This window comes from Bradyrhizobium sp. Mp19, assembly GCF_029952935.1.
Taxonomy (GTDB): Bacteria; Pseudomonadota; Alphaproteobacteria; order Rhizobiales; family Xanthobacteraceae; genus Bradyrhizobium; species Bradyrhizobium elkanii.
Window position 1 is genome coordinate 169,932 of the sequence record NZ_JASAUT010000008.1, and the last position, 57,176, is coordinate 227,107.

The 57,176-nt window shown below is 64.9% G+C and carries 53 protein-coding genes (2 of these 53 cut by a window edge); 20 read left to right on the top strand and 33 right to left on the bottom strand.

Annotated features, from left to right (window positions below):
* The 5 genes from QJT82_RS13160 to QJT82_RS13180 all read right to left on the bottom strand — a co-directional run.
* A protein-coding gene (locus tag QJT82_RS13160; protein ID WP_051448193.1) for a cytochrome c crosses the window boundary here: on the bottom strand, positions 1–167 show its beginning. 331 nt of this gene lie to the left of the window's left edge; 167 of the gene's 498 nt are visible here — the first part of the coding sequence; the start codon lies at positions 165–167; its stop codon lies beyond the left edge, outside the window.
* Positions 168–201: 34 nt separating this feature from the next.
* A complete protein-coding gene (gene soxC / locus QJT82_RS13165; RefSeq protein WP_028344605.1) occupies positions 202–1,479 on the bottom strand; it encodes a sulfite dehydrogenase in 1,278 nt (425 codons plus the stop codon).
* 125 nt (positions 1,480–1,604) lie between these two features.
* Positions 1,605–2,075 (bottom strand): DUF1801 domain-containing protein, encoded by a 471-nt coding sequence (locus tag QJT82_RS13170; RefSeq protein WP_028344604.1) that lies wholly within the window; start codon positions 2,073–2,075, stop codon positions 1,605–1,607.
* A gap of 154 nt (positions 2,076–2,229) precedes the next feature.
* Positions 2,230–3,186, bottom strand: a complete 957-nt coding sequence (locus tag QJT82_RS13175) for a catechol 2,3-dioxygenase (protein WP_028344603.1) — start codon at positions 3,184–3,186, stop codon at positions 2,230–2,232.
* A 183-nt stretch (positions 3,187–3,369) separates the two neighbouring features.
* Complete coding sequence (locus QJT82_RS13180) at positions 3,370–5,262, bottom strand: EAL domain-containing protein (RefSeq protein ID WP_338132209.1); 1,893 nt, start codon at positions 5,260–5,262, stop codon at positions 3,370–3,372.
* Positions 5,263–5,659: 397 nt separating this feature from the next.
* Between QJT82_RS13180 and QJT82_RS13185 the strand changes: the two genes are divergently transcribed.
* From QJT82_RS13185 to QJT82_RS13195, 3 genes are all read left to right on the top strand, one after another.
* Positions 5,660–7,408, top strand: a complete 1,749-nt coding sequence (locus QJT82_RS13185) for an ATP-binding protein (RefSeq protein ID WP_028344602.1) — start codon at positions 5,660–5,662, stop codon at positions 7,406–7,408.
* A gap of 97 nt (positions 7,409–7,505) precedes the next feature.
* A complete protein-coding gene (locus QJT82_RS13190; RefSeq protein WP_016848430.1) occupies positions 7,506–8,084 on the top strand; it encodes a peroxidase-related enzyme in 579 nt (192 codons plus the stop codon).
* An 8-nt stretch (positions 8,085–8,092) separates the two neighbouring features.
* Positions 8,093–8,605: an MgtC/SapB family protein gene (locus QJT82_RS13195; RefSeq protein WP_028344601.1), complete on the top strand. Its 513-nt coding sequence runs from the start codon at positions 8,093–8,095 to the stop codon at positions 8,603–8,605.
* Here QJT82_RS13195 and QJT82_RS13200 read toward each other — a convergent pair.
* Positions 8,566–9,192 (bottom strand): ParB-like protein, encoded by a 627-nt coding sequence (locus QJT82_RS13200; RefSeq protein WP_028344600.1) that lies wholly within the window; start codon positions 9,190–9,192, stop codon positions 8,566–8,568. The two genes, QJT82_RS13195 and QJT82_RS13200, sit on opposite strands and share 40 nt — an antisense overlap.
* A gap of 417 nt (positions 9,193–9,609) precedes the next feature.
* Between QJT82_RS13200 and QJT82_RS13205 the strand changes: the two genes are divergently transcribed.
* The 6 genes from QJT82_RS13205 (at position 9,610) to QJT82_RS13230 (ending at position 14,353) form a co-directional block, all read left to right on the top strand.
* Entirely contained in the window at positions 9,610–9,951 is a 342-nt protein-coding gene (locus QJT82_RS13205) for a hypothetical protein (protein WP_028334297.1), read from the top strand.
* A gap of 181 nt (positions 9,952–10,132) precedes the next feature.
* Positions 10,133–10,432 (top strand): acyl carrier protein, encoded by a 300-nt coding sequence (locus QJT82_RS13210; RefSeq protein ID WP_028334296.1) that lies wholly within the window; start codon positions 10,133–10,135, stop codon positions 10,430–10,432.
* A 9-nt stretch (positions 10,433–10,441) separates the two neighbouring features.
* Positions 10,442–10,918 (top strand): 3-hydroxyacyl-ACP dehydratase FabZ family protein, encoded by a 477-nt coding sequence (locus QJT82_RS13215; protein WP_016848425.1) that lies wholly within the window; start codon positions 10,442–10,444, stop codon positions 10,916–10,918.
* Positions 10,911–12,095, top strand: a complete 1,185-nt coding sequence (locus QJT82_RS13220) for a beta-ketoacyl-ACP synthase (RefSeq protein ID WP_028344598.1) — start codon at positions 10,911–10,913, stop codon at positions 12,093–12,095. The genes QJT82_RS13215 and QJT82_RS13220 overlap by 8 nt, the downstream gene beginning before the upstream one ends.
* Positions 12,096–12,122: 27 nt before the next feature.
* Entirely contained in the window at positions 12,123–13,400 is a 1,278-nt protein-coding gene (locus QJT82_RS13225) for a beta-ketoacyl-ACP synthase (RefSeq protein ID WP_028344597.1), read from the top strand.
* 17 nt (positions 13,401–13,417) lie between these two features.
* On the top strand, positions 13,418–14,353 hold the full coding sequence (locus QJT82_RS13230) for a lipid A biosynthesis lauroyl acyltransferase (RefSeq protein WP_028344596.1): 936 nt from the start codon (positions 13,418–13,420) through the stop codon (positions 14,351–14,353).
* Between the two features lie 144 nt (positions 14,354–14,497).
* On the opposite strand, the gene QJT82_RS13235 is transcribed toward QJT82_RS13230, so the two are convergent.
* The 7 genes from QJT82_RS13235 to QJT82_RS13265 form a co-directional block, all read right to left on the bottom strand.
* The gene (locus tag QJT82_RS13235) at positions 14,498–15,607 is read right to left on the bottom strand and encodes a polyamine ABC transporter substrate-binding protein (RefSeq protein ID WP_028344595.1); all 1,110 of its coding nucleotides are present in this window, start codon (positions 15,605–15,607) and stop codon (positions 14,498–14,500) included.
* 6 nt (positions 15,608–15,613) lie between these two features.
* Positions 15,614–16,783 (bottom strand): aminotransferase, encoded by a 1,170-nt coding sequence (locus QJT82_RS13240; protein WP_028344594.1) that lies wholly within the window; start codon positions 16,781–16,783, stop codon positions 15,614–15,616.
* Positions 16,784–16,791: 8 nt separating this feature from the next.
* On the bottom strand, positions 16,792–17,121 hold the full coding sequence (locus QJT82_RS13245; protein ID WP_028344593.1) for a rhodanese-like domain-containing protein: 330 nt from the start codon (positions 17,119–17,121) through the stop codon (positions 16,792–16,794).
* A gap of 136 nt (positions 17,122–17,257) precedes the next feature.
* Entirely contained in the window at positions 17,258–19,183 is a 1,926-nt protein-coding gene (locus QJT82_RS13250; RefSeq protein WP_028344592.1) for a potassium transporter Kup, read from the bottom strand.
* 151 nt (positions 19,184–19,334) lie between these two features.
* A complete protein-coding gene (locus QJT82_RS13255; protein WP_028344591.1) occupies positions 19,335–21,233 on the bottom strand; it encodes a potassium transporter Kup in 1,899 nt (632 codons plus the stop codon).
* Between the two features lie 112 nt (positions 21,234–21,345).
* Complete coding sequence (locus QJT82_RS13260; RefSeq protein ID WP_016848417.1) at positions 21,346–22,176, bottom strand: flagellar motor protein MotB; 831 nt, start codon at positions 22,174–22,176, stop codon at positions 21,346–21,348.
* A gap of 28 nt (positions 22,177–22,204) precedes the next feature.
* Positions 22,205–22,978 (bottom strand): MotA/TolQ/ExbB proton channel family protein, encoded by a 774-nt coding sequence (locus tag QJT82_RS13265; protein WP_016848416.1) that lies wholly within the window; start codon positions 22,976–22,978, stop codon positions 22,205–22,207.
* 374 nt (positions 22,979–23,352) lie between these two features.
* On the opposite strand from QJT82_RS13265, the gene QJT82_RS13270 reads away from it, so the two are divergent.
* Positions 23,353–24,333 carry an NADPH:quinone oxidoreductase family protein gene (locus QJT82_RS13270; protein WP_028344590.1) on the top strand — a complete coding sequence of 327 codons (981 nt, stop codon included), beginning with the start codon at positions 23,353–23,355 and terminating at the stop codon, positions 24,331–24,333.
* 853 nt (positions 24,334–25,186) lie between these two features.
* The gene (locus QJT82_RS13275) at positions 25,187–25,375 is read left to right on the top strand and encodes a hypothetical protein (RefSeq protein WP_028344588.1); all 189 of its coding nucleotides are present in this window, start codon (positions 25,187–25,189) and stop codon (positions 25,373–25,375) included.
* Between the two features lie 6 nt (positions 25,376–25,381).
* On the opposite strand, the gene QJT82_RS13280 is transcribed toward QJT82_RS13275, so the two are convergent.
* Entirely contained in the window at positions 25,382–25,753 is a 372-nt protein-coding gene (locus tag QJT82_RS13280) for an avidin/streptavidin family protein (protein ID WP_028344587.1), read from the bottom strand.
* Between the two features lie 203 nt (positions 25,754–25,956).
* On the opposite strand from QJT82_RS13280, the gene QJT82_RS13285 reads away from it, so the two are divergent.
* Positions 25,957–26,319 carry a hypothetical protein gene (locus QJT82_RS13285; RefSeq protein ID WP_245288938.1) on the top strand — a complete coding sequence of 121 codons (363 nt, stop codon included), beginning with the start codon at positions 25,957–25,959 and terminating at the stop codon, positions 26,317–26,319.
* Positions 26,320–26,339: 20 nt separating this feature from the next.
* Here the strand turns inward: QJT82_RS13285 and QJT82_RS13290 are convergent, their stop codons facing one another.
* Positions 26,340–27,611 (bottom strand): FAD-dependent oxidoreductase, encoded by a 1,272-nt coding sequence (locus QJT82_RS13290; RefSeq protein WP_028344586.1) that lies wholly within the window; start codon positions 27,609–27,611, stop codon positions 26,340–26,342.
* The gene (locus tag QJT82_RS13295) at positions 27,611–29,269 is read right to left on the bottom strand and encodes a thiamine pyrophosphate-binding protein (protein ID WP_028344585.1); all 1,659 of its coding nucleotides are present in this window, start codon (positions 29,267–29,269) and stop codon (positions 27,611–27,613) included. The genes QJT82_RS13290 and QJT82_RS13295 overlap by 1 nt, the downstream gene beginning before the upstream one ends.
* Before the next feature lie 893 nt (positions 29,270–30,162).
* On the opposite strand from QJT82_RS13295, the gene QJT82_RS13300 reads away from it, so the two are divergent.
* Complete coding sequence (locus tag QJT82_RS13300) at positions 30,163–31,653, top strand: methyl-accepting chemotaxis protein (protein WP_035633959.1); 1,491 nt, start codon at positions 30,163–30,165, stop codon at positions 31,651–31,653.
* Between the two features lie 142 nt (positions 31,654–31,795).
* Here QJT82_RS13300 and QJT82_RS13305 read toward each other — a convergent pair whose 3' ends face one another.
* The 5 genes from QJT82_RS13305 to QJT82_RS13325 form a co-directional block, all read right to left on the bottom strand.
* Positions 31,796–32,941: an acyl-CoA dehydrogenase family protein gene (locus tag QJT82_RS13305; RefSeq protein ID WP_028344584.1), complete on the bottom strand. Its 1,146-nt coding sequence runs from the start codon at positions 32,939–32,941 to the stop codon at positions 31,796–31,798.
* 79 nt (positions 32,942–33,020) lie between these two features.
* Positions 33,021–33,848, bottom strand: coding sequence for an SDR family oxidoreductase (locus QJT82_RS13310; RefSeq protein WP_028344583.1), 828 nt, complete (start codon positions 33,846–33,848; stop codon positions 33,021–33,023).
* Positions 33,849–33,856: 8 nt separating this feature from the next.
* A complete protein-coding gene (locus QJT82_RS13315) occupies positions 33,857–34,261 on the bottom strand; it encodes a MaoC family dehydratase (RefSeq protein WP_028344582.1) in 405 nt (134 codons plus the stop codon).
* Positions 34,258–34,713, bottom strand: a complete 456-nt coding sequence (locus QJT82_RS13320; protein ID WP_028344581.1) for a MaoC family dehydratase N-terminal domain-containing protein — start codon at positions 34,711–34,713, stop codon at positions 34,258–34,260. Before QJT82_RS13320 ends, QJT82_RS13315 begins: the two co-directional genes overlap by 4 nt.
* A gap of 8 nt (positions 34,714–34,721) precedes the next feature.
* On the bottom strand, positions 34,722–35,906 hold the full coding sequence (locus QJT82_RS13325) for a lipid-transfer protein (RefSeq protein WP_028344580.1): 1,185 nt from the start codon (positions 35,904–35,906) through the stop codon (positions 34,722–34,724).
* A gap of 95 nt (positions 35,907–36,001) precedes the next feature.
* On the opposite strand from QJT82_RS13325, the gene QJT82_RS13330 reads away from it, so the two are divergent.
* The 3 genes from QJT82_RS13330 to QJT82_RS13340 all read left to right on the top strand — a co-directional run bounded on the left by QJT82_RS13330 (position 36,002) and on the right by QJT82_RS13340 (position 39,072).
* Positions 36,002–36,796 (top strand): TetR/AcrR family transcriptional regulator, encoded by a 795-nt coding sequence (locus QJT82_RS13330; protein ID WP_028344579.1) that lies wholly within the window; start codon positions 36,002–36,004, stop codon positions 36,794–36,796.
* Positions 36,726–38,282 (top strand): long-chain fatty acid--CoA ligase, encoded by a 1,557-nt coding sequence (locus tag QJT82_RS13335; protein ID WP_028344578.1) that lies wholly within the window; start codon positions 36,726–36,728, stop codon positions 38,280–38,282. The genes QJT82_RS13330 and QJT82_RS13335 overlap by 71 nt, the downstream gene beginning before the upstream one ends.
* Positions 38,283–38,475: 193 nt before the next feature.
* Positions 38,476–39,072 carry a DUF2889 domain-containing protein gene (locus QJT82_RS13340; RefSeq protein ID WP_264641903.1) on the top strand — a complete coding sequence of 199 codons (597 nt, stop codon included), beginning with the start codon at positions 38,476–38,478 and terminating at the stop codon, positions 39,070–39,072.
* 5 nt (positions 39,073–39,077) lie between these two features.
* Here QJT82_RS13340 and QJT82_RS13345 read toward each other — a convergent pair whose 3' ends face one another.
* The 5 genes from QJT82_RS13345 to QJT82_RS13365 form a co-directional block, all read right to left on the bottom strand.
* Positions 39,078–40,388 carry an HlyD family type I secretion periplasmic adaptor subunit gene (locus tag QJT82_RS13345; protein ID WP_028344577.1) on the bottom strand — a complete coding sequence of 437 codons (1,311 nt, stop codon included), beginning with the start codon at positions 40,386–40,388 and terminating at the stop codon, positions 39,078–39,080.
* Positions 40,385–42,301: a type I secretion system permease/ATPase gene (locus QJT82_RS13350; protein ID WP_028344576.1), complete on the bottom strand. Its 1,917-nt coding sequence runs from the start codon at positions 42,299–42,301 to the stop codon at positions 40,385–40,387. Before QJT82_RS13350 ends, QJT82_RS13345 begins: the two co-directional genes overlap by 4 nt.
* Positions 42,302–42,411: 110 nt before the next feature.
* A complete protein-coding gene (locus tag QJT82_RS13355; RefSeq protein WP_155258835.1) occupies positions 42,412–45,507 on the bottom strand; it encodes a DUF5801 repeats-in-toxin domain-containing protein in 3,096 nt (1,031 codons plus the stop codon).
* A 630-nt stretch (positions 45,508–46,137) separates the two neighbouring features.
* The gene (locus tag QJT82_RS13360; RefSeq protein WP_028344574.1) at positions 46,138–46,608 is read right to left on the bottom strand and encodes a carboxymuconolactone decarboxylase family protein; all 471 of its coding nucleotides are present in this window, start codon (positions 46,606–46,608) and stop codon (positions 46,138–46,140) included.
* On the bottom strand, positions 46,605–47,012 hold the full coding sequence (locus tag QJT82_RS13365; RefSeq protein WP_028344573.1) for a cupin domain-containing protein: 408 nt from the start codon (positions 47,010–47,012) through the stop codon (positions 46,605–46,607). The genes QJT82_RS13360 and QJT82_RS13365 overlap by 4 nt, the downstream gene beginning before the upstream one ends.
* 88 nt (positions 47,013–47,100) lie before the next feature.
* Between QJT82_RS13365 and QJT82_RS13370 the strand changes: the two genes are divergently transcribed.
* Entirely contained in the window at positions 47,101–48,555 is a 1,455-nt protein-coding gene (locus QJT82_RS13370) for a PLP-dependent aminotransferase family protein (RefSeq protein ID WP_028344572.1), read from the top strand.
* Here the strand turns inward: QJT82_RS13370 and QJT82_RS13375 are convergent.
* Positions 48,533–49,360: an SDR family NAD(P)-dependent oxidoreductase gene (locus tag QJT82_RS13375; protein ID WP_016846301.1), complete on the bottom strand. Its 828-nt coding sequence runs from the start codon at positions 49,358–49,360 to the stop codon at positions 48,533–48,535. The genes QJT82_RS13370 and QJT82_RS13375 overlap by 23 nt on opposite strands.
* A 319-nt stretch (positions 49,361–49,679) precedes the next feature.
* Here QJT82_RS13375 and QJT82_RS13380 point away from each other — a divergent pair, with 319 nt between their 5' ends.
* Together QJT82_RS13380 and QJT82_RS13385 are read left to right on the top strand one after the other, a co-directional pair.
* Positions 49,680–49,973, top strand: coding sequence for a hypothetical protein (locus QJT82_RS13380; protein ID WP_028344571.1), 294 nt, complete (start codon positions 49,680–49,682; stop codon positions 49,971–49,973).
* Positions 49,974–50,151: 178 nt separating this feature from the next.
* The gene (locus QJT82_RS13385) at positions 50,152–50,784 is read left to right on the top strand and encodes a TerC family protein (RefSeq protein ID WP_028344570.1); all 633 of its coding nucleotides are present in this window, start codon (positions 50,152–50,154) and stop codon (positions 50,782–50,784) included.
* 56 nt (positions 50,785–50,840) lie between these two features.
* On the opposite strand, the gene QJT82_RS13390 is transcribed toward QJT82_RS13385, so the two are convergent.
* From QJT82_RS13390 to QJT82_RS13405, 4 genes are all read right to left on the bottom strand, one after another.
* The gene (locus QJT82_RS13390; RefSeq protein ID WP_028344569.1) at positions 50,841–51,560 is read right to left on the bottom strand and encodes an RraA family protein; all 720 of its coding nucleotides are present in this window, start codon (positions 51,558–51,560) and stop codon (positions 50,841–50,843) included.
* A 232-nt stretch (positions 51,561–51,792) separates the two neighbouring features.
* The gene (pssA, locus tag QJT82_RS13395; protein WP_035633954.1) at positions 51,793–52,671 is read right to left on the bottom strand and encodes a CDP-diacylglycerol--serine O-phosphatidyltransferase; all 879 of its coding nucleotides are present in this window, start codon (positions 52,669–52,671) and stop codon (positions 51,793–51,795) included.
* 220 nt (positions 52,672–52,891) lie between these two features.
* Positions 52,892–53,590, bottom strand: coding sequence for a phosphatidylserine decarboxylase (locus QJT82_RS13400; RefSeq protein ID WP_028344567.1), 699 nt, complete (start codon positions 53,588–53,590; stop codon positions 52,892–52,894).
* Positions 53,591–53,643: 53 nt separating this feature from the next.
* Positions 53,644–55,632 (bottom strand): ABC transporter ATP-binding protein/permease, encoded by a 1,989-nt coding sequence (locus QJT82_RS13405; protein ID WP_028344566.1) that lies wholly within the window; start codon positions 55,630–55,632, stop codon positions 53,644–53,646.
* Positions 55,633–55,844: 212 nt separating this feature from the next.
* Between QJT82_RS13405 and QJT82_RS13410 the strand changes: the two genes are divergently transcribed.
* Entirely contained in the window at positions 55,845–56,450 is a 606-nt protein-coding gene (locus QJT82_RS13410) for a TIGR00730 family Rossman fold protein (RefSeq protein ID WP_028344565.1), read from the top strand.
* Between the two features lie 160 nt (positions 56,451–56,610).
* On the opposite strand, the gene QJT82_RS13415 is transcribed toward QJT82_RS13410, so the two are convergent.
* Positions 56,611–56,988, bottom strand: a complete 378-nt coding sequence (locus QJT82_RS13415; RefSeq protein ID WP_028344564.1) for a VOC family protein — start codon at positions 56,986–56,988, stop codon at positions 56,611–56,613.
* 100 nt (positions 56,989–57,088) lie between these two features.
* Positions 57,089–57,176 carry the final stretch of a citramalate synthase gene (gene cimA, locus QJT82_RS13420; protein WP_028344563.1) on the bottom strand. It continues 1,511 nt past the right edge of the window, so only the last 88 of its 1,599 coding nucleotides appear in the window; its start codon lies beyond the right edge, outside the window; the stop codon is at positions 57,089–57,091.

Consider the following 57,176-nt stretch of genomic DNA (forward strand, 5'->3'; position numbering starts at 1 on the left):
GCGCATTGCTCGATGAACACCGTGCGGCCGCGCTCGACGTTGCCGCTGCCCGGCGGCAGGTTGGAGCCGTCACGGCCGATATCGATGTTCCAGCCGGCGATCTCGGCAGGCGTTGCCGCACGCCCGATGCCAAAGCGATCCTCGGCCTGCCCGGCAGTGGCGAGCATCGCGACCGCACTCGCAAGGAACGCCGCCTTGAGCTTACGCCTGGCCATTGGTCACCTCACCATTCGCATCGATGCGCCAGGGCCAGATCGCGTTGTTGTGGTAGAACGAGTTGAGACCGCGCACCTTGACCAATTCCGCCAGCGTCGGCTGGACGTATCCGGTCTCGTCGATGGCGCGGCTCTGGATCACGGCAGGCTTGCCGTCCCAATGCCAGGGCAAGCGGAAGCGCGTGAGCGCGCGCGTCAACACGGGCTCCTGCAATTCGGCCTGCTGCCAGCTCTTGCCCTCGTCGAGCGAGACCTCGACGCTCTTGACCTTGCCGTGACCGCTCCAGGCGATGCCGGTAATCTCGTGAAAGCCCTGCGTGGTCAGCTTCTGCCCGCCGGACGGCCGCGTGATGATCGACTTGGCTTCCATATAGAAGGTGAATTCGCGCGACGTGCCGTCGGGCATCGGGTCGGTGTATTTCGAGGTCTCCTCGCGCGAATAGGCCGGCTCGGCGACGACCTTGAGCCGGCGCAGCCACTTCACGTTCATGTTGCCCTCGAAGCCGGGCAGCAACAGGCGTAGCGGATAGCCCTGCTGCGGGCGCAGCCGCTCGCCATTCTGGCTGTAGACCAGCATGGCGTCATCGAGGCATTTCTCGATCGGGATCGAGCGCGTCAACGCAGCGGCGTCGGCGCCTTCGGCCACGATCCATTTGGCGCCCGCCTGCAGGCCCGCTTCGTCCAGCACCGTCTTGAGCGGCACGCCGGTCCATTCCGCGCAGCTCAGGAGGCCGACGAGGTCGGAGGCCGTCTTGCCGTAGGGCTTGGTGTAGACCGGATTGCCGGAGCACTCGAGAAAGTGGATGCGCGACTGCGACGGAAAGCGGCGGATATCCTCCATCGTGAACACCAGCGGGCGATCGACCATGCCATGCAGCACCAGCCGGTGCTCGGCCGGGTCGATGGTCGGCACGCCGCCATGGTGCCGTTCGTAGAACAAACCGTTCGGCGTGATGATGCCGTCGAGCTCCTGCAACGGCGTGCGGCCCGAGGCGGAAATATATTGCGGCAGTGTCTTCGAGATGTTCTTGACGACAGCCTTCTCGTGAACCGATGGCGTGCCATAGGGTTGGCTTCCCATCGGGTCGCCGGGCGCTTTCATCCATTCCGGCACATTGGGCGGAAGATTATTCCCCTGTTCGGCAAGCGCGGTAGAGCCGGCAACTCCCGATATCGCGGAGCCACCGGCCATTGCTGCACCGGCCTGAAGGAATCGCCTGCGAGACGCCTCTCGCACGCGCTTGTCCGTCGTGTGTTCGCTCATCGACGTTTTCCTCTGACGTTACCGGGTGCAGCCTAACACCAAACAGCTGAGGCGAAGCAATGCTCCATCGCGCATAGCCGCATCGACGGCGCGTGATGGCCGTTGTTCGACAGTCTTGCTTGCGTTCACATCCGTTCGCCGGGCAACTGACTGGCTTGCTTCACCCACGCGATGAACTGGGCTTCGTCGAGTTCGTCGCTCTCGTGAATGTCGAGATAGCGCGTGTGCTGCTGCCTGGACTCGCCCGGCGGCACCGGATGCAGCGACGCGCCGCGAAAGAACGCCACCTTGACGTAGCGCGTGAAGACATGGATGCCGAGGAACCAGCCTTCCCCTTCCATGCCGTAGAGCGGCGAATTCCACTTCACCGCCTTGTGCACGCCGGGGACGGTACGCGCGATGAGCGCGTCAAGCTTGCGTCCAACGTCGCGCTTCCACCCCGGCATCGCGGCGATATAGGCTTGCACCGGAGCGTCGCCATATCCCTTGGCGATCTGCGGATTACCGCCTGCGAGCAGACGCGGCTTTGCAATGCCACGCTTCGCGACGCTCTTTTTCGCACTCTTCGCCGACGTCTTTGGCGTCTTGCCAGCCATTGTGCTCGTTCTCACCGGTTCACGTCTCGCGCGCAGCGTCCGTCCTCGCGAGCCGGATCATATCGGCTGCGCGTCGGTGTTGTCGTCAGCGAGCTCGCGTGTTCGCGGCGGCGTATCGACGCGCTCGGGCGGCTTTCGTGTGGCGGTCCGGCATCTAGTCGATCACGGGCGGCGTGCCGTGGGTGTGGAACGACTCGATCGTCTTCAACCCCCACGCCTGTCCCTTCTTGCGCTCTTCCTCGGTCCATACGATCGGCTTCCAGTCCGGCGCGAGGATCAGGCGTGCGCCGGCGTTGGCGACCTCGACGCGGTTGCCGCCGGGTTCATAGACATAGAGGAAGAAGGTCTGCTGGATCGCGTGCTTGTGCGGCCCGGTCTCGATATGCACCCCGTGCTCGAGAAAAATATCCGCGGCCCGCAGGATCTCCTCGCGGCTGTCGAGCGCGTAGGTGACATGGTGAAACCGGCCGCGCTTGCCGTAATGGTCGCGCGTATAGGCGAAGTCGTAGCTCTTGTTCGACATCGTCATCCACATCGCGGCTTCCGTGCCGTCGTTGAGCACGATCTGCTCGGTGGTGCGGCAGCCGAGGTAGTCTTCGAAGAACAGACGGTTGGCCTTGATGTCGACCGCGAGGCAATTGAGATGGTCGAGCCGCCGGACATTGACGCCGCGCGCCGGAAAGCGCTGCGCCTGATTTTTCAGCGCGGGCTTCAGCTCGGACGGCGCCTCGTACCACTCAGTCTCGTAATAGAGCTCGATGACATGGCCGTCGGGATCGCGGCAGCGGAATGCCGGCCCCTGCCCCATGTCACCATCGATCCAGCCGATATCGAAGCCCGAGCCCTTCAGCGCGGCGACGCGGCGTTCGAGCGCCTGCGGGCTGCGCGCCCGCAGCGCCATGTGCTCCATCCCTGAAGTCTTTGACGCCGTCAGCTTCAGCGAATAGCGCTCGTAATCGTCCCAGCCGCGCAGATAGACCGACTCGCCCTTGCGGCCGCTGACGGTCATGCCCATGACGTCGACGAAGAATTTCAGGCTCTGGTCCGGCTTCGGCGTCAAGAGCTCCATGTGCCCGAGATGCGCGAGATCGAAGATCGGTTCCGGCTGCATGGGCGGTCTCCCTCCGCGACGACGCCGGATCGACGACTTGCGGTTGGACAGGTGAGCGGCGCGTCGATTTGTACTAGTGTACAAATGATTAGGCCTCGTCAACAAATGATTGGCGCCGGCAATTGCCGCGCGCACGGCACTCCGTGCCTGGAATCACCCGATAAAAGCGGTCGAGGCAGGCGGTCAGGCGACCGAGACGGCGGTCTCGCGATACGACGAGAGCAGCTTGCGGATTTCAGCCGATGACACCGGCCGGCTGAACAGATAGCCCTGCATCTCGGTGCAGCCGAGGATGCGCAGCAGGTTGCGCTGCTGCTCGGTCTCGACGCCCTCCGCGGTCGTGGTCATGTCGCTGGCAGCAGCGATGTTGACGACGGCCTGGACGATCGTGGACGACGCGCCGGTCCCGGCGAGATCCTTGATGAAGGCGCGATCGATCTTGATCTTGTCGAACGGGAAGCGCTGCAGGTAGCTCAGCGAGGAATAGCCGGTGCCGAAATCATCGAGCGCGATACGGACGCCGAGTTCGCGCAGCTGATGCAGGATATCGAGCGCAGCCTCGTCGTCGCGGATCAGCACCGCCTCGGTGATCTCGAGCTCGAGCCGCGAAGGTGCAAGACCTGTCGCGGAGAGCGCGGCGGCGACGTTGAGCGCCAGTGTCTGGCTCTTGAACTGGATCGGAGACACGTTGACCGCGACATGAACATGCTCCGGCCAGTTCATCGCCTCGCGGCACGCGGTGTTGAGTACCCAGTGACCGAGATCGTTGATCAGGCCGGTGTCCTCGGCGATCGGGATGAAATCCGCCGGCGAGATGGTGCCGCGTTCCGGATGACGCCAGCGCACCAGCGCCTCGCAGCAACTGACCTGGCCCTCCTCGAGGTGGAGCAGCGGCTGATAGTGCAGCTCGAAGCTGCCGTCGGCGATCGCCTGGCGCAGCTCGAGCTCGAGGCTGCGCCGCGCCTTGGCGCGCGCGTCCATGCCGGTCTCGAAGAACCGGTAGGTGCGGCGGCCGTCGCTCTTGGCTCCATAGAGCGCGAGGTCGGCATTGCGCAGCAATTGATCGATGTCGAGACCGTCGGCGGGCGCAACGGCGATGCCGATGCTGGCGTCGGTGGTGATCAGATGCCCGCTGCAGTCGATCGGCCGGCGGATCGCCTGATAGATCGCAGCAAGGAGCTGCATGGTCTCGGTCTGATCGCGGACGACGGTCTGGATCACGGCAAACTCGTCACCGCCGAGCCGCGCCGCGACGTCGGTGTCCCCAACGCAGGTGCGCAGGCGGTCGGCGATCGCCCTGAGCAATTCGTCGCCGATCTGATGGCCGAGCGCGTCGTTGACGGCCTTGAACTCGTCGATGTCGATATACATGACCGCGAGCTGCTGATCCGGCCGGATCGCCCTCAGCGCCCGCTCCAGGCGCTCGCGGAACAGCACGCGGTTCGGCAGGTCGGTCAGCGCATCATAATGCGCCATGTGGGCGATCTTGTTCTCGGTGCGCGTGCGCTCCGTGATATCCTGGATGGTCGCCACCCAGCCGCCTTCCGGCAGCGGCTTGTTGACGATCTCGATGGCGCGCCCGCCCGGCGCCTGCGTCAGCTGGCGCGTGGCGCGGCCAAGCTTCACGTTGCCCATGATGGCGTCGCAGAAGTCGTCGACATCGCCGTCGAACGAGCCGGTCTCCTGCCTGTGCGCGATCAGCCGGTGCATGGTGCAGCCGGGCTTGGCGACGTCGGGCGAAAGCCCGAACATCTCGATGTAGGGACGGTTGCAGATGATGATGCGCGCCGACGCATCGTAGAGCACGAGGCCCTGCGGAATGTTGTTCACGGCAGTCATGAGATTGCGACGTTCGGTGGCGAGCCGCTCGTCGGAGATTTCGTGCCGCTTGAGCAACAGGAAGACGATCACGGCCATGATCGCGAATGCCGCCATCAGCAGGCCTTCGCGCTCGCTCCATTGCGCGGTCGCGCTTCCGAGCAGGCTGCCGACCAACAGGCCGGCACAGAACGCCAGCCCCTTAGTCGAGCCGGTGTCGGCATGTCCTGACGATGAATTGCGATGTTCGATGCGCACGCTGATCTCTCCCGGGCGCGGCATCGTTACGCAGCACAAATGGAAAGGTCGTTACAACTCGCAGTTAGCAATCGGTTACGCGATACCGGGCGACAGCGCATGACAAATCGAGCCCAATTCCCCGCAAACCTACGGAGCTGCCGATGCGCTCCTCGGAGATGGTGAATCCCGCGTTAACGGAAAAACCGGGAAACAAATGCGGCTGTGCCGGAAAGCGACGATTCCGCCGCCGATGCGCATGACGGGGCGTCATCTCGCGGCACGATAGAAACAAATCGTCACCGGGAAGGTGTAGATTTAGCCGATGCAGAACCCCGGCGATTTAACGGTTTTTCCAATCCCGGGCGGGCATATTGGTCCGGACATTTAGATTTTGAGAACGAGCCAGGCTGGAACTGTGACACCCTTCGGACGTGTGATCTCTGTGCGCGGCTCGCAGGCCCGGGTTGGGCTGCTGGCGGGCGGCCAGATGCAACTTTCAGAGATGCGAGCGACGGTCGGCCGGTTCGTCAGTATCCGCTGCGCGAGTTCGGTCATCGTCGCCATGATCACCGAAGTGACGTGCGAGAACCTGCCGGCATCCGACGAATACATGGCGACCGCCTCGGTCGACCTGCTCGGCGAGATCCTGGGCGGCGACCGCCCGAAATTCCAGCGCGGCGTCACCCATTATCCGACCATCGGCGACAGCACCGATCTGATCACGAACCAGGAGCTGCGCACGGTCTATGCGCCGAGCGGCTCGGACCAGATCAATGTCGGCACGCTGCAGCAGGATCGTTCTGTCATCGCCTATGTCGACGTCGAGGAGATGCTCTCCAAGCACTTCGCGGTGCTCGGCTCGACCGGCGTCGGCAAGTCGACCGGCGTGTCGCTGCTGCTCAACGAGATCCTGAAGTCGCGGCCGAACCTGCGCATCTTCCTGCTCGACGTGCACAATGAATACGGCCGCTGCTTCGGCGAGCGCGCGCAGGTGCTCAACCCGCGGAACCTGAAGCTGCCGTTCTGGCTGTTCAACTTCGAAGAGATCGTGGACGTGCTGTTCGGCGGCCGGCCCGGCGTGCCCGAGGAGCTCGACATCCTCGCCGAAGTGATCCCGATGGCGAAGGGCATCTACACCCAGTACCAGAACTCCGACCGGGTCGGTCTCGGGCTGAAGCGCATCGACCCCAAGCAGGTCGGCTACACCGTCGATACGCCGGTGCCCTATCGCCTCGTCGACCTGATCTCGCTGATCGACGAGCGCATGGGCAAGCTGGAGAACCGCTCCTCGCGCATCATCTATCACAAGCTGATCTCGCGCATCGACGCGGTACGCAACGATCCGCGCTACGCCTTCATGTTCGACAATGCCAATGTCGGCGGCGATACCATGGCCGAGGTGATCAGCCATCTGTTCCGCCTGCCCGCCAACGGCAAGCCGATGACCATCATGCAGCTCGCCGGCTTCCCCGCCGAAGTCGTCGATTCCGTGGTGTCGGTGCTGTGCCGCATGGCGTTCGATTTCGGGCTGTGGAGCGACGGCGTCTCGCCGATGCTGTTCGTCTGCGAGGAAGCGCACCGCTACGCCTCCGCCGACCGCAATATCGGCTTCGGGCCGACCCGCAAGGCGGTGTCGCGCATTGCCAAGGAAGGCCGCAAATACGGCGTCTATCTCGGCCTGATCACCCAGCGTCCGGCCGAGCTCGACGCGACCATCATCTCCCAGTGCAACACGCTGTTCACGATGCGCCTCGCCAACGACCGCGACCAGGCGCTGCTGCGCTCCGCGGTCTCGGACGCCGCAGCCAATCTGCTGTCGTTCGTGCCCTCGCTCGGCACCCGCGAGGTGCTGGCGTTCGGCGAAGGCGTGGCGCTGCCGACCCGGCTGCGCTTCAAGGAGGTGCCGCCGCACCAGCTGCCGCGCGGCGAGGCCACCATCGCCACGGTACCGTCGGTCGCCGCCGGCCATGACATGCATTTCGTCAGCGCCGTGCTGGAGCGCTGGCGCGGCGCCACCTCGCATCGCGACAGCCCGAGCGGCGATGCCAACTTCAACTCTCCGGCGCCGGCGCGCACCATGGCGCCGGCCGAGGCGCCGATGCTGCAGCCCTCGCTCGGCCTCGATCCGGACCGCTTCTCGCTGCTGAAGAAGCCGCTGCGCTAGCATCATCGCGGCAAGGCACGATGCGCCTTGCGCCCGACCCGTCATCCACTATGGTCTCGCGTGACGCCGCATCCAGGCGGCATGCCGGAACCATCTCATGACGCAGCCGACCGCAAAACGCTTCCCGACGCCCGCTCTCGACAAGCTCCCCGAGGATATCCGCGCCCGCATCCTGGCGGTGCAGGAGAAATCCGGCTTCGTGCCGAACGTCTTCCTCACCTTGGCCTATCGCCCCGACGAGTTTCGCGCCTTCTTCGCCTATCACGACGCGCTGATGGAAAAGGACTCCGGCCTCTCCAAGGCCGAGCGCGAGATGATCGTGGTGGCGACCAGCGCCGCCAACCAGTGCCAGTATTGCGTGATCGCCCACGGCGCGATCCTGCGCATCCGCGCCAAGAATCCCGAGATCGCCGACCAGATCGCGGTCAACTACCGCAAGGCCGACATCACGCCGCGGCAGCGCGCGATGCTCGACTTCGCCATGAAGGTGAGCCGCGCGGCCGAGGAAGTCTCGGAGGCGGACTTCGCCGCGCTTGCCGCCCACGGCTTCAGCGACGACGACGTCTGGGACATCGCCGCGGTTGCGGCGTTCTTCGCGCTGTCGAACCGGCTCGCCAACGTCACCGGCATGCGGCCGAACGGCGAGTTCTACATGCTCGGCCGGCAGCCGAAATAGAGGACGCCTTGGCGGACTGGAGCGAGATCATCCTGCGTCTCGGCGCCGCCACCCTCGCCGGCTGCGCGATCGGGCTCGACCGCGACCTGCGCGGCAAGCCGATCGGCCTGAAGACGCTGGGTCTTGTCAGCCTTTCGACAGCGATGGTCGTGCTGTTGGCATTGCAGGCCGTCGAGCCCGGCAAGTTCACCGACGCGGTGAGCCGCGTGATCCAGGGCGTGCTGACCGGCATCGGATTTCTCGGCGCCGGCGTGATCGTGCGGCAGGGCGACCGCTTCCAGGTCCGCGGCCTGACCAGCGCCGCATGCGCATTCTTCGCCGCTTGCGTCGGCATCGTCTGCGGCGCCGGACATTGGCCGATCGTCGTCACCGCCGTCGCGCTGGCGTTCCTGCTGCTGACCTTCGGCAAGCGGACCGAGCGGTGGCTGCACCACGCGCTCGGCGGCAAGGAAGATCAGCACAGGCCGGAGGCCGCGGCAGATCAGTCGTCGGATGCCGGCCCGCACCAGCCGGGCAAATAGACCGCGTCCTTGCTGCGGCCGAGCGCCAGTCCCTTCTCCAGCGCCTTGGCGAAATTGTTCTCCACCGTCTTGCGCGGGATGTGGCGGCGCAGGAAATCGGCCCACAGGAATTCGCTGAACGGCGTCGTGTCCTTGGCGAAACCGCCCGCCCGGCGCATCTCGCCGGCGAGGCTGCGGAACGGATCGTCCCTGAGATCCTTGATCGATTTCGGAATGTCCTTGAAGTGGCGGCGCTCGCCCTTGGAATCGTAGGGATAGACCCAGCGCTTGTTGTCCATCACGCCCCAGAACACGTCACGCTCGACCATCGTGAGATCGCCGATCACCGTGACCAGGATGTCCTTGACGCCCTCCTCGTGCAGCGCACGCGCCATGTGATGGTGATCGACCACGTAGTAGCGATCGTCGGGACCATGGACGACCGGGATCATGTGCTTGCCCAGCAGTTCGGCGCGCTTCTTGTCCGACTTGTGCTCGCGCCAGCGCTTCCGCTTCTCCGTCACCTCCTGCATGCCGACCGTCATCTGGGTCGGCCGCAGCGACATGATCGGGACCGGTTTCACGTAAGGCTCGCGCGTGTGGGCCATGATTTATGCTCCCTTTTGACCGGCACTCCGGAACGGGTTCCACTATGTCATGAGCCCGCAGGCGGGTGAAAGAGTCCGGTGTGCCGGAATGGCTTCACGAAGCGGTGGGGCCGACGGCCGGATGCCTCGGCCTCGGCTGTCAATGCGCAGGCTGCCGATGCCCGGGCGCGCAGCCTCAACCTCCGTGACGGCGTTGCAGCGCAAACTGTGCATGCGCGAAGGTCGAACGCGTGTGTCGACATCGGCCTCGTCATCGCAATGCCGAGCATCCCGCGCACCGCAGCAGTCACCTCGACGGCAAGCCAGCTCCTGGAGGTGATCGAAGCATGAATACCACCTCTGCGCGCACCAAGATTTTAGGTGTGAAGTGCAGCGAACATGCTAAACATAACCGGCGACGCGACCGGACTGACAACAGTGAAGACGCAGCGGCCAATTTCCTCGGATGCGGAGCACGTGGTGCTCAAATTCCGGCCGCGTACCTCGGCGCAGCCGCCCGGCAAGCGCGAGGAACCGCTCCGATCGACTCGCCCGGCTTCCGTTGCCAACGATCTCTCTCGCTATGAGAAGCCGCGCGAGGAGCCGGACGATTTCCGCCAGCGCATGCTCGCCAACATCGCCGCCTTCGCCTTCACGGTGGCGCTCACCGCGATCGGCATCTGGCTTGCCATGAGCATCGCCGATTTGCGCAAGACCCAGGATTGCGTGCTGATGGGCCGCCGGGATTGCGCGAAGATTACGGTGATGCCGCGCAGCTAGGCTGGCCGGAACCCTGCCCAAAAACCGTCCTTGCGAGGCCGGCCAAGCTCCATTGAACTAACGGCCCTGCTCCGATATACGGGCACACGACTCCGGCACCAGCAATCGGGCATTCCGGGGCAACGCGCCCGCCTCCTCTGAGCCGACCCGGAATTACCTTCAATATATCAAAGGCTTAATGATGTCCTCCACATTCGAGCAGATCGCCAACATTATCGCGGAGACCTGCGACATCCCGCGCGACACGATCAAGCCGGAGAGCCACGCGATCGACGATCTGGGGATCGACAGCCTCGACTTCCTCGACATCGCGTTTGCCATCGACAAGGCCTTTGGGATCAAAATGCCGCTCGAAAAGTGGACCCAAGAGGTCAACGACGGCAAGGCCACGACGGAGCAGTATTTCGTGTTGAAGAATCTCGCCGACCGCATCGACGAGCTGGTTGCAGCCAAGAACGCGGGCACGGGCTCGGGCTCGTAATCGCCCATCATGCAGCTCGAGATCTTTCAGCTGATCGATCGGATCGTCGACCTCAACCTCGACGCAAGGACCATTGTCGTCGAGGCGGATGTCCCGCCCGACAGCCATTCGGTGTTCGCGGGGCACTTCCCGGGCTATCCGATCATGCCCGGCGTGCTGCTGACCGAAGCAATGGCCCAGAGCTCGGGCTGGCTGATCCTCGGTCTGACCAAGTTCGAGCGCATGCCCTTCCTCGCCATGGTCAAGGAAGCCAAGATGCGCGGCTTCGTCAGCCCCGGTTCGCTCCTGACCATCGAGGCCAAGATCGAGCACGAAGGTTCAGGCTTCGCCGTGACCTCGGCGAAGGTTCGCGTCGGCAAGGAGCTCAAGTGCAATGCCGAACTCACCTTCCGTCATATCCCCTTCCCCAGCCCGGACTTGCGCGTGCACATGGATGCGATGGCCACCAAGATCGGGTTTCCGCAGCAGGCAATGAGTCATGGCTGAGAAGGAAGTCTGGATCACCGGCGTAGGCCTGCTCTCCTCGCTTGGCGAAGGGCTGGATGCGCATTGGGAGGCGCTCGGCGCCCGGCGCGTCAATGCCGACGAGAACCGGCTCGCGCCATACGTGATCCATCCGATCGCCCCCGTCAGCTTCGACGCCCAGATCCCGAAGAAGGGCGATCAGCGTCAGATGGAGACGTGGCAGCGGATCGGTACCTATGCCGCCGGGCTGGCGCTCGATTCCGCCGGCGTCAAAGGCAATCAGGAAATCCTGTCGCGGATGGACATGATCATCGCAGCCGGCGGCGGCGAGCGTGACCTCAATGTCGACCTGGCGATCATGAACGCCGATGCGCAGGGCAAGCTGCCGCCCGCCCTGCTCAACGAGAAGCTGATGAACGAGCTGCGCCCGACGCTGTTCCTGGCGCAGCTCTCCAACCTGCTCGCCGGCAACATTGCGATCGTTCACGGCGTGTGCGGGACCTCCCGCACCTTCATGGGCGAGGAAGCCTCGAGCATCGACGCGGCACGGATCGCGGTCGCGCGCATCGGGGCCGGCCAGAGTGACATCGCCTTGGTCGGCGCCGCTCATAACGGCGATCGCGGCGACCTCTTGATGCTTTATGCATTCGGCGATCTCGCCCTCAAGGACCAGCATAGCTCGGTCTGGGCCCGCAGGAACAACCCGGGCTTTGCCATTGGCTCCGCCGGCGCCTTCCTCGTGATGGAATCGCGCGAACATGCCGAGGCCCGCGGCGCAAAGCCGTACGCCAAGCTGACCAAGGTGGTCGCCGACCTGGCCCGACGCAAGGAGCCGGGCGCCGTGACGAAATCGCTGCAGGCGTTGTGGCCGCAGCTCGGCGTCAGCGGCGACGACGGTATCCTGATCACGGGCGCGACCGGCGCCGAGCCTGCGACCGCTGAAGAGCGCGCATTCCTCAGCCAGCATGCCGGCTTTGCCGTCCGCGCCACCGGAACGACCTTTGGCCACACCATGGAGGCGCAGTTCCCGCTTGGGCTCGCGCTGGCAGCGCTGTCGATCTCGCGCGGCGCGCTCTATCCGGCCAACGACCCGACCGGGCTGGAGGTTGAAAAGACCGAAGCGCCAACCCAGATTGTTGTCCTGGGGGTCGGCCACTGGCAGGGCGAAGGCATGGCACTGGTCGAGGCCGTCAAGTAATTCGGCGCAAGCACCGACGGGGACACCATGACAGCACCACGCGATAAATTCGGCCGACCGATCGTCGTCGTGACCGGCATGGGAATCGTGACGTCGCTCGGCGGCGGCAAGACCGACAATTGGAAGCGCCTCACCGCGGGTGAGTCCGGCATCAAGACCGTCACACGCTTCCCGCTCGACAGTATGAAGACGACGATGGCCGGCGCCGTCGATTTCGTCACCGTCGACCCGTTCTCCTCGACCAGCCTGTCGCAGCGTCTGGCAGAGATCGCGACCGAGGAAGCGCTCGAGCAAGCCGGCATCGGCAGCAAGGGCGACTTTCCCGGCCCGCTGTTTCTGGCAGTCGCCCCGATCGAGACCGAGTGGCCGCAGCGGCTCGAAGTCGCGCGCGAGGTTCCGACCAAGGACTTTGGAATCATCGAATACCTGGCGACCTGCAGCGGCGGGAAGTTCGCGCACTTTCACAGGCGCTTCACCTTCGGCTCCGTCGCGCTCAACCTCGCCGAGACCTTCGGTACCAAAGGGTCGCCGATTTCGCTGTCGACGGCTTGCGCGTCCGGTGCGACCGCGATCCAGCTTGGCGTCGAGGCGATCCGCCGCGGCGAAACCGATGCGACGCTGTGCGTCGCAACCGACGGCTCGGTGAACCCAGAAGCCATGGTGCGCTTCTCGCTGCTGTCGGCTCTCTCCACCCAGAACGACCCGCCGCAGGCCGCCTCGAAACCATTCTCGAAGAACCGCGACGGCTTCGTGATGGCCGAAGGCGCCGGCGCGCTGGTGCTCGAGAGCTACGAGGCCGCGATGGCCCGCGGCGCGCGCATCCTCGGCGTCGTCGCCGGCTGCGGCGAGCTCACCGATTCCTTCCATCGCACCCGCTCGGCCCCGGACGGCAAGCCGGCGATCGGCTGCGTGCGCAAGACACTCGCCGATGCCGGAATGGAGCCCGAGCAAATCGATCATATCAACGCGCACGGGACCTCGACGCCGGAAAACGACAAGATGGAGTATCTTGCGACGTCGGCCGTGTTTGGCGAACACACCAAAAACATTCCGGTGTCGTCGAACAAGTCGATGGTCGGCCACACCATCTCGGCCGCCGGTGCAGTCGAGGCGATCTTCTCGCTGCTCACGCTCGAGCATCAGCGGATTCCGCCGACGATCAACTACGAGGTGCCTGATCCCGCGATCCCGTTCGACGTGGTCGGCAACAAGGCGCGCGATGCCAAGGTGACCGCCGTGATGTCGAACTCGTTCGGGTTCGGCGGGCAGAACGCCTCACTGATCTTGACGCGCGAGCCGGCCTAGCGCCCTCGCCTCATCAGATGAAACGTCTGCTCCTTCGCGCCAGGGCGCACCTGCGTGACGCCGCGAAGCCCGTGACCGACGCGGCGATCGGCGGGTTGACGATCGGCCTGCTGCGTACAACGCGCTATTTCGATCCCGAGAAGACCGCAAGGTTCTTCGGCCGCGCCGCCCATTTCATCGGCCGCCGGCTGCGCGAGGATCGCATCGGCCGCGAGAACCTCAAGGCCGCCTTCCCGGAAAAGTCACCGGAGGAGATCGAGGAGATCCTGACCGGCGTCTGGCACAACCTCGGACGCATCGGCGCTGAATTCGCGCACATCGACCGCATCTGGGACCACGATCCCCAGAATCCCGACAAGCCGGGTCGCGTCGAATTCTCGGCGCGCAGCAAGCAGCTGTTCGATCAGTTGCGCGACGACGGCAAGCCGGCACTGTTCTTCGCCGCACATCTCGGCAACTGGGAGCTCTCTCCAATTGCCGCCGCAGCGCATGGGCTCGACGCCACCATCCTGTTTCGGCGGCCGAACATCGAAGCCGCCGACCGCGCCATCGAGCGCATCCGCGCAGTCAACCTGGGCACGTTGGTCCCGGCCGGCCGCGACGCGCCGCTCAAGCTGGCGCAGGCGCTGAAGAACGGCCAGCACGTCGCGATGCTGGTCGATCAGTATTTGACCAACGGCGTTCCCGTCACCTTCTTCGGCCGCAAGACCACGGCGAATCCGCTGCTGGCGCGCCTGCGCCGGCAGATCGATTGCCCCATCCACGGCACGCGGATCATCCGCCTGCCCGACGGCCGCTTCCGCGGCGAGGTCACCGAGGAAATCAAGCCGGTGTTCGACGCATCCGGCCAGATCGATATCCAGGGCACGATGCAGGCGGTCACCGACGTCGTCGAGGGCTGGGTCCGCGAATATCCGGATCAGTGGCTCTGGCTGCACCGGCGCTGGCGGTAGGCTGGCAGCCCTACCTCGTCATTGCGAGGAGCGAAGCGACGAAGCAATCCATGCTTCAGCAGGTGCGACGCGATGGATTGCTTCGCGGAGCCTGTCGTCGGGCGCGCGTTCGCGCGACCCGTTGGCTCGCAATGACGGATAGACCTATTTCCCGGTCTTCACCCTCGTCCACAGCCGATTGATGATCCGCTGCGTCGCCGGATCGCGCGCGGTGATCACGAACAGCTTCTTCTGCATCGCGTCGTCGGGATAGATATTCTTGTCGGTGAAGATCTTCGGATCGATCAGCTTCTGGCTCGCCAGATTGCCGTTGGCGTAGGACAGGAAGTTCGAGTTCTTCGCCGCGACCTCGGGACGGTAGAGGTAGTTGATCAGCTCATAGGCCTCGGCGACGTTCTTCGCGTCCGACGGAATCGCGAGATTGTCGAAGAACATCTGCGCGCCCTCCTTCGGGATCGTGTAACCGATCTCGACGCCGGTGTTGGCTTCCGCCGCCCGGCTGCGCGCCTGCATGATGTCGCCCGACCATCCGACCACGAAGCAGATTTCGCCCGAGGCCAGCGCGCTGAGATATTCGGACGAGTGGAATTTGCGCACATAGGGCCGGATCTTGATGACGAGATCGGCGGCCTTCTCGAGGTCAGCCTGCTTGGTCGAGTTCGGATCGAGGCCGAGATAGCTCAGCGCCGCCGGCAGGATGTCGTCCGCGGAATCCAGCATGTGGATGCCGCAATCCTTGAACTTGGCGAGGTTCTCCGGCTTGAACACCATGTCCCAGCTGTCGATCTTCGCGTCGGGACCGAGAATCTTCTCCGCGATCTTGACGTTGTAGCCGATGCCGGTGGTGCCCCACATGTAGTTGGCGCCGTAGCTATTGCCGGGATCGTAAGTCGCAAGCTGCTCCGTCACCACGGGCCATGCATTGGCGAGGTTCGGCAGCTTCGACTTGTCGAGCTTGAGGAACACCTTCGCGGTGATCTGGCGCTGCAGGAAGTAGCCGGTCGGCACCACGACGTCATAGCCCGACTTGCCGGCGAGCAGCCGCGTCTCCAGCGTCTCGTTGGCGTCGAACGTATCGTAGACGACCTTGATGCCGGTTTCCTTGGTGAAGTCCTCGAGGACTCCCGGCGCCATGTAGTTCGACCAGTTGTAGAAGTTGACCGTGCGCTCCTCGGCGTCAGCGGAGGCCGAGAGCAGCAGGACCGTCGCGACCGCGCCGACGAAGCTGACGAGACGACGGTTCTGCTCTCGCATTCTGGCCTACCTCTTGCGGCGGTGGACGGCGTCCGACAACCGCTCCAGCGCGGCATCGAGCGTCGAGTCTTTCTTGGCGAAACAAAAACGCACGACCGACGTCACCGCATCCTGCTCGTAGAACGCCGACACCGGGATCGCGGCAACCTTGTAGTCCTGCACGATCCGCCAGCAGAACTCGGCATCGGTCTCGTTGAGCCCGAGCGGCAACAGGTCCACGGTGAGGAAGTAGGTCCCCTGCGACTTCAGCACCGGAAAGCCGATGCTCTCCAACCCCTTGGTCAGGCGGTCGCGGCTCCGCGCCATGTCCTTGCGCATGTCGAGGAAATAGTCGTCGGGCTTGCCGAGGCCATATGCCACCGCCGCTTGCAAATTGGGCGCCGTCGTGAAGGTGAGGAACTGGTGCACCTTCGCAGCGACGCGCAGCAGCGGCGGCGCGGCGCAGACGAAGCCGATCTTCCATCCGGTCAGCGAGAAGATCTTGCCGGCGCTGCCGACCTTGATCGTGCGGTCGCGCATGCCCGGAATCGTGATCAGCGGGATGTGCTCGCGGCCGTCGAACACCACGTGTTCCCAGACCTCGTCGCAGATCGCGACCACGTCGAATTCCTGGCAGAACCGCGCCAGCAGTTCGAGGTCCTCGCGCGGATAGACCACCGCCGCCGGATTGAGCGGATTGTTGAACAGCACCGCCTTGGTCTTGTGATTGAAGACGCTGCGCAGCATCTCCTCGCTCAGCCGCCACTCCGGCGGTTCGAGCCGCAGCAGCCGCGGAATGCCGCCGGCCTGGCGGATGATCGGCAGATAGGAATCATAGACCGGCTGGAAGCACACCACCTCGTCACCGGGCTCGACCACGGAGAGGATCGAGGAGGTCAGCGCCTCGGTGCCGCCCGAGGTGACCATCACCTCGGTCATCGGATCGAGCTTGAGTCCGTGCCAGTGGCCGTAATGCGATGCGATCGCCTGACGGAGCTCCGGGATGCCCATCATCGACGGATATTGATTATAGCCGTTGATCGAGGCGTCCGCGGCGGCGCGGCGGATGTCCTCCGGTCCGGGATCGTCGGGAAAGCCCTGGCCGAGATTGATGGCGTTGTTGTCGCGCGCGGCCTGCGACATCGCCTCGAAGATGGTGACAGGAAGGTCCGCGAAGACCTTGTTCATGGAAGTCATGTCAGGGATCAGCCGCCGGCCTTGGTCGGCAGTCCCGCCGCCTTCCAGCCGATGATGCCGCCCGCCAGGTGCTTGTCATAGGGCAGGCCCGCAGCCTGGGCGGCCAGCGAGGCCGTCACCGAGCGCTTGCCGGAGCGGCAGGCGAACACCACCTGCTTGCCCTGCGGATCGGGAATCGCCGCCGGATCGAACGTCGACAGCGGCACCACGACGCCATCGGGATAGGCCTCGACGGCGACCTCGTTCGGCTCACGGACGTCGACCAGCAGATAGCGGCCTTCCGCTATGCCCTTCGACACCTCGTCCGGAAACAAATCTTCCACCTTGTGGTCCGCCACGGAAATATCCTCCCGATATCAGCTTGGCGAGCGTCGCGCGGCCCGCCGGTCCGGGCCGCAAAGTCGCCTCTTGCGCGGAGAAAATCAAGCGTCCGAAACGGGTTAGATGCCACGCCGAAACGCTGGTTCGCAGACCCTAAATCGTGACCTGCGTGCCGACCTCGACCACCCGCCCGGTCGGGATCTGGAAATAGTCGGTGGCGTCGTTCGAGGAGCGGCTCAGCGCGATGAACAGATGGTCCTGCCAGCTCGGCATGCCCGAATGCGCCGCCGGCTTCAGCGCACGGCGGGACAGAAAGAACGAGGTCGACATGATGTCGAACTGCCAACCGAGCTTGCGGGCGATCGCCAGCGTCTTCGGCACGTTAGGTTGCTCCATGAAGCCGAACTTCAGCGTCACCTTGGAGAAGGTCTCGCTCAGCTGCTCCATCCGCACCCGCTCGGACGGATCGATGCGCGGCGTCGGCGCCGTCTCGATGGTCAGGATGACGTTCTTCTCGTGCAGCACCTTGTAGTGCTTGAGGCTGTGCATCAGCGCGGTCGGCGCGCTGACGGGGTCGCTGGTCAGGAACACCGCGGTGCCGGTGACGCGCTGCGGCGGCCGCTTCTCCAGCATCGCGACGAGATCGGCGAGCGGGAATTCCAGCTTGCGCGATTTCTCGAACAACAGCCGGCTGCCGCGCCGCCAGGTGTACATCACCACGATCATCGCACCGCCAAGCGCGAGCGGCACCCAGCCGCCCTCGAACACCTTGAGCAGGTTGGCGGCCAGGAAGGTGATGTCCAGGAACAGGAACGGCGCGACCAGCGCGGCGGCCGCGATCGGCGACCAGCGCCAGACCTTCCAGATCACGACAAAACCCATCATCGCCGTCACCACCATGGTGCCGGTCACCGAGATGCCGTAGGCCGAGGCCAGCGCGCTCGACGAGCGGAACATCAGCACCAGCACGATGACCGCGATGAACAGGAAACGGTTGATGCGCGGCATGTAGATCTGCCCGGAATGCGCTTCCGAGGTGTGGCGGATCTCGAACCGCGGCAACAGGCCGAGCTGGATCGCCTGCCGCGTCAGCGAATAGGCACCGGTGATGACGGCCTGGCTCGCGATCACGGTCGCCATGGTCGCCAGCGCGACCATGGGGATCAGGGCCCAGTCCGGGAACATCAGGAAGAACGGGTTCTCGATGCCCTTGGGATTGCCGATCAAGAGCGCGCCCTGCCCCAGATAGTTCAGCGCCAGCGACGGCAACACGATGAACAGCCACGCGGTCTGGATCGGGCGTTTGCCGAAATGGCCGAGATCGGCATAGAGCGCCTCCGCACCGGTCACGGCGAGGAACACCGCGCCGAGGGTGATGAACCCGATCACGCCGTGATGCAGCATGAACGACACCGCAAGCAGCGGGTTGAGCGCGTACAGCACCTCTGGATGCCGCACGATCTGCGGCAGCGCCGCGACCGCGATCACGGCGAACCAGACGCACATTACCGGCCCGAAGAAGGCAGCGACGCGCGCGGTGCCGCGCGACTGCACCGCGAACAGGACGACAAGGATCACCACCGTGAGCGGCACGACATAGGGATCGAATGTCGAGGTGACGAGCTTGATGCCTTCGATTGCCGACAGCACCGAGAGCGCCGGCGTGATGACGGCGTCGCCGTAGAACAGCGCGCCACTGATGATGCCGAGCAGCACGATCGCGGCGCCGCCCTTGGTCGCCGCGCGCTGCGCCAGCGCCATCAGCGCCAGCGTGCCGCCCTCGCCATTGTTGTCGGCGCGCAGCAGGATCACGACGTATTTCAGCGTGACGACGACGATCAATGCCCAGAGGATCAGCGAGAGCACGCCGAGCACCGCATGCGCCGTCACCGCGCCTTCGCCGCCGGCGGCCGCCGCGACGGCCTCGCGCAAGGCGTAGAGCGGGCTGGTGCCGATGTCGCCATAGACGACACCGATGCTGCCGAGCATCAGGGCCTTGAAGGTGGCGGTGGAATGCGCCTCGCCATTGCCGTTTGCCGCCGGCGTTTCCACCGCGGTGATCGCACTCTCGGATGACATGGGGAAGCTGTGCCTCTGTCTTCTGCCGCACCGCACAATGCCGGGTCGCAGGCCTATACTCCCGGCAGGAATGCATAGGTTAGCCCGGATTCAGGCCTCCGCCATGCACATCACGCATGGATCACGGTTGATATCAGAATCCTGCGCCCGATCAGATAGTTACCTGGGTACCCACTTCAACCACCCGGCCGGTCGGGATCTGGAAATAGTCGGTGGCATCATTGGCGGACCGGCTCATCGCGATGAACAGATGGTCCTGCCATTGCGGCATCCCGGACTGGGCCGACGGCTTCAGCGAGCGGCGCGACACGAAGAACGAGGTCGCCATGATGTCGAACTGCCAGCCGAGCTTGCGCGCGACCGCCAGCGCCTTCGGCACGTTCGGCGATTCCATGTAACCGAAGCGCAGCCGGACGGCTGTGAACTTGTCGCTCACCTTCTCCATGGTGACGCGCTCGGACAGATCGACGCGCGGCGTCGGTGCGGTCTCGATGGTCAGGATCACATTGTGCTCGTGCAGCACCTTGTTGTGCTTGAGATTGTGCAGCAGCGCGGTCGGCACGAAACTGGGATCGCTGGTCAGGAATACCGCGGTGCCCTTGACGATATGCGGCGGCCGCTTCTCCAGACTGTGGATCAGGTCGCGCAGCGGCACCTCGATGCGTCGGGTCTTGGCGACCAGGATGGCGGCGCCGCGGCGCCAGGTCCAGATCATCGTCGCCATGACGGCGCCGAACAGCAGCGGCACCCAGGCGCCCTCGAACAGCTTCAGGAGATTGGCGCTGAAGAAGGTCATGTCGACGATCACGAATGGCAGGATCAACGCCGCCGCCGACGCCACGCGCCAGTTCCACAGCTTCCAGATCACGATGAAGCCCATGATGCCGTCGGCGACCATGGTGGTGGAGACGGCGATGCCGTAGGCCGACGCAAGCCCGCTCGAGGTGCGGAACAGCAGCACCAGCAGCAGCACGCCGATCAGCAACAGCCGGTTGACGCGCGGCAGATAGATTTGCCCGGCATGGGTCTCCGAGGTGTAGCGGACCTCGAAGCGCGGCAAGAGCCCGAGCTGCACCGCCTGGCTGATCAGCGAATAGGCGCCGGTGATGACCGCCTGGCTCGCGATCACCGTCGCGGCGGTGGCGAGCCCGACCAGCGGCAGCAGCAGCACGTCGGGCACCATGCGGTAGAACGAGTTCTCGATCGCGCTGGGATCGGACAGCACCAGCGCGCCCTGCCCGAAATAGTTCAGCAGCAGTGAGGGCAGCACGAAGAACAGCCAGCCCGACTGGATCGGCTTGCGGCCGAAATGCCCGAGATCGGCATAGAGCGCCTCGCCGCCGGTCACCGCGAGGAACACCGCGCCCAGCGTCACCAGGCCGATGGTGCCGTGGGTCAGCATGAACTGGAGCGCGTAATAGGGATTGATCGCCGCCAGCACCGACGGGTCGTCCATGATGTGGACGAGCCCCATCACCGCCAGCGAGGCGAACCACACCACCATCACAGGACCGAAGGCGGAAGCGACGCGCGCGGTGCCCGAACTCTGCACCGAGAACAGCACGACCAGGATCAGGATCGTCAGCGGCACCACATAGTGCTCGAGATGCGGGGTGGCGAGCTTGAGGCCTTCGACCGCCGACAGCACCGAGATCGCCGGCGTGATCATGGAATCGCCGATGAACATCGAGGCGCCGACCACGCCGAGCGCGAGCAGCGGCCAGCTGCGCCGACCGATCGCGCGCTGGCCGAGCGCCATCAGCGATAGCGTGCCGCCCTCGCCATTGTTGTCGGCGCGCAGCAGCAGCAGCACGTATTTCGCGGTGACGACGGTGAACAGCGCCCACAGGATCAGGCTGAGCACGCCCAGCACCATGATGCGGGTGACCGGCTGGCCGTGCGCGGCGCCGCCGACCGCCTCGCGGAATGCGTAGAGCGGCGAAGTTCCGATATCGCCGAACACCACCCCGATGCTGCCGAGTGTCAGGGCCCAGAAGCTGGAGGTGGATTGCCCTTCCTGCGCTTCGGTAGATGAGACGCTGACAGCCATGGCGAGGTTGGAACGCCCGATCGGTTGATTTGATCCGCGCGGCTATCGACGCTTCCGCTCCGCGTGTCAACCGCGCAACAATGGTAGTTGACGGTAGTATGGTAACCCAGAGCTACGGCTTCAGATCCGGCGGCAGTGGCGGATTTTCCCGCATCAACGTGATGGTCACGCGACGGTTGGCCGGCAGCGTCGGATCGTCGGGAAACAGCGGCTGGCCGTCGGCCTTGCCGGAAACTGCGAAAATATGCGACGGCGGCAGCCCTTCCCGCTCCAGGATCTGCCGCACCGCGTTGGCGCGGTCCGCGGACAGGTCGAAGCCGTCATAATCGCTGCGCGCCGGCACGAAGCCTGCGGCCGTATGCCCCACGATCGCAACCCGCAGCGGCGTCGCCTTCAGCGGCGCGGCCAGCTTCTGGATCAGCCGGCGGGTGCGGTCATACGGCTCTCTGGAACCGTCGGCAAACATCGAGCGGCCGTCCTGGTCGACGATCTCGAGGTTGAGCCCCTCCTTGGTCTCCTCGAACATGATGTTCTTGGAGATCTCGGTCAGCTCCGGCATGTCCTGCAGCGCCTGGCGGAGCGAGGCCGAGGCGAGCGCGAATTCGCGGTCGATCTTCAGCCGCGCGCCGTTGATCTGGCTGCGCTCCTTCTCGTCCGGCGTCGGATTGGCCGAAGAGTCCTCCGGCGAGATGTGCTCGACGTTCTTCAGCTTCGGCCGGGTCGGCAGGCCGTCGGATTCGACGATGCCGGAATAGCGCACATTGGTCTGCACGCCGAAAGCATCGCGCATCGAGCCGGCGACGATCTTCAGCTTGTTGTTGTCCATGGTGGAGAACGCGACGAGCATCACGAAGAAGCTCATCATCAGGCCCATCAGGTCGGCGAAGGTCACGAACCAGCCGTGACCTCCGGTATGGGCGTCGCCGCGCTTTTTCTTGGCCATCGCTGCGTTTCCCGAAAGCGCGGTCCGGTCAGGCCGGAACCGGCTCGCCTTCCTCCTGGCGATGCTTCTCCGGCAGATAGGCCAGCAGCATCTCGCGCACCAGCGCGGGGCTCTTGGAGTCGCGGATCATCAGGATGCCGTCGATGATCAGCGTGCGGTTGGTCTCCTCGTCGAGCAGCTTGCCATGCAGCTTGTCGGCGATCGGCAGGCAAAACAAATTGGCGACCAGCGCGCCGTACAGCGTCGCGAGCAGCGCGGTCGCCATGAACGGGCCGAGCTTGGAAGGGTCGGTCATGTTGGCGAACATCTGCACCATGCCGATCAGCGTGCCGATCATGCCGAACGCCGGCGCGCAGTCGCCGATCGCGCGATAGATCTTGCTGCCCTCGTCGAGGTGCATCAGGAAGTTGTCGCGGTCGCGTTCCATGTTGTCGCGGATGAATTCGAGGTCGTAACCGTCGGCGACGTAACGGATGCCCTTGGCGAGGAACGGCTCGTCGGTCTCGACCTTCTCCAGCCCAACCGGGCCCTGCTTGCGGGCGATCTCGGCGATGCGGGCGAGTTCGTCGACGAGGTCGCGGGCCGACAGCCGGCTCATGGTGAAGGCGAATTTGGCGCCGAGCGGCAGGCCGTGCAGCATCACGCCGAGCGGAAAACGGATCATCGTCGCTGCGATCGAGCCGCCGAAGATGATGATCATGGCGTGTTCGGAGATGAACATGTGCAGGTCGCCGCCCATGAACATCATCACCGCGATGACGATGATGCCAGCCAACAGCCCGGCGCCAGTCATGATATCCATAGGAGACTCCAACGCGTACGCAACCTGCCCGTCCTGGACGGCGCGCAGCCCAAGGCGGGCCGCGTGGAAAACCCTAACGTTAACGCCATTAAGGACGCGTTACCGAATTTGGTAGGGATAACAACGGGTAAACGCCGGTCTTTTCGCGATGTCGTTGAAGATGCTGGCTTTCCGCAAGCGAGCCTGCCGTCGCATGCACAAAACCCCTCCCCGTAGAACAACGGACATGGGATAGGATTGCCGGAAGCGTTTTTGCGCGAACTGGCTACCGGCTCGCGTGAAGAGAACGCGTCAACACAAGAAACCAGGGCCCCGTTCCGATTCAATCGGAACGGAAAAGGCCCGCGAGGAAACCAACCAATGAGCAGGACAGGATGAAGGCGGTCGTCGTCGAGCAATACGCACCCATCGATCAGATCGAGCTGAGGGAGATCGGCACCCCCGAACCCGGCCCCGGACAGATCCGCGTCCGGGTCCACGCCGCGAGCATCGGCTTTGTCGATGGGCTGAAGATCGAGGGCCGCTACCAGACCAAGGATGCCCTGCCCTTTACGCCGGGCGCGGAATTCGCCGGCGTGGTCGATGCGGTCGCAGGCGATGTCGCCGGCATCGCGGCGGGCATGCGGGTGATGGGCGCGGCGCGCTCGGGCGCGCTGGCCGAGCATATCGTGGTGCCGCCCGACGCCGTCGAGATTATGCCCGACGGACTGTCGATGGAGGCCGCCGCGGCCTTTCGCACCAATTACCTCACCGCGCTCTATGCACTCGGCGAACGCGGCTCGCTCAAGGCCGGCGAGCAACTGCTGGTGCTCGGCGCCGCCGGCGGCACCGGCATCGTCGCCATTCAAGTCGGCAAGCTGCTTGGCGCGCGCGTCGTCGCCGCGGCCTCGACGGAGGAGAAGCGCCACTTCGCCGCAAGCTTCGGTGCCGACGCGGTCGTCGACTACACGAGGCCCGACTGGCGCGACGCGCTGAAGGACGCGACCAGCGGCCACGGCCCCGACGTGATCTTCGATCCGGTCGGCGGCGAGGTCTCGCTGCAGGCGTTCCGCTCGATCGCCTGGAACGGCCGCCACGTCGTGGTCGGCTTCGCGGCCGGCAGCATCCCCGCTTTGCCGTTCAATCTGCCGCTCCTCAAGGGCGGCCTCCTGATCGGCGTCGATGCCGCCCAGATCTCGCGCCGCGAGCCCGAAGCGCAGGCGCGCGTGATGACGCAATTGTCGGCATGGCTGAACGATGGCCGGCTCACGCCTGTGGTCGGCAAGGTGTTCGCGTTCGAGGACTTTCGCGCAGCCTTCACCACGATGCAGACCCGCGCCGCGCTCGGCAAGATGGTGGTGCGGATCGGATCGTGAGAGAGGCAGCGCTATCGCCTCATCCTCGCTGTCGTCCCTGCGAAAGCAGGGACCCATAACCACAAGCGTTGATTGGTGTGCTTCGCTGGAATGACGAGCTCTGTTCACGACATCCGCCGCGGCGTATGGGTCCCTGCTTTCGCAGGGACGACACTGAATGTGTTGCGCGGTCTGTTAGTCAAACAACCGCATTCTCGCGACATGATCTGTCCGAGCTTTGCTTTTCGTTTCGCCGCTCTGGAAGCAGAGGGCGCAGGGAAAGCCGGGTGCCGATCGCACCCATGGGTCCCGCGTAATAAAAAACGCGGGAGGTAGGACCACAGGTGTAACCGGAAACAACCCGGCTTTCCCTGCGCGATGGGTTACGGCTTATACGTGCTCTCCCCGGTGAGACTGGGCTTGTTTGTCACCGTCTTCACAACGCGCACCGCGCAATGCGAAGAGACACCTGCCGCTAGGGCGTCAGGACCACACGATTTCGCCGTCCGCCTCACATGCATGTCGTCGCGCACATGCTCGGCGTCCACCGCATCCCACGCCGCGTTCGTGACGATCGCGAAGCGCCCCTCGATCGGGTGAGACGGATGTATTGAACATCTGAGTTGGGTCATCCGTCAAGTTAAATTCTGAAAAGCCGAACGAATTGATTGAGCCCACAGACTGACGAATGACGAGCAGCAAGCTGCGGGAGGGGCGCCGACCTCCTGGAGAAGCCGGTCTCGCAAGCCAAGCTCGACTTGAGGATCGGAAAGATACGCGACCCTCGCCAAGGTTCGCGAAAAGTATCACAGGTTATTGTTGCGAGGTTCTGTGCCGCCTTAGCGTTGCGGACTACGGCATTCGGGGACGAAAAATGCAGGACATGCTCTCGCATCTCGAAAAGCTTCGCCGCGACGCGGCGGAGTGTGCGTTGATCCGCGACCTGGCGACTGACTTGCGCAAGCGCGAGCTGTTCAGCAAGCTCGCCGAACATCTCACGGCCCTTGCCACCGAGGTGGAGGAGACCATCAACGCAGCACGCAAGGAGGACCAAGTCATCTAGCGAGGCCTACGTCGTCCGTTCGAACGTATCGACACTTGTCGTGACAGCTCGCCACCAGTTCACGGACTTCAGGGCCGCCGCTTCACCCTCTCGGGCCGCGACCAGCGCCTTGTCCGACACGACAAACCACGCCGTTTCGATTTTTTGATCGCGAAGCAAGCCGGTATAGGAGACCACACGATCGCCAGTCGCCGACGAACCGACCGACGAAAATCCGATGCAATTGCCTTGGTGGACGCCGACGATTGCGACCGTCTGGCCGTAGAAGCCGCTATCGGCCAGCGCGGTTCGAAACGTCCCCTCGATGCGGCCATCCGCTTCGCTGGTGATCTCGACGATCGAACCGTATTGGTTTTTCCACCTGCCGACCCACGTCATCTCGTCCTCCCGGTAAAGCATGCCTTCGAACGAGCGGGACAACTTTCCCAGGAAATCGACGTTCCGAACGTCGCCAGGTCATGGGAGGGCGTGGCAATTTGCCGGATGGAACCAACGTCGCAACGGCGCATTGTCATTTCACCCATCGGTTGACAGGTAATATGCCGCCAGTATCGGTAGACGTGCCGATCCTGTAGCATTGCTTGTTCGCCGAGGAGCCTATTCGCCGCAATGTGTTGTATTTCAGGATTCTTTGTCTTGGCACTTTTTGCACATCGAGCATCGAGCACGACGTCGCGATCGCGCGGGCGGATTACCACCAAAGAGGCGCGATGAAGACCGACAAGGCCATCTGGTACGTCTCGTTCGCCATGCGAAATCCTGACGCCGGACATCACCGCTTCGCGCGCCAGACCCGTACCTTCACGACCGAGCAGGATGCCAAGGCGTTTGCACGCACCCTGCTCGTCCAGACGCAGGACGTCAGCGCCGGAACGATCAATCCGCACATACCGAGACGCGTGATCGCGCCGGCCGCGATCACGGCCTGGGCCGGCGACAGCTGAGGCTTCGCCGCCGCTCCTTCCTACAGGAAGCGCGAGGGCGCAAACGGGGCGAGCGGAATCTCCGGCGCCTTGCCGCTCAGGAGTTGCGCGACCAGCCGGCCGGTGCGGGCCGATCCGACCAGGCCGACATGGCCGTGGCCGAAGGCGTAAACCACGTCGCGCGTGGCACGGGCATAACCGATGCAGGGGCGCCCGTCCGGCATGCTCGGCCGATGGCCGAACCAGGTCTTGATTCGCGATGGCGGAATATCCCTCGGCAGCTTCGGGAACATGCTGAAGAGATGCTCGCGCAGGATTTCAGCGCGCTTCCAGTTCGGCGCGGCGTCAAGCCCCGCGATCTCCACCGTACCGGCGGCTCGCAGGCCCTTGTCGGTCCAGTTGACAACCATCTTGGCATCCGAGGCCATCATCGAATTGCGCGGGCCGGATTCCGGATTCTCGATCATGACGTGATAGCCGCGCTCGGTCTCCAGCGGCAGCGGATCGCCGATCGAGGCGGTCAGTTGCCTGGAGCGCGCGCCCGCGGCGACGACAGCCGCGTCGCAGGCGATCTCGCCGCTCTCGGTGACCACGGCGACCAGCTTGTTGCCGCCAAGCCTGAGGCCCGTGGCCTTGGCGGCGACGCGCTCGGCGCCATCAGCGATGGCGTGGGCGGCGAGCGCCGCGACATAGGCGCCGGGATCGCGGCAGCGTCCCGCCTCCTCCACCACGACGCCGAATTTGTAGCGCGGATGCAGATCGGGCTCGCGCTGGCGCATCTCGTCTTCATCGAGCTCCAGCCATTCGATGCCGACGCGCTTGTGGATGCGCCAACCGAGATCGCGGTCGAATGGCGCGCGCGAGGGAAACACATGCATCACCCCGCGCCGCTCGATCAATTCGGCCACGCCGGCTTCCTCGGCGAGTTGCCTGTGCAGCAGCGGCGCGTCCTTCAGGAGATTGCGCATCGCCCGCGCGGTGGCCTCGACCTGCGCCTCGGTCCGGCTCGACAGCAGATACTTGACCAGCCAGGGCAAGGCCTTCGGCAGGTACGACCAGCGGATCGCCAGCGGACCGAGCGGATCCATCAGATAGCCCGGCACCTTCTTCCAGGTGCCCGGCTCGGCCGGCGGGATCACCGAATGCGACGACAGCCAGCCGGCATTGCCGTAGCTCGCGGCCTGCGTGCCGCCGGGCTCGCCCGGATCGATCAGCGTGACGCTGTGGCCCGCGCGCAGCGCCTCGATGGCGCTGATCACGCCGACGGCGCCGGCCCCGATGATCGCGACCCGACGGCCGGTGGACTCAGGCATCAGTTCGCAGCCTGCACGAAGTCTTTACCGACCGACAGCGCGCGCTGATCGACCAGGCAGTGCAGGATCGCGGGCTTGCCGGAGGCCAGAGCGCGCTCGAACGCGGGCGCGAAGTCTTCGGTGCGCTCGACACGCTCGCCATGGCCGCCGAACGCCTTGGCATAAAGCGCGAAGTCCGGGTTCTTGAGCTGGGTGCCGACGACGCGGCCCGGATAGTCGCGCTCCTGATGCATACGGATGGTGCCGTATTGCGCGTTGTCGATGACGACGACGATAAGCGGCGCGTCATACTGCACGGCGGTGGCGAACTCCTGCCCGTTCATCAGGAAGCAGCCGTCGCCGGCGAACGCCACGACGACGCGGTCCGGATGATGCCGCTTGGCCATCACAGCCGCCGGCACGCCGTAGCCCATCGAACCCGAGGTCGGCGCGAGCTGCGCGGCGAACGCGTGGAAGCGATGGTGGCGGTGGATCCAGCCGGCATAATTTCCGGCGCCGTTGCAAACAATGGCATCCTTCGGCAGCCGATCGCGCAGCCAGGTCACGACCTCGCCATACTGGAAGCTGCCCGGCAGCTCGCGCGGCTTGTCGGTCCAGGCGAGGTAATCCGCGTGCGCCTTGGCCGCCTCACCCTTCCAGGCGGGCGCGGCCGCGGGCTTCATGGTCTCGACCGCGGCGGCGAAGGCTGCGGGCGTCGCCTGGATTGCGAGCGCCGGCTGGTAGACGCGGCCGAGCTCTTCGGCGCCGGGATGGACATGGATCAGCTTCTGGCTCGGCACCGGAATGTCGAGCAGCGTGTAGGACGAGGACGGCATTTCCGACATGCGGCCGCCGATCAACAGAATGACATCGGCGCCGGTGATGCGATCCCGGAGCTTCGGGCTCGGGCCGATGCCGAGATCGCCGGCATAATGCGAGTGGTCGGCATCGAACAGCGAGGCGCGGCGGAACGAGGTTGTAACCGGCAGGTCGAAGCGCTCGGCGAAGCGCGCGATGCCCTTGGCGGCCTCCGCGGTCCAGGCCGAGCCGCCGAGCACCACGATCGGCGCCCTGGCGCCGGCGAGCATGCTGCCGAGGTGCCCGAGATCGGCCGGCGCCGGCCAGCTCGCCACAGGCTCGACCTTCGGCGCGTCGGCGACCGCCGCGGCTTCAGTCAGCATGTTCTCCGGCAGCGAGATCACCACCGGACCGGGCCGGCCCTGCAGCGCGACGCGGAAGGCGCGCGCGACCAGTTCCGGAATCCGATCCGGACGATCGATCTCGACCGCCCATTTCGCCATGGTGCCGAACACCGCCTTGTAGTCGAGTTCCTGGAACGCCTCGCGCTCGCGCATGCCGGTGTCGACCTGGCCGACGAACAGGATCATCGGGGTGGAGTCCTGCATCGCGATGTGCACGCCATGGGCGGCATTGGTCGAGCCCGGACCGCGGGTGACGAAGCAGATGCCCGGACGTCCCGTCAGCTTGCCATAGGCCTCCGCCATCATCGCGGCGCCGCCCTCGGCGCGGCAGATCACGACGTCGATCGCGCTGTCGTGCAAGGCGTCGAGCGCCGCCAGATAGCTCTCGCCCGGCACACAGGTGACGCGCTCCACCCCTTGCGCGACCAACTGGTCGATCAGGATCTGGCCTCCGGTGCGGGCATTGCTTTTGGTCATGAGGGCTCCCTGCAAGTACTGGCGCGCGTTTGAGCTTCGCGCGGATCGTGGTCCCACGGGGTATGATAGACGGAAATGGGGTGCAAGGCCGAAGCTGCGTCTCGCGGGCGTAGCGGCGCCAAGCCATGCGGTAGGCAATGGGCAACGCTGTTTCGTCATCGATTTCCGCAGAGCGGACGATCGCCGGCAGGATTGAAGCCGCCGGCCGGCAAGCAACGCAGGCCACCGTCGGCCGGGTCCAGAGCGATCTCGTCGCGCTCAAGCGGGACCGATGTCACGACGCCGGTCTGCGGCCTCAATCGGGTCTCTCGCGACATTTTCAACCTGTGCGTGCTTCTTTCAATAATACTTCCATTGACGATGAGGCAACCTCGCGATCATCGCGAGGTTGCCGATCGCCGCAACAGAGCGCAGGCGGAAAAATGCTCGCGCGCCACATCCCAAAGACCGACAGCGCGCGGCCGCCGAGACGATTGCAGCCAAGAGCTCTTCGCTGCGCGCGATGGCGTGGCACAATCTGCATGAGCCACCACGTTATGTGCACGATAACAATCATTGGGAGCGCACGCGTCTGCTTCCGTAAGACTACGGTGCAGCGATCGGCCGCTTCGCATCTTCGCCGCAGGGTCGCGCGGATTTCACAGCAAATCGCGGTGTTGCGCGACGTTTTCGGCGGCGCTCATCGCGCGCATCGCGCGTTCGACCTTGCGCGAGCGCACGCGGCGCATTGCACGCCCTTCTTGGTGGAACTCGAATCGCCTACCGTTCCGCGCAGTCAGAAATTGTAAATCGTGTCGCGCACCTGCGTGGGGCCGGCGGCGGAAGGCATTCCGCTGCCGATCAGGTGCACCGTTTCAATTCACCAAGATCATTATCAAGGCTGGAGGCAATGCATGTTGGGGATGAAGAGCGTCGCAGGCGTCGTCGGCTCGGACAGTTCGTACCGGCTGTTCGACGACATGCCGATCAGTGTCATGCTTTGCGAGCTGGACAATTTCAAAATCACCTACATCAACGAGTCGACGCGGCAGAACCTCAAGAAGATCGAGCATGTCCTGCCGGTGAAGGTCGACGCGCTGATCGGGCAATCGATCGATATCTTTCACAAGAACCCGCAGCATCAGCGCCGGCTGCTGTCCGACCCGAAGAACCTGCCGCACAGGGCGCGCATCACCATCGGCGGCGAGACGCTCGATCTCACCGTGACGGCGATGACCAATTCGCGCGGCCGTTACACCGGCCCGATGCTGACCTGGGAGCTCGCGACCGAGAAGGCGCGGCTTGAAACCCAGACCGAACGGCTGTTGCAGATGCTCGACAACATGCCGATCAACATCATGATGTGCGACACCGATTTCAACATCACCTACATCAACCAGACCAGCCTCAAGACGCTCGACACCGTGAAGCACCTGCTTCCGGTGGCGCCGGACAAGATCCTCGGCAACTCGTTCGACATCTTCCACAAGAACCCGGCGCACCAGCGCCGCATCGTCGGTGATCCCAAGAACCTGCCGCATGCGGCCAAGATCAAGCTCGGTCCGGAAACGCTCGACCTGCGGGTCTCCGGGCTGACCGACAAGCGCGGCAACTACACCGGCGCGATGCTGAGCTGGTCGGTCGTGACAGGCAATGTGAAGCTGGCCGACGATTTCGAGAAGGATGTGAAGGGGCTTGCCGGGATGCTGGCGTCGGCCTCGACGCAAATGCAGGGCACGGCGCGATCGCTGACGACGACCGCCGAATTCGTCAATCAGCGCTCGGCGAGCGCGGCGTCCGCGTCCGAGGAGCTGTCGTCCTCGGTCAACGAGATCAGCCGCCAGGTGGCCGAGGCGAGTCGCATCGCCCGCATGGCGGTCGACGAAGCCGAAAAGTCCGACAAGCTGGTCGCGGGCCTCGTGACCATGGCGCAGAAGATCGGCGACGTCGTCGCGCTGATCAGCCAGATCGCCGGCCAGACCAACCTGCTTGCGCTCAACGCAACCATCGAGTCCGCGCGCGCCGGCGAGGCCGGACGCGGCTTCGCCGTCGTCGCCTCCGAGGTGAAGGCGCTGGCCAACCAGACCGCCAAGGCCACGGAAGACATTTCGGCGCAGATCAACGAGATGCAGGCCGCGACCGGCAACACCGCCACGGCGCTGAAGGCGATTTCACAGGTCATCGTCCAGATCAGCGAGATCTCGACCGTGATCGCCAGCGCCGTCGAGGAACAGGCCGCGGCCACCAAGGAGGTCACCGCAAACATCAACGGCACGACCAAGGCGATCGACGATGCCAGCAAGGCCGCCGAGAACGTGCTGGCGGCCTCCGGAGAGCTCGCCAGCAACGCCTCCGAGCTGGAAGTTCAGGTCGACAAGTTCCTCAAGAACGTGCGCGCGATGTAGCGGCGCGCGAAGGACATGAGCGCGCACTCACCTCTCCGCGTCATTTCGGGGCGATGCGCGAGCATCGAACCCGGAATCTCGAAATTGCGGCTCGAGATTCCGGGTTCATGCTTCGCATGCCCGGAATGACAGTGAAGAAGTTTCAAAGCGAGCGCGCGATCAGGAGCTTCATGATCTCGTTGGTGCCGCCATAGATCTTCTGGATCCGGGAATCGATGAACATGCGCGAGATCGGATATTCCTGCATGTAGCCGTATCCGCCATGCAGCTGCAGGCATTCGTCCGCGGTCTCGACCTGCTTCTGCGAGCACCACCATTTCGCCATCGACGCCGTCACGGTGTCGAGATCGCCGGCCACCAGGCGCTCGACGCACCAGTCGACGAACACGCGGGCGATCATCGCCTCGGTCTTGCGCTCGGCGAGCTTGAAGGCGGTGTTCTGGAATTCAAGCAGCGGCTTGCCGAACGCGGTGCGCTCCTTGGTGTATTCGGCGGTGATCCTGACCGCGCGCTCCATCGCGGCAACCGCGCCGATCGCGAGCGACAGCCGCTCCTGCGGCAATTGCTGCATCAGCTGCACGAAGCCGTTGCCCTCCTCGCCCCCCAGCAGGTTTTCCGGCGGCACCGTGACGTTATCGAAGAACAGCTCCGACGTGTCTGATGCGTGCAGCCCGATCTTGTCGAGGTTGCGTCCGCGCCGGTAGCCCTCGGCGCCTGCGGTTTCGACGACAATCAACGAGATGCCCTTGGCGCCCGGAGCCCCGGTCCGCGCCACCACGATGACGAGATCGGCGGCTTGGCCGTTGGTGATAAATGTCTTCTGGCCGTTGATGACGTAGGAATTGCCCTGCTTCTTCGCCGTGGTCTTGACGGCTTGCAGATCGGAGCCGGTGCCGGGCTCGGTCATCGCGATGGCGCCGACCATCTCGCCCGACGCCATCTTCGGCAGCCAGCGCTTCTTCTGCTCCTCCGAGCCGTAGTTGACGATGTAATGCGCGACGATCGCGCTGTGCACGGAGACGCCGGTGGTCAGTTCCGGCACCGTGCTCTCGAGGTCATCGAGCACGGCGGCGTCATACGCGAAGCTGGCTCCTAAGCCGCCATAGGCCTCGGGCACGCTCGGCAGCAACGCGCCCATTTCGCCGAGCGCGCGCCAGGCCGAGCGGTCGACCAGCTTCTGCTCGCGCCATTTTTCGGCGTGCGGCGCCAGATCCTTGGCTAGGAATCTGCGGAACTGGTCGCGGAAGGTGTCCAGCTCCTCGGTCATCCAGGACGATCGGTAGTGCATTCTGCCCTCGCTACGCATTCTTTCTTTGACGCGTTTTCTTGACGCGAACCGGTACCCACTTCGCTTGAAAACGCTCTCGTCAAATCAGCAGACCGCCGCCGGCGACGATCACCTGACCACTGATGTAGTTCGATTCCGGAGCGCAGAACAGATAGACCGCATCGGCCGCCTCCTCCGGCGTGCCGCCGCGGCCGAGCGGGATCATGCGGCCCATCGCTTCCAGCATCTGCGGCTGGACGCCGACCTTGATGTCGCGGCCGGCGACGTCGATGGTCTTCTGCTGGCTCTCGATCGGCTGGGTCAGGCGGGTGTTGATCAGGCCGAACGCGACGCAATTGACGTTGACCTTGTAGCGGCCCCACTCCTTGCACATCGTGCGCGTCAGCCCGATCAGCGAGGCTTTGGCGGACGAATAGCTCGCCTGCCCGGCATTGCCGTAGAGGCCCGCGATCGAGGAGATGTTAACGACCTTGCGGAACACCTCGCGGCCCGCCTCGGCCTCCCTCTTCGCCATCACCCGGATCGGCTCCGACGCCGCGCGCATGATGCGGAACGGTGCGACCAGATGGACGTCAAGCATCGCCTGGAACTGCTCGTCGGTCATCTTCTGGATCGTCGAGTCCCAGGTGTAGCCGGCATTGTTGACGATGATGTCGAGACCGCCGAACCGATCGATCGCGCTGCCGACGAAGCGGTCGGCAAAGCCGGCTTCGGTCACGCTGCCATTGACCGCGATCGCCTCGCCGCCCATGGCCTTGATCTCGGCAACGACCGCATCGCCCGGCTCGGCATCGAGATCGTTGACCACGACGCGCGCGCCCTCGCCGGCGAGTTTCAGCGCAATCGCCCGCCCGATGCCGCGGCCGGAGCCTGAGACGAGCGCGACTTTGCCTTGCAGTTTCGACATGATCTCTCCTAAAGCGCGATAATGGCTTCCCCGGCGAGCTTGATCTCGCCGTTCTGATCCTTCGTCGTCAGCGCGAGTTTTGCGCGCTTCTCACCGCCCTGCTCGTTCAGCTCGGTCACCGTGCCCTCGCAGGTCAGCTGCGCGCCGAGCTGGGTGATCGCGGCAAAGCGGGTCGAGAAGGAGCGGATGCGCGACGGCGCCACCGCGTCGGTCAGCGCCTGGCCGAGATAGCCCATCACCAGCATGCCGTGCGCGAACACGTCGGGAAAGCCGGCCGCCTTCGCGAAATCGATATCGACATGGATCGGGTTGTGATCGCCCGAGGCGCCGCAATACAGCGCCAGGCGATGCCGGCTGATCGCCGGAAACTCCTTGTGGACGATGATATCGCCGACAGAGGGAGAGCTGGTCATGACGGCCTCGCATTGCGCACCACGACGGTGCGCGAGACATCGGCAACATGGACGCCGTTCTGGTTGGTGACGGGGGTGTCGACCACGATCAGCGTCATCGCTCCGCCCTTCTTGTCGGTCACGCCAGTGACGCGCGGGCGGAACGTCAGCGTGTCGCCGACCACCACGGGCGCGTGATAGTCGAAGCGCTGCTCGCCGTGCAGCACGCGGGCCAGATCGATGTCGAGCGCCGTGAGGAACTCGAACGGGTCGGGTGCATCCATCATCTCGAGGCAGAACAGATAGGTCGGCGGTACCGGTGCCGCCGTGAAGCCGGCCGCCTGCGCGGCCGTCTCGTCGCGATAGACGGCATTCGTCTCGCCGAGCGTATCGAGGAAGAAGCGCAGGCGCCCCGGCTCGACGCGCGCGGTCACGGGCGTGAATGTACGCCCGACAGCGGATTGATCGACCATGGGCGGCCTCAGGCGCGTTCGTAGAGCGTCACGACGCAGGCGCCGCCGAGGCCGAGATTGTGCTGCAAGCCGATCCGCGCGCCCTCCACCTGCGTCGCCGCAGCGGTGCCGCGCAGCTGCCGCGTCAGCTCATAGCACTGCGCAAGTCCGGTGGCGCCGAGCGGATGGCCCTTCGACAGCAGCCCGCCGGACGGGTTGGTGACGATCCTGCCGCCATAGGAGTTGTCGCCGTCGTCGATGAATTTCGCGGCCTCACCCTCGCCGCACAGGCCAAGCCCCTCATAGGTGATCAGCTCGTTGTGCGCGAAGCAGTCGTGCAGCTCGACGACGTCGAGATCATCAGGCCCGATGCCGGCGGCCTCATAGACCTTGCGCGCGGCATCGCGCGCCATGTCGTAGCCGACCACCTGCATCATGTCTGACGCACCGAAGGTCGACGGCGTATCCGTGGTCATCGCCTGCGCGGCGATGCGGACCTGCTTGTTGAGGCCGTGCTGGTCGGCGAATTTCTCCGAGACCAGGATCGCGGCGGCGCCGCCGCAGGTCGGTGGGCACGCCATCAACCGCGTCATCACGCCGGGCCAGATCACCTGGTCGTTCATCACGTCGTCGGCGGTTACCTCTTTCCGGAACAGGGCCAGCGGATTGTTCTTGGCATGCCGGCTCGCCTTGGCGCGCACTTTTGCAAAGGCGGAGAGCGGCGTGCCGTATTTCTTCATGTGGCTGAGGCCGGCGCCGCCGAAATAGCGCAGCGCCAGCGGCACGCCGGGCGCGTCGACCAGCTTGTCGGCCGCGGCATCGAAATCGTCGAACGCGCTGGGACGGTCGGTGAACACGGCGCCGAGCGCGCCGGGCTTCATCTGCTCGAAGCCGAGCGCCATCACGCAGTCGGCCGCGCCCGACTCGATCGCCTGCCGCGCCAGGAACAGCGCGGTCGAGCCGGTCGAACAGTTGTTGTTGACGTTGACGATCGGGATGCCAGTCATCCCGACCGGATAGAGCGCGCGCTGGCCGCAGGTGGAGTCGCCGTAGACATAGCCGACATAGGCCTGCTGCACACGGCCGTAGTCGAGGCCGGCGTCGGCGAGCGCCAGCTTCGCCGCCTCGGCGCCCATCACGTGATACGGCGCATTGGCGCCGGGCTTGACGAAGGGGATCATGCCGACCCCGGCAACATAGGTGCGTGACGTCATCGCGTGTCCTCCCGGAAATTACCCACTGGACTATTTATTACCGATGGGTAATATACGGGCGATCTTCCGGAGTCAATGCGACAGCACCCCACGCGATGGACGCCAGCTCTCCCTCTTCCAGCAACGAGTCGCCCTGGCTGCCGTTCGAAAGCCGGCGCCGCGCCCGCGACGAGAAGCGCGAGGCGGTGCTGCGCACGGCGGTCGCGCTGTTCCTCGAACAGGGCTATCACCGCGCCACGCTGAACGACGTCGCCAAGCGGCTCAACATCACCAAGCCCGCGCTCTACAACTACTTCCGCGGCAAGGACGAGATCCTGTTCGAGTGCTGGTCGATCGGCAATGAGCTGGTCGACGAATGCATTGCCGAAACGTCGGCCGGCGGCGGCTCAGGGCTCGACAAGCTGCGCAAGCTCACCGTCCGCTATGCCGAGCTGATGACCGCGGACTACGGCAAGAGCCTGGTCCGCTTCGACATCCGCGATCTGAGCGAGGACAACCGCAAGATCGTGCAGACGGCGAAGCGGCGGATCGACCGCGCCTTCCGCGACTATATCGCACAGGGCGTTGAAGACGGTTCGGTGAAACCGTGCGACCCGAAGCTCGCGGCTTTCGCCATTGCCGGCTCGCTGAACTGGATCGGCCACTGGTTCCAGCCGGGCGGCGAGCTGAGCGGACGCGCCGTCGCAGAGGAATTCGCGATCCGTCTCACCGAAGGCATCGCCAAAACGACAACGCAAACGACATCAACGCGCAAGACGACGGCGCATGAGAAGGCGGACAAACCGCCTCACAAGGGAAACGCATCAAGGGAGGAGACGAGTGAACATCACACACGGACTGCGGCGCGCGCTGCAGGTCAATCCAAACGGGCTCGCCGTCGTCTGCGGTGAGCGGCGGCGCAACTGGCGCGAAGTCGGCGACCGCGTCGCCCGCCTCGCCGCCGCGATCCGCGGCCTCGGCGCCCAGGACGGCGACCGCGTCGCGATCCTGTCGTTGAACTCGGACCGCTATCTCGAGCTCTACCTCGCCGTCGGCTGGGCCGGCGCCGTGATCGTGCCGCTCAACATCCGCTGGTCTCCGATCGAGAACGAGGACGCGCTGCGCGACTGCCGCGCAACGATCCTGTTCGTCGACAGGGCGTTTGCGCCGGTCGGCACGGCGCTGGCAGGCGCCATCCCCGGCCTGAAGCTGGTCTGTGCCGACGAGGGTGACACGCCCGCCGGCATGGAGAACTACGAGACGCTGATCGCGCGCAGCGCGCCGATGGCGGATGCCATGCGCGGCCGCGACGATCTCGCCGGCATCTTCTACACCGGCGGCACCACCGGCCGCTCCAAGGGCGTGATGCTGAGTCACGGCAATCTGATGGCCAACGCGCTCAACGCGCTCGGCGAAGGCCTGTGGCCGAGCAGCACGATCTACCTGCACGCGGCGCCGATGTTCCACCTCGCCAACGGCGCGGCGATGTATTCGGTGCTGCTGTCCGGCGGCTCCAACGTCGTGATCCAGGGCTTTACGCCCGACGGCGTTGCGAGCGCCGTGCAGAAGGAGCGCATCACCGACGTGCTGCTGGTGCCGACCATGATCCAGATGTTCGTCGATCATCCGACGCTCGGCAATTACGACCTTTCGTCCTTGAAGCGGATCTCCTACGGCGCCTCCGTCATCAGCGACGCCGTGCTGATGCGCGCCATGAAGGCGCTGCCGCATGTCGAATTCACGCAAGCCTACGGCATGACCGAGCTGTCGCCGATCGCGACCCTGCTGCACTGGAAAGAGCATATCGGCGACGGCCGCGCCAAGGGACGACACCGCGGCGCCGGCCGGGCGACGCTCGGCGCCGAGGTCAAGATCGTCGACGCCGAGGACAAGGTGGTGCCGACGGGCACCGTCGGCGAGATCGCCGTGCGCGGCGACATGGTGATGATGGGTTATTGGGAGCGTCCGGAGGAGACCGCGCGTGCCGTGATCGACGGCTGGATGCACACCGGCGACGGCGGCTACATGGACGAGGACGGCTTCGTCTACGTCGTCGATCGCGTCAAGGACATGATCATTTCCGGCGGCGAGAACGTCTATTCGGCCGAGGTCGAGAACGCCCTCGCCCAGCACGCGGCGGTGGCGCAATGCGCCGTGATCGGCATCCCGAGCGAGCGCTGGGGCGAGCAGGTTCACGCCGTCGTGGTGATGAAGAGCGGTGCCAGTGCCACGCCGGAGGAGCTGATGGAGCACTGCAAGGCGCTGATCGCCGGCTACAAATGCCCGCGCAGCGTCGACATTACAGCGACTCCGCTGCCGCTCTCCGGCGCCGGCAAGATTTTGAAGCGCGAACTCAGAAAGCCGTATTGGGAGAACCGCGAACGGCGCGTGAGCTGAGGGGCAGCTCTCAACGTCACCCCGTCATTCCGGGGCGATGCGAAGCATCGAACCCGGAATCTCGAGATTCCGGGTCTGGCGCTAACGCGCCATCCCGGAATGACGACGTCTCATGACGCCATTCGAGCGCGAGCGTTGACATCGGGGCACACCACCGATTGGATCGGTTTTAGATTCAATCCAGCGAGTTCCGATGTCCGCACCCGATACCAATGCCGACGGCAAGCCCCGCCGCCTGATGCACCGCCGCTCCGTCGAATGTCTCGGCTATCTCCGTGACGACGGATTGTGGGAAGTCGAGGCGCGGCTGGTCGACACCAAACCCTATGCCCGACAGGACAAGCATCGCGGGCTGCAGCAGCCCGACGATCCCGTGCACGACATCCGCCTGCGGCTCGCGGTCGGCGACAGTTTTACGATCCGCGAGACCGGCACCACGATGGCCTCGACGCCCTACCCGTCCTGCCTCGACGTCGAGGGCATTTTGCAGCGCCTGGTCGGCGAACGCATCGGCAAGGGCTGGCGCGAACTGGTCCGTCGCAAGATCGGCAAGCTCGAGACCTGCACCCATCTCGCCGAGCTGCTGGGACCGGCGGTGACGACGCTGTTCCAGACCGCGACCTCCGGCAAGGACCCGCAGGGCCGCGGTGCGCTCGATCACCAGCGCGATGTCACCGAGCCGCCATTCTTCGTCGGCGGCTGCTATTCATGGCGGCTGGATGGGCCGGTCGTGGCCGAGACATTCCCGCAGTTCGCGCAGAAACCGGTGGAGGCGGAGCCGGGTTCGTGAGCGCGCTAGCGCTCACGCCAAGCGCGCATCAGCTGATCGGAAAACGGCTTGAAGAGGTAAGACAACACAGTGCGTTGCCCGGTCTGAATAAAGGCTTCGACCGGCATGCCTGCGATCAGCTTCACATTTCCGAGGCGAGCCATCTGCGCCTCCGTCACCGCAATGCGGGTGACATAGAAGCTAGCTCCGCTCTTTTGGTCGTTCGTGACATCAGCGGACACGTGGTTCACTTCTCCGTTGAGCTGGGGCGTTGTCCGTTGGTTGAAGGCGGTGAAGCGCAGCAGCACCGGCTGGCCGACGGACACGCGATCGATCTCGTGTGGGGCGATGCGCACCTCGACGACGAGCAAGTCGTCGGCGGGGACGATCAGCATGATCGGCTCGCCGGCGGTGACGACGCCGCCTATCGTGTGCAGCGCGAGCTGCTGCACGGTGCCGTCCTGCGGTGCGCGGATATCGATGCGCTTGAGCTGATCCTCGGCGGCCACCCGCTTCTCGACCAGTTCCGAGGTCTTCGCGCGAATCTCGGCAAGCTCCTTTCCCACCTCGGTGCGGAGATCCTGATCGATCTGTATGATTTGCAGCGAGGTCTCCGTGATCCGGCCCCTGGCTTCGGCGATGGAGGCGACCAGAGCGCCGCGTTCGCCGTGCAGGCGCACTGCATCGCGCTCAAGTGTGGTCACGCGCGTAATCTGGACCAGGTTCTTGCGCCACAGCTCGCGCACGCCAACGAGTTCCTGGTCGACAAACGTTGTCTCGCCGTCTTTCGCCTCGATCTGCTCTTCCAAGCCGCGGATCTGCTCTCGCAGCTGGCCGATGCGCTCGTTGAGCTGTGCCTTCTTGCCTGCTCGGGCGGTACCGCGCAGCTCGAACAGCTTGTGCTCGCCGAGGAGCACGCGCGCCACGTCCGTGTCCGAGATACGCGCGATGAGGTCGGCCGGAAAGTCGACGTGCTTTTGGTCGTCGCGCTCCGCCTCGAGCCGGGCCTGGCGCGCCGCCAGCTCATCAAGGCTCTTGAGAATGACCAGAAGGTTGGCCCGCGTCACCGTCTCGTCGAGGCGCAGCAGCACGTCTCCGGCCTTCACCCTGGAGCCCTCTCGGACATTGAGTGCACCCACCACGCCGCCGGTCGGGTGCTGCACCTTCTTGCTGTAGCTGTCGACCACCAGCGTGCCTGCGCCGATGACGGCGCCGGCGAGTTCCGTCGTGGCAGCCCAGCCGCCGACGGCGCCGGCGAGAAGGATGAGGCCCGCCAGCCCCGCGCCGAGGTGCCGGCGGATCGAGAGCGGCACGACGTTGACCGGCTCGCGGTTCATGGGCTCGCTCCCTCGCTCACGACCTTGAGCGGTAACGGCGCCGGCCGCGGCTGCATCATCTTGGCCAGCAGCGCGTCCTTCGGCCCGAGCGTCTGCACACGCCCCTGCGACATCACCATCAACTGGTCGACGCCGGCGAGCGCGCTGGTTCGGTGCGCGACGACGATGACAATGCCGCCGCGTGCGCGCACGCCCATGATGGCTTGCGTCAGTGCCTGGTCACCCTCCATGTCCAGGTTGGAGTTGGGCTCATCGAGAACCACCAGGAAAGGATTGCGGTAGAGCGCGCGGGCGAGCGCGATGCGCTGGCGCTGCCCGGCCGAGAGCGCCGCCCCGGCCTCGCCGATCTGCGTGTCGTAGCCATCCGGCAGTTGCAGGATCGTCTCATGCACTCCGGCCGCTGTGGCGGCGGCAATGGTCGCCGGCACGTCGGGTTCGGGATCAAATCGGGCGATGTTCTGGGCCACCGTGCCGGCGAACAGCTCGACGTCTTGCGGCAGATAGCCGAGATGTGGCCCGAGTGCCTCCGAGTTCCATTGTTCGAGCGCGGCGCCGTCGAGCCGCACCTTGCCGCTTGCCGGCGTCCACACACCGACGATGGCGCGCACCAGCGATGACTTACCCGACGCAGTCGGGCCGACAATACCGAGCCCTTGTCCGGGCTGTAGCGTGAAAGAAATCTCGTGCGCCACCACCCGCTGATCGCCCGGCGGCGCCACGGAGACGATCTCGACGGCGAGGCCCTTGCACGGCGGCGGCAGCGGGGTCCTCTCCGACTCGTCCGGCAACTGCACCCAGTATTGCTGCAGACGTTTCCAGCTCTGCCGGGCGGCGACAAGACTTTTCCAGTGCGCGATGGCGAGCTCGACCGGGGCGAGCGCGCGCGACGTGAGGATGGCGCCGGCGATGATGATCCCGCCAGTCGCCTCCTGTCGAATGACCAAATAGCCACCGACGCCGAGCACCGCCGATTGCAAGGCCATGCGCAGCACCTTGGAGGCGGATCCGAAGCCGCCGGCGATGTCGGCGGCGCGCCTTTGGCTGGCCATGTAACCATCGTTCGCCGTCGCCCAGCGTGCGGCGAGCCGCCCGCGCATGCCCATGGCCTGCAATACCTCGGCATTGCGGCGGCTGGCTTCGGCCAGGGCATTGCGCTGCGCCACCCGCCCAGTGATGTCCCTGGTGTGCGCGCGCGTCAGCCGGTCGGTGACAAGCGTCAGGAAAACAAGCAGCAGCGCGCCGATCAGCGCGGTGAACCCCAGCAGCGGGTGGAACAGGTAACAGATCGTGAGATAGAACGGGATCCATGGCAGGTCGAACAGCGCGGTCGGGCCGAGCCCCGAGAGATAACTGCGCACCTGATCTAGGTCGCGCATTGGCTGAAGCCCGTCGCCGCTGATGCGCGCCCGCAGCGGCCAGCGGGCGACGATGTCAAAAGCGCGCTCCGAGAATGCGCGATCGAGCCAGTCGCCGATGCGGATCAGGATACGCCCGCGCACGATGTCAAGGAATGCATGGAAGAGGTAGAGGCCGCAGGCCAGGACGACGAGGCCGACGAGCGTCGGCACGCTGTGGCTCGGCACCACGCGGTCATAGACTTCCAGCATGAAGAACGAGCTGGTGAGATATAGCACGTTCAGCATGGCCGTGATCAGGCCGATGCCGATCAGCACGCCGCGGCAGGCGCGGAGCAGCGAAGGAAGATCGTGTGCGGGCGATGAACCGTCGTGATCGCTGGCAGGAGCAAGGCGCGCGCGCGCCCGCCGACGTCGCGCCAGGCGGAGAAGGATGATCGCCGCCACGATAAGCAGCGCGGCGCGGAGCATGAACTCGCGCGGCCCGTCGAGAGACGGGCCGAGCCAGGCTTGCGCGTTGGCGGCGACTTGAGACCAGCACTCCGAGAGAATGTCCAACACGCGTATCGATTCCTAGAGGCTTTCCTAGAGGCTTTCGGACTCGAGAGGCTTTGGTTCGGCGGCGCGGAGGCGCATCCATGTCGGATGCGTCTCCGCGCGCGACGGAACTAGGCCAACGGCCAATGGGACACGGTCGTCGAGTCCGGGTTGTCCACCAGCACATTGAAGGTGGCCTTGGCCGTATCTCCGTCGTTGTCGGTGTTGACGATCCGGAACTGGATATCCTGATCGTTTATCGGCGCGGCCACCTGGGTGGTGAAGTTGATGATGCGGACACCCGCATTGGTGTCGGCAGGATCGAAGTAGAACCGGATGTATCCGGTCGAGAACGACTCGCCGGAAATGTCGTGCGTGGTTCCGGGGACGTTAGCGCCCGTGTCCTGAAGCGTGACGTGGACATTGCCTTGCTTCAGACCGCCGATGGTCGGGTTCGTGTAATCGATCAAGTCGCCGGCGGCGTTGAACAGCCATACCTCCGCCTTGATGCTGGTGACGTTGCCGATCCCCGCCACGTCGAAGGTCAGGTTCTTGAGGTTCAGGCCACTGCTTTCGCTGAAGAAGAAGCCCTCGTTCATGTTGATCTGCGACGCCTGCCCGTTCTTCACTCCGAATCCGATATTGTCGGGGTTGAGGTCGTCGGCCGGGTTCGCGGAGCCGAGGTTGGCGTGATTCAAATCGCTTGTCGACTGATTGATCCCCAGCGCGCCTGACGGATTCGTGTAGAACGTCCCGTCATTGAAGAACAGTCCGTTGAACAGGATGTTGTGGCCACCGCTGGTGCTGACATTCAGCGTCTCGACCGGGCTCCCCGACTTGATGGCGCTGAAGTTCAGCGTCTCCGGCGGGTTGGCGAGCGTCTGCAGAACCGTGAAGGTGTAACCTGTGTCGGTTACGCTCAGTTGATAGACACCGTTGCCGCCGGAATCCTTGTAGGTCAGGATTGTATGATCGGTGTTGTATGACTGTGTGAGTCCGGTGATTGCAGCGCCGGCATCGATCGTGACCTTCGCTCCGTCGGCGCCATCGGGTGACGTGAACGAGTCCGATCCCGAGGAGCCGGCCGTGAAGCCGACCGCCGGATGCTGGGCGTCCTGGCCGGAGAGGCTCTCCACCCCGTTGATGCTTGGACCATCGTCGAGGAACTGGAACTTGTTTCCGATGTTGGCCGCCGCGGCAGCGCTCGTGTCACTGTCCTTGTCGGTGGCGGTGGCCGAGAGCGTGATCAGGTCCGCGGCCATGGTGGCGCTGGCTTCGGAGCCGTCGCCGACCGCCCCTTGAGTGCTCGTGGTGTCGGCGGTTGCTTCCTTGACGGCCCGAAATTCCGAGAACGTGACGGTTCCTGCCGAATCGACGTGAACACCGAAAACGAGATCACCACCTGAGCTCGTCTTGCCGATAACATCCCCGGTGACGATGTTGTGGCTGGGGTCGTTGGCACTCGCAATGCTGAGCAGGACAGCCTGTCCTGATAGTGAATCAACCAGCCCGGAATCGACATTGGCGGACTTGACGCCGAGCGTATAGCCGCCGACGGCTCCAGCCCCGTCGGCGCCGTAATTAGGTGTGAACAGGCCGCTGAAGCTGCCGGACGTTGTGGTGTTCGCTGCATTGGGGGCGGAGCCGGCCGCGAGATTGCTCTCGTCGAGCTGCAGCGCGGTGGCGGTGCCGTTCGCAAGCAGAGTCGGACCGTCGTCCTCAAACAGCAAGTTGCCGCCGACGCCGGCATGCTCGGTCCCGCTGGTCGTGTTCGAGACGCTGAAGGTGAAATTGCCGGCGTCGAAGCTGACATTGGATCCGCTGCCGCTGGTCGGCTGGGCGTTGCCAACCACGAAGCGGTCCATGTGGCTGGATTCAGCGACCTGGAAGTCGACGGTGTAGTTCTTTTTCAGGCCATCGATGAAGTACGATCCGTCGCCCGCGGCCGTAATGGTGATGCCTGTCGTGACCAGCTGCGTCTTCGCGAGGTCGGAATACACCTTGATCGTATTGCCGAGGATCGGGACCAGCGTCTGGTCGTTGCCGGCCAAGCCGCCGCTGCCGATGCTGGCGGTCGAGACAAGATTGCCGTTCTGGAGATCATTTGTTTCGTTGAAAGCATAGATGTGCACCTTAACGGTGGTGTTCGCGTTCCCGGGGTTCACCTGGGTCAGCGAAAAGCTCGCCTCCGTCACCGAACCGACATGCGTGCTGTAGCTGAGCTTGGTTAGATCGTGCACGTCTGGATTTGTCAGGGGGAAGTCGGGGTAGTTCACGTGGTTGACGACGTCGACGCGCACCGCCTCCCCGGGATTGAGCGCCTGCGAATTGTTGCCGAGGCCCTGTGTGCTGACGGTCACCTTCGAGCCCGGCGCCAGGCCGGTGATGAGCATGTCGGGGTCGCTGGTGTCCGCCCCGGCGGTCGCGGTCTGCTCGATGGCCGACCAGTCGTCCGATCCGGACGGCACGTGGCTGAAATCGCCGAAGTTGACGGTCGTCGTCGTGGTGAAGGAGGCCTTCACATCGACGAGGCCGGAAAGGTCAAGCGTGTCGGCATCGTCGATCCCGCTGGCGTTGGTATGTTTCAGGGCCTCGTACTGGATGGTCCAGACGTTGCCACCGGACACCTTGCCGGAGGTGAGGGTCTCGTCGATCACGATTGCGAAAGCCACGGTACCTGTGGAACTGGCGGTCCACGTTTGGCCACCGTTTGACGTGGTACCCTCACGCCCGAGCAAGATGTTGTTGTTGGAATCGGCGTAGAGGAAGATCTGCGCCCCGTTGTGGGTGGCGAAAATCTGGGTGGCGGTGCCGTCGGCGATCGCATTCCCTGAGGGATCGGAGAACTGCAGGTCGGTGACGGTCGTCGTGTTGAGCTGGATGAAATCGGTGCTGGCGCTACCGATCGTCCGCGCGGCAACTTGCGGAAACACCACGCTGGTGTCGCCCGACTCTTCACCGGAGGAGCCAGCCGTAATGCCCAGACTCGTCTTGAGCGCTGCGCTCATGTTCGCAAGTAGGTACGACCAGGCAACTTCGTTGTCGGGTCCCGCCTGAATGCCCGTGTCATTGTCGGTGCCGCTGGTTTGCAAGCTCGCGGCTTCATCGATGACGAGATTGCCGTTGATGGTCAGTACTGATGCCATGATTTCCTCCCTGGAAAAGGCGGCGCTCGTTCGCCCCTTCTTCGGAAAAGGCGACCGCCGCCCGGGCTCGCAATCGCCCAACGGTTTCGCTGCAAAACAATGCGCAATCCAAGCGTCGGCTCTTCGGCGATCTGTCGCGCTCGCCGGGAGGGGACGTCAGTTTCTGGCGGTCGATTAGAATGGGGCGTAGCGGAAGCGTGTCACTACTTCGCGCACGCCCCTCCGACGCTGCCTGAATGATCAGTCGCGGAGAGAAGTACCTGCAATCGAATGATCAGATGCTTTTGCATGCTATTCTCCCTCGATCTGCTGCAAACTGCTGCGAACGCAAGTGGAGAAGCAAACACCGTCCAACAAATTTCGAGGCCAAGCCTCCCAATGGAACTTTTCCAGTAAAGGAGTGAGAAAATTCAAGGTAAAGGGTGAAGAAGCGGTACCACCTATGAGGTAAGGCGCATCGCCATACATCTATTTTGATAGGACAATGACAATGTCGCCCTGTACGTGTGGACACGGCGCGGGCTGCTGCCAACAGCGCGCGGACAAGCCGGCGCGATGATCATGCAATAAGTGCTCTGGAAGCTGGGTTGCCGGAACGTCAGCTCCTGGCACAAGGCCGACATGGGTGCTGTCGGGCTCAACGTCGTCTTTCAGTCGAAGAAGCGGACCTTCGCGATGTTGTGAGCGCGCGTGCCAGCCATCCTGCCAAGGTCAAGCCGCCGCAGCGGAATGCTCGGTTACCGCCTGCGGCGGGTTGCGGAAGCCGATCGCGATCCGGTTGTAGGTGTTCATCAGGCCGATCGCGATGGTCAGGTCGACCAGCTGCTTCTCGCTGAACACGGCGCGCACCGCTTCATATGCGTCGTCCGGGATCGCGGTCTCCGCCACGCGGGTGACGGTTTCGGCCCAGGCCAGCGCGGCGCGCTCCTGATCGTCGAACAGCGCCTCCGCCTCGCGCCAGACCTGCAGCACCGCCAGCTTCTCGACCTTGACGCCCATCTTCTGCAGTGAGCGGGTGTGCATGTCGAGACAATAAGCACAGCCGTTGATCTGCGATATCCGCAGATAGACCAGTTCGACGAGCTGCGCGGAAAGGCCGCTTTGCGTGATGTAGCCATAGACGCCGCCGAGCGCCTTGATGCCCGCGGGCGCGACCTTGTTGTAGTCGATCCGCATGCTCATTTCTTGTGTCCTTCCTTGTCGAAGACGGTCAGCGCCTTGTCGTTGCTGTCGACGACGAACACCGCAAGCAGCTTCGCTGGTTCGGTCGCGCTGGCGTTGCGCCCGAGCACGTGATGGGCGCCGGGCGGCTCGTAGAAGCTGTCGCCAGCCCGATAGATGTGCGCGGCCTCGCCCTCGAGCTGGCTCTCGATCGCGCCCTGCAGAACATAGACATAAAGAAACGCCGATTTGGCGTGATGGTGCGGCGCCGAGACCTCGCCGGGCGGGAAGTTGACCTCGACCGCGATCAGCGACTTGCCGGGAATGTTCGTGATCATATGCTCGAACTTCGGCGTCACCGATTGCGCCATCGCCGGGGTCGCAAGCGCGGCGCAGGCCAGCAGCGTCGTCATCAAGGTCTTCATCTCGTGCCTCCATTGCTAACGGATAGATGCGGGCACGCATGGCCAAAAAGAAGCACCAAGAATGAACCGAATTGGTGTACCACGAGCCATGCCCAACCCGCTTCCCATCGCGCTCGACCGGTCGGCCAGGACGCCGCTCTCCGAGCAGATCCGCAAGGCGATCGCGGCGGCGATCGACAATGGCGTGCTGGTGCCGGGCGCCCGGCTGCCCTCCTGGCTCGACCTCGCCGCACAGCTCGGCGTTGCGCGCGGCACCGTGCGGGCGGCCTACGACAAACTGTCTGACGCCCAGCACATCGTGTCGTCGAAGGCGGGCGGCACCAGCGTCGCGAGGCGGCCCGGGAAGGCCGCCAAGCCCGATGCGCCGGTCGCTCCCGGATCGGTCGTGGAGATGTTTCGGGATCTGAGCGGTCAGGGACACTTCCGGATGGGCGTCCCTGCGCAGGATAGCCTCCCCGCCAAGCTGCTGGCGCGAATCCGCGCGCGCGCCGTCCGGGCGGAACTGAGCGCGGTGACGCGCACCATCGATCCACGCGGCGAGCTCGAATTGCGACGCGAGATCGCGGCACACCTCGCGATCGCGCGCGGGCTCGAATGCTCGCCCGCGCAAATCGTCATCACCTCGGGATTCAGCGGCGGGCTCGGCCTCGCGCTGCGGGTTCTCGGCCTCGAAGGCCGCCGCGTGTGGATGGAAGAACCGGGATTTCCATTGACGCGAAAGGGCCTCGAGCTCGCGCGCCTGGAGGTCGTCCCGATATCAGTCGATGCCAACGGCGTCGATGTCGAGTACGGCCTCAAGCACGCCCCAGACGCGGCACTCGCGGTCGTGACGCCGGGCCAGCAGGCTCCGCTCGGCCCGCCGCTGTCGCCGAAACGTCGCGCGCAGCTGCTCGACTGGGCCGCGCAAACCGGAGCCTTCATCATCGAGGACGACTATCTCGGCGAGTTGCAGCTCGACGGCCGTGCCGCGCCGGCGCTTGCCTCGCTCGACCGCGCCGGCCGGGTGATCCATCTCGGCTCCTTCAGCAAGACGATCTCGCCGACGCTTCGCCTCGGCTTCCTGGTTGCTCCGGAGCCATTGGCGGCGCAGTTCGCCGATGTCGCGACGTGCCTGGTCCCTGCTCCCGGCCCGGCGGTGCAGCTGTCGACCGCCGAGTTCATGCGCGACGGCCACTACATCCGCCATCTCAGGCGAACCAAGCGGGCCTATTGCGACAGGCGCGATGCGCTGACGACGGCGCTACGGAGCTGGAGCAACGACGTGCGGGTTGCCGGCCTCGCGGTCATGCTGACGCTGCCGGACAAGACCGCCGACGTCGAGATTGCCCGAGCACTGCTCGCGCACGGGCTGGCGCCCGCCCCGCTCTCGCCCTGGTACGTTTCACCGAAGCACGCGCAGCCGGGTCTATTGCTCGGCATTGCAACGGTGCCGGATCGCGGCGTTCCGGCCGCATGCAAGTGCCTGTTCGAGGCGATCCGCGCCCAAGGTCGCATCCAAGGGGCGCTGGCGCCGCGCCGGATCAGGAAGCCCGCAACCCGGTGAGCGTAAGGCTCAACGCCTTGAGCCGCTTGCGCGCCTCGGCGTCATAGGCCTGGGCATGGGCGCGGGCCTCGCGCTTGCCGTCGAAGAACAGCCCGCTCCGGCCTGCCACATCGTCGTCCTGGACCAGACGCAGGATGGCATCACCGCCCTGCTCGACGGTCGAGATCGGCGTCGCGCCGCTGGCGCGCACCATCGTGGTGTTCATGTAGGTCGCAGGGTGCAGCGAGTTGACGGTCACGCCGGAGCCTTCGAGCTCCGCGGCCAGGTCGATGGTGAACATGATCTGCGACAGCTTGCTCTGCGCATAGGCGCGCGCACCGCTGTAGTTCTTCGTGATCATCACGTCGCCGAAATCGATCGGGTGCTGGCCGAGCGACGCGACATTGACGATGCGCGCCGGCGTGCTCGCCTTGAGCCGCGGCAGCAACAGATGCGCGAGCAGGAAGCCGGCGAGATAGTTGACCGCGAAGCGCAGCTCGTGGCCATCCTTGCTGGTCTGCCGCGCCGGCCCCTCGTTTTGCGAACCAATGCCGGCGTTGCTGACGAACACATCGAGGCGCTCCTGGTCGTCGAGCACCAGCTGGGCGAACTCGCGGACCTCGGCGAGCGAGGACAGATCGGCCTGGTAGAACATCGGCTCGCGGCCGCTGAGGCGCTTGATCTCGTCGGCGAGCGTCTGCGCCCGCTTGGTATCGCGGCCGTGGATCAGGACCCGGGCGCCGGCCGACGCCAGCTTCATCGCGACGTAACGGCCGACGCCGTCGGTGGAACCGGTGATCAGCACCGTCTTTCCTGCCATATTCATCGAAATTGCCTTTCGATCGTTCGCCCAGCGCTGTCAGCAAAGATAAAGGCGCCGCGCGCACTTTGCCATGGCATGCCACCGCGCCGGCGGCGCCAAGAAAGTCGTCCCGGGCGCGGCCGTTCTCCGGAACCGCAGACGTACATCTTGTCGCGCGGCCGGCGGTCGCGCGGCGCCGCGTCGCGCCTCAGGGGGATCGCGTTCTGATATCCTCGACGTGAACGACAAGCCAGGATCGGCACAAGATCGGCGAAGGACCGGAATGTCCTCGACCATTCCAGACAGGATCTTGCGAAAGACTCCCTCGCTGGAGCCGTTCGGCATGCTGCTGTTGTTCGGCGCGCTGACCGCGCTGCCGATCGTCCTGACGCTCCGTCTGGTTGAGCCCGCACTCGTGCTGCCCGTGCTCAGCCTGTTGTTGTTCGTCCAGGCAGCCATTACCGCGATTGCGGCGCGCGTGATCCACGTGCGCACAAGCGTGGCGAACCTCACGCTGTGGGATTTTGCCGGCGCGTTCACCTTCATGGGGTGCGCAGCGGCAATCCTCGGCGAACCGGATCAGGCGGCGCTGTTCTTCGAGGAAGAAGCAGCAATGCGTCCGGTGTCACGACCGTAATCCCAGGCCGGGCCCCTCTGGCAGCCACAAGCTGCGATGTCGGACTGGAACTCAGTTGGAGTGGCCCTGCTTCGACCCGTGACGCGGATAAGCGTCGCGGTGGATTTGCCGTCCGCATGACGGCAAGAGCCGGTTTCGTCGAAAGGGTCCGCTCCCCGACCTCAAGGGGAATGCGACCATGTCCGAACTATTTTCGCCCGAATTGTTTTCACTCGACGCCCTCAGCGCATTGCTGCAAGTCGTCGTCATCGACCTCGTGCTGGCCGGCGACAATGCCGTCGTGATCGGCCTTGCCGCGGCGGGCCTGCCGGCCAAGCAGCGCGGCAAGGCGATCCTGATCGGCATCGGTGCCGCGACACTGCTGCGCATCCTGTTCGCCCTCGTCACCACGCAGCTGATGCAGATCGTCGGCCTGCTGCTGGCCGGCGGCATCCTGCTATTGTGGGTGTGCTGGAAGATGTGGCGCGAGCTGCGCGCCGACGCGCACGAGACCACGGCCGAACATGCCGATGGCGCAAAGGGCCAGCGCAAGACGCTGTGGCAGGCCACCACGCAGATCATCGTTGCCGACGTCTCGATGTCGCTCGACAACGTGCTGGCGGTCGCGGGCGCGGCGCGCGAGCAGCCGATCGTGCTGGTGTTCGGCCTCGCGCTCTCGATCGCGATGATGGGCGCAGCGGCTTCCTTCATCGCGCGGCTGCTGCAGAACCACCGCTGGATCGCCTATGTCGGCCTCGCCGTGATCCTCTATGTCGCCATCGACATGACGGTTCGCGGGGCGAACGAGATCGCGAAGGTTGCGCCGGCCTGACGAAAGCAAAACGGCGGGCCCTTCGGCCCGCCGTTCCGCAAATCGACAACGCGCGCTCAGTGGATTTCCGCCGAACGCTTCAGCGCGTCCTTCAGCTTCTCGAGCGAGAAATCCTTGGAACGCGCGATGTCCAGGATCGGGGTCTCGCGGCGGCCGCAGAGTTCGGCGGCCTCGGGCAGCTTCGCCGCGACCTCGTAGGGAATCACGATGGCGCCGTGGCTGTCGGCGTGGATCAGGTCGTCGGATCGCACCGTCATGCCGGCGACGCGGACCTCGCCGCCGAAGCTCTCCGCATGCACCCAAGCGTGCGACGGGCCGATCGAGCCGGCCAGCGCCTGGAAGCCCGGCGCCCATTGCGGGATGTCGCGGATCGAGCCGTCGGTGATGACGCCGAGGCAGCCGAGCGCCTTGTGCACATTGCTCTGCACCTCGCCCCAGAACGCGCCGTAGCCGACGTCCGGACCGTCGATGTCCTGGATGACAGAGATGCGCGGGCCGAAGCCGGTGCCGACATATTCGTAATATTCGATGCGGCGCTTCGACTGCTCCTCGGCCGAGAGGCCGGATTTCAGCACCGAGCGGATCGTCGTGGTGCGGGCGTAGCCGACCATCGGCGGCAGCGTCGGGAACGGGCAGACCAGCGGCTTCACGGTGTAGCCGATCAGACGGCGCTCCGGCGCGACGATCTCCATCGCGTTGCAGATCGTCGGCGTGTCGTAGCGCGCCAACGCTTCAAGGACGGAAGCAGGAAGCGGGGCGGAAGCGGATGTCGTCACGGCGTTTCTCTCCTGATTTTTGGCGTTCGCTGGGCCGTCTCAGCCTATAGCCGAGATCGCAGGCGAACCCAACCGAGGCACGCTCATGGCTGATATTTGCAGGAATGAAGTAACCACATCACCATCACCCTGACGAGGCCGCGCAAGCGGCCGTCTCGAAGGGTCGACGGCCCGCTGGTGGCCGTGCATCCTTCGAGACGCGCTCCTCAGGATGACGGATCATAGAGAGGCATCAGTGCAGATGCGTCGGACGATCGTCGCGATCGCTCTCCGTGACCGGCGTTGCATAGGGAGCAGCAGCGGCCGGCGCTGGCGCGCCCGCGCCTTGCGTCTGCGCGGCAAGCTGGCGCTCCTGGTCGCGATAGGACTTCCAGCCCCAGGGCAGGCTGATCAAATAGGCAACCGAGCCCGCCGACAGGATGTGCCAGGGATAGCCGATCAGCAGCGCGACGAAGAACACCACGGCAACGAACACCGGCAACACCATTTCCGGCGGCACGCGCATCTTCACGGTCTTGCCGGAGAACACCGGCAGTCGCGACACCATCAGGAAGGCGATCAAGAGCGTGTAGAACGCCGTCAGCGTCGCCGGCGGCATCGGCACGCCGAGGAAGGCGAGATAGATCGGCAGCAGCACGGTGATCGCACCGGCCGGCGCCGGCACGCCGGTGAAATAGTTGGCGGCGAAGGCCGGCTTGTTCGGATCGTCGATCGAGGCATTGAAGCGCGCAAGCCGCAGGCCGCCGGAGATCGCGAACACCATCGCGGCGATCCAGCCGCCATTGTTCAGTTCATGCAGCTGCCAGAAATACAGGATCAGGCCCGGCGCGACGCCGAAATTGACGAAGTCGGCGAGGCTGTCGAGCTCGGCGCCGAATTTCGACTGGCCCTTGATCATGCGGGCGACGCGGCCGTCGATGCCGTCGAGGATCGCGGCGAACACGATCGCGGCGACCGCAAGCTCCATCCGCCCTTCGGTCGACAGCCGGATCGCGGTCAGGCCGGCGCAGATCGCCAGCAGCGTGATCATGTTCGGCACCAGCATCCGCACCGGGATCGGGCGGAACCGGCGGCGGCGATACTCGGTGGAATTCGGATCGAATGGCGTCATGGTTTTGCAATATAGCAAGCGCTGCCCCGCTCCGCCATCGGTGCGGGAACCGGCCGATCGGGCCGGAGAAACAGAGTTAATTGCCTGATCCAGGCGTACCCCTCATGGTGAGGAGCGTGGAACGCGCGTCTCGAACCATGAGGCCCCTCTCGGCGGCCTGCATCCTTCGAGACGCCCGCTTTGCGGGCTCCTCAGGATGAGGGGCTAGATGTGCGAGCAATCAATCGGCGCGGTAAGTCCGGCCCGGATCGGCGCCCCGGAAATCCGCCAGAATCGTCTCGCCGGCGACCGCGGTCTGCCCCTCGGAGACCAGCGCCTTGGTGCCCTCGGGCAGATAGACGTCGAGCCGCGAGCCGAAGCGGATCAGGCCGAAGCGCTCGCCGGCGCCGATCGACTGGCCCTCCTTGACGAAACAGACGATGCGCCGCGCCACGAGGCCCGCGATCTGGACCACGCCGATGCGCCCGTTGGAGGTCGAGATGACGAGCGAATTGCGCTCATTGTCCTCGCTCGCCTTGTCGAGCTCGGCATTGATGAAGGCGCCGGGCCGGTAGGCGATGCGGTCGATGCGGCCGACCACCGGGCTGCGATTCACATGGCAGTTGAACACGCTCATGAACACCGAGACCCGCGGCAGCGGCTTGTCGCCGAGCCCGAGTTCGGCCGGCGGCAGCGCCTGCACCACCATCGAGACGCGGCCGTCGGCCGGCGACACCACGATGCCGTCGCGCAGCGGCGTCACGCGGACCGGATCGCGGAAGAACAGCGCGCACCAGACGGTCAGCAGCGTCCCGATCCAGCCCAGCGGGGTCCAGATCCAGAACAGGATCAGGCTCGCCAGAGCGAAGCCGCCAATGAAGGGATAGCCCTCCGGGTGGATCGGCGGGATCTGCGCGCGGATGGAATTGGCGATCGACATCAGAGCTCGCTTGCGTTTCCCCGCCCCATTTGGCGGGAGAGGCCCTAAATCGACTATTCCGCGGCGGTCGGCAAGGGTTTCTCACCCGCGTCGGGGCTGGAATCCTCCGACGATTCAGTGACCGCCGGCGGCAGCCGATTCGGCGCGGCGCCGTCCTCATCGACCTGGGCGAGCCGTTCGCGGGCCTCCTCGGCCTCGCGCTGCCGGTTCCACATGCTGGCATAAAGGCCGTCGGCGGCCAAAAGCCGCGCGTGGGTGCCGCGCTCGGCGATCCAGCCCTGGTCCAGCACGATGATCTCGTCGGCGCCGACGATGGTCGACAGCCGGTGCGCGATCACCAGCGAGGTGCGGTTGCGCGAGACCCGCTCCAGCGCGCCCTGGATCTCGTGCTCGGTGTGGCTGTCGAGCGCGGAGGTCGCCTCGTCCAACACCAGGATCGGCGGCGCCTTCAGCACCGTGCGCGCGATCGCAACGCGCTGCTTCTCGCCGCCGGAGAGTTTCAGGCCGCGCTCACCGACCTGTGTCTCATAGCCCTGCGGCGACATCCGGATGAAGCCGTCGATCTGCGCGAGGCGCGCCGCCTCCTCCACCTCGTCGTCGCCGGCATCCCAGCGGCCATAGCGGATGTTGTAGCGGATGGTGTCGTTGAACAGCACGGTGTCCTGCGGCACCATGCCGATCGCCGAGCGCAGCGAGGCCTGCGTCACGGTCTTGATGTCCTGGCCGTCGATCAGGATGCGGCCGCTCGAGACGTCGTAGAGGCGGAACAACAGCCGCGAAATCGTCGACTTGCCGGCGCCGGAGGGACCGACGATCGCCACCGTCTTGCCGGCCGGCACCTCGAAGCTCAGGCCCTTGAGGATCGGCCGGTCCGCCTCGTAGGCGAAGCGGACATCCTCGAACCGCACGCTGCCGGACGACACCGCGAGCGGCTTGGCCCCCGGAATGTCCTGCACCTCGGGATCGCGCGCCAGCACGTCGAACATCTTCTCGATGTCGATGATCGCCTGCTTGATCTCGCGATACACCATGCCCATGAAGTTCAGCGGCTGGTAGAGCTGGATCATCATCGAATTGATCAGCACGAAATCGCCGACGGTGTGGGTGCCGTTGCGGATGCCGAACGCACACATCAGCATGGTCGCGGTCAGCCCCGCGGTGAAGATGATCGCCTGCCCGGTGTTGAGCACCGCAAGCGAGGTGTAGGTCTTCACGCTGGCCTGCTCGTAGCGCTCCATCGAGCGGTCGTAGCGCCGCGCCTCGCGCTCTTCGGCGCCGAAATATTTCACCGTCTCGTAGTTGAGCAGCGAGTCGATTGCCTTGGTGTTCGCCTCGGTGTCGGAATCGTTCATCTTGCGGCGGATCTCGATCCGCCACTCGGTCGCGATGTAGGTGAAGTACATGAACACGACGACCGTGAGCAGCACCGCGAGCACGTAGCGCCAGTCGAACTGCCAGAGCAGCACCGCCGCCAGCAGCGCGACCTCGACGATGGTCGGGATCAGCTGCAGGATCACCATCCGCACGATGGTCTCGATGCCGGAGCGGCCGCGCTCGAGGACGCGGGTCAGGCCGCCGGTCTTGCGCTCGAGATGGAAGCGCAGCGACAGCTCATGCATGTGCACGAAGGTGATGTAGGCGAGCCGCCGCACCGCATGCATCGCGACGCGCGCGAAGATGCCGTCGCGCCACTGCGTCAGCACCGCCATGATGATGCGCACCGCGCCGTAGCTGATCGTCATCAACACCGGCGGGGCGATCAGCCACACCATCCAGTTGGAGGACGCGACCGGCGCCGAGCCCGTGCCGTTCAGCGCGTCGATCGCCCATTTGAACGTGAACGGCACCGACAGCGTCGCGAGCTTGGCGAACAGCAGCAACACCACCGACCAGATCACGCGCGTCTTCAAATCGGCGCGATCGCCGGGCCAGATATAGGGCCAGAGATGAACGAGGGTGCCGAGCAGCGTCCCCTTCTCGGCGGCCGGCGGCGTGGCCGTGGGCTGTGCGGCGCCGGTCACACTCTGTTGCGGCGGCACCATCAGGCGCCCGCCCGCGCGGTCGCGGCACGGCGGTCCGCCGCCACATCTTGTCCACGGTTTGCCATTGTGCCCGTCATATAGATCGTTTGAACGCCGCGTACAGGCTTATGACGAAAATTGTTCGCGATTCGCGGGAATTTACGGGATTTTTGGCTCTCAATCCCCATATCGGAGTCTTGACCCTGTTTACGCTGCGGTGCCACAAGGATCATATGAACCAAATCAAGACTGTCTGTGTTTATTGCGGCTCCGGCCCCGGTAACAATCCCCGTTTCGTTGAAGCTGCCGTCGCGCTCGGCAAGAGCTTTGCCGAAAACAACGTTCGCCTGGTCTATGGCGGCGGCTCGATCGGCCTGATGGGCGCGGTCGCGAAATCCACGCTCGACCACGGCGGCTCCGTCACCGGCATCATTCCCGAATTCCTGCGCGCGCGCGAGAACGCGCTGACCTCGGTTCAGGAGATGATCGTCACGCCCGACATGCATGAGCGCAAGCGGCTGATGTTCGAGCGCTCGGATGCATTCGTCGCGCTGCCCGGCGGCATCGGCACGCTGGAGGAGCTGGTCGAGCAACTGACCTGGCAGCAGCTCGGCCGTCACCATAAGCCGATCCTGCTCGCCAACATCGATGGCTTCTGGGAGCCCCTACTCTCGCTGCTGAGCCACATGCGCACGACCGAATTCATCCGCGCGACGCTGCCGATCAATGTGCTGATGGCCGATCGCGTCGACGAGATTTTGCCGCGGCTGCGTTCGGCGGTGGCCGGCAAGCCGGCGGCCGCGAAGGAGCTGGCGCCCGAAGTGGCGCGGCGGCTGTAACTGTTCGCCGCACTTTCGGCTCCATCACCGTCATGCTGAGGAGGCCGCAAAGCGGCCGTCTCGAAGCACGACGGGCCCGCTGGTGGCCGCGCATCCTTCGAGACGCGCTACGCGCTCCTCAGGATGACGGGTCGAGATAAGTGCTAGCCTGAAATCCTTACTACTCGCTCGGAAAAGTCACGGCCTCGATGCGGTTGCCGTCGGGATCGAGGACGAAGGCCGCATAGTAGCGCACGCGGTCGTGCGGGCGCAGGCCCGGAGGGCCATCGGAGAGGCCGCCTGACGCCAGCGCCGCAGTGTGGAAGGCATCGACCTCGGCGGTGGTCTTCGCGCGCAGGCAGATATGGGTGCCGCTCTCATGCGGGACCTGCGACATCGCGGCGCGCAGATTGATCCAGAATTCGGGATAGGCCTTGCCGAAGCCGATCGTCGCCGGCCGCGTGACGAGGCGGCTCAGACCCAGCGCGGCCAGCGTCGGCTCATAGAACCGCGCGGCCCGTTCCAGATCGCGGACACCGACGGAGACGTGGTCGATCATGGGCCCTCCTCCCGGACTTGTAGCCCGGATGAACGAAGCGACATCCGGGGAAATCGATCGAGACGCCCCGGATATCGCTTCGCTCATCCGGGCTACAGTCTCACGCCTGCGCGCCTGACTTCACCAGCTTGTAAAACACCGAATCCATCAGCGCCTGGAACGAGGCGTCGATGATGTTGGGCGAGACG

Coding starts and splice junctions, on each gene's coding strand:
- soxC (WP_028344605.1), bottom strand. CDS start 1,479: ATGAGCGAACACACGACGGACAAGCGCGTGCGAGAGGCGTCTCGCAGG.
- QJT82_RS13210 (WP_028334296.1), top strand. CDS start 10,133: ATGTCCTCCACATTCGAGCAGATCGCCAACATTATCGCGGAGACCTGC.
- QJT82_RS13220 (WP_028344598.1), top strand. CDS start 10,911: ATGGCTGAGAAGGAAGTCTGGATCACCGGCGTAGGCCTGCTCTCCTCG.
- QJT82_RS13265 (WP_016848416.1), bottom strand. CDS start 22,978: ATGGATATCATGACTGGCGCCGGGCTGTTGGCTGGCATCATCGTCATC.
- QJT82_RS13270 (WP_028344590.1), top strand. CDS start 23,353: ATGAAGGCGGTCGTCGTCGAGCAATACGCACCCATCGATCAGATCGAG.
- QJT82_RS13295 (WP_028344585.1), bottom strand. CDS start 29,269: ATGACCAAAAGCAATGCCCGCACCGGAGGCCAGATCCTGATCGACCAG.
- QJT82_RS13405 (WP_028344566.1), bottom strand. CDS start 55,632: ATGGTGCCGCCGCAACAGAGTGTGACCGGCGCCGCACAGCCCACGGCC.
- QJT82_RS13290 (WP_028344586.1), bottom strand. CDS start 27,611: ATGCCTGAGTCCACCGGCCGTCGGGTCGCGATCATCGGGGCCGGCGCC.
- QJT82_RS13310 (WP_028344583.1), bottom strand. CDS start 33,848: ATGTCGAAACTGCAAGGCAAAGTCGCGCTCGTCTCAGGCTCCGGCCGC.
- QJT82_RS13230 (WP_028344596.1), top strand. CDS start 13,418: ATGAAACGTCTGCTCCTTCGCGCCAGGGCGCACCTGCGTGACGCCGCG.
- QJT82_RS13250 (WP_028344592.1), bottom strand. CDS start 19,183: ATGTCATCCGAGAGTGCGATCACCGCGGTGGAAACGCCGGCGGCAAAC.
- QJT82_RS13305 (WP_028344584.1), bottom strand. CDS start 32,941: ATGCACTACCGATCGTCCTGGATGACCGAGGAGCTGGACACCTTCCGC.
- QJT82_RS13190 (WP_016848430.1), top strand. CDS start 7,506: ATGACGCAGCCGACCGCAAAACGCTTCCCGACGCCCGCTCTCGACAAG.
- QJT82_RS13300 (WP_035633959.1), top strand. CDS start 30,163: ATGTTGGGGATGAAGAGCGTCGCAGGCGTCGTCGGCTCGGACAGTTCG.
- QJT82_RS13365 (WP_028344573.1), bottom strand. CDS start 47,012: ATGAAGACCTTGATGACGACGCTGCTGGCCTGCGCCGCGCTTGCGACC.
- QJT82_RS13380 (WP_028344571.1), top strand. CDS start 49,680: ATGCTGCTGTTGTTCGGCGCGCTGACCGCGCTGCCGATCGTCCTGACG.
- QJT82_RS13410 (WP_028344565.1), top strand. CDS start 55,845: ATGAACCAAATCAAGACTGTCTGTGTTTATTGCGGCTCCGGCCCCGGT.
- QJT82_RS13360 (WP_028344574.1), bottom strand. CDS start 46,608: ATGAGCATGCGGATCGACTACAACAAGGTCGCGCCCGCGGGCATCAAG.
- QJT82_RS13200 (WP_028344600.1), bottom strand. CDS start 9,192: ATGGCCCACACGCGCGAGCCTTACGTGAAACCGGTCCCGATCATGTCG.
- pssA (WP_035633954.1), bottom strand. CDS start 52,671: ATGACGCCATTCGATCCGAATTCCACCGAGTATCGCCGCCGCCGGTTC.
- QJT82_RS13385 (WP_028344570.1), top strand. CDS start 50,152: ATGTCCGAACTATTTTCGCCCGAATTGTTTTCACTCGACGCCCTCAGC.
- QJT82_RS13315 (WP_028344582.1), bottom strand. CDS start 34,261: ATGACCAGCTCTCCCTCTGTCGGCGATATCATCGTCCACAAGGAGTTT.
- QJT82_RS13260 (WP_016848417.1), bottom strand. CDS start 22,176: ATGGCCAAGAAAAAGCGCGGCGACGCCCATACCGGAGGTCACGGCTGG.
- QJT82_RS13320 (WP_028344581.1), bottom strand. CDS start 34,713: ATGGTCGATCAATCCGCTGTCGGGCGTACATTCACGCCCGTGACCGCG.
- QJT82_RS13215 (WP_016848425.1), top strand. CDS start 10,442: ATGCAGCTCGAGATCTTTCAGCTGATCGATCGGATCGTCGACCTCAAC.
- QJT82_RS13370 (WP_028344572.1), top strand. CDS start 47,101: ATGCCCAACCCGCTTCCCATCGCGCTCGACCGGTCGGCCAGGACGCCG.
- QJT82_RS13340 (WP_264641903.1), top strand. CDS start 38,476: ATGTCCGCACCCGATACCAATGCCGACGGCAAGCCCCGCCGCCTGATG.
- QJT82_RS13175 (WP_028344603.1), bottom strand. CDS start 3,186: ATGCAGCCGGAACCGATCTTCGATCTCGCGCATCTCGGGCACATGGAG.
- QJT82_RS13235 (WP_028344595.1), bottom strand. CDS start 15,607: ATGCGAGAGCAGAACCGTCGTCTCGTCAGCTTCGTCGGCGCGGTCGCG.
- QJT82_RS13415 (WP_028344564.1), bottom strand. CDS start 56,988: ATGATCGACCACGTCTCCGTCGGTGTCCGCGATCTGGAACGGGCCGCG.
- QJT82_RS13400 (WP_028344567.1), bottom strand. CDS start 53,590: ATGTCGATCGCCAATTCCATCCGCGCGCAGATCCCGCCGATCCACCCG.
- QJT82_RS13280 (WP_028344587.1), bottom strand. CDS start 25,753: ATGACGTGGGTCGGCAGGTGGAAAAACCAATACGGTTCGATCGTCGAG.
- QJT82_RS13275 (WP_028344588.1), top strand. CDS start 25,187: ATGCAGGACATGCTCTCGCATCTCGAAAAGCTTCGCCGCGACGCGGCG.
- QJT82_RS13330 (WP_028344579.1), top strand. CDS start 36,002: ATGGACGCCAGCTCTCCCTCTTCCAGCAACGAGTCGCCCTGGCTGCCG.
- QJT82_RS13225 (WP_028344597.1), top strand. CDS start 12,123: ATGACAGCACCACGCGATAAATTCGGCCGACCGATCGTCGTCGTGACC.
- QJT82_RS13240 (WP_028344594.1), bottom strand. CDS start 16,783: ATGACTTCCATGAACAAGGTCTTCGCGGACCTTCCTGTCACCATCTTC.
- QJT82_RS13375 (WP_016846301.1), bottom strand. CDS start 49,360: ATGAATATGGCAGGAAAGACGGTGCTGATCACCGGTTCCACCGACGGC.
- QJT82_RS13170 (WP_028344604.1), bottom strand. CDS start 2,075: ATGGCTGGCAAGACGCCAAAGACGTCGGCGAAGAGTGCGAAAAAGAGC.
- QJT82_RS13255 (WP_028344591.1), bottom strand. CDS start 21,233: ATGGCTGTCAGCGTCTCATCTACCGAAGCGCAGGAAGGGCAATCCACC.
- QJT82_RS13345 (WP_028344577.1), bottom strand. CDS start 40,388: ATGAACCGCGAGCCGGTCAACGTCGTGCCGCTCTCGATCCGCCGGCAC.
- QJT82_RS13325 (WP_028344580.1), bottom strand. CDS start 35,906: ATGACGTCACGCACCTATGTTGCCGGGGTCGGCATGATCCCCTTCGTC.